Origin of the sequence: Streptomyces sp. NPDC048603 (assembly GCF_043199475.1) — a bacterium.
Taxonomy (GTDB): domain Bacteria; phylum Actinomycetota; class Actinomycetes; order Streptomycetales; family Streptomycetaceae; genus Streptomyces.
Window position 1 is genome coordinate 111,290 of record NZ_JBICVY010000005.1, and the last position, 57,671, is coordinate 168,960.

Annotated in this window: 45 protein-coding genes (1 of these 45 cut by a window edge); 26 read left to right on the forward strand and 19 right to left on the reverse strand. The window is 73.4% G+C overall.

The window, feature by feature from the left end; translation table 11 throughout:
• Positions 1-26 precede the first annotated feature (26 nt).
• A complete protein-coding gene (locus tag ACGFQ9_RS13350) occupies positions 27-245 on the reverse strand; it encodes a DUF397 domain-containing protein (RefSeq protein WP_393573875.1) in 219 nt (72 codons plus the stop codon).
• Positions 246-257: 12 nt separating this feature from the next.
• Positions 258-1,154: a helix-turn-helix domain-containing protein gene (locus tag ACGFQ9_RS13355; RefSeq protein ID WP_393573876.1), complete on the reverse strand. Its 897-nt coding sequence runs from the start codon at positions 1,152-1,154 to the stop codon at positions 258-260.
• 197 nt (positions 1,155-1,351) lie between these two features.
• On the opposite strand from ACGFQ9_RS13355, the gene ACGFQ9_RS13360 reads away from it, so the two are divergent.
• Entirely contained in the window at positions 1,352-1,798 is a 447-nt protein-coding gene (locus ACGFQ9_RS13360; RefSeq protein WP_393573877.1) for an ATP-binding protein, read from the forward strand.
• Between the two features lie 85 nt (positions 1,799-1,883).
• Here the strand turns inward: ACGFQ9_RS13360 and ACGFQ9_RS13365 are convergent, their stop codons facing one another.
• On the reverse strand, positions 1,884-2,339 hold the full coding sequence (locus ACGFQ9_RS13365; RefSeq protein WP_393573878.1) for a C40 family peptidase: 456 nt from the start codon (positions 2,337-2,339) through the stop codon (positions 1,884-1,886).
• Between the two features lie 620 nt (positions 2,340-2,959).
• On the opposite strand from ACGFQ9_RS13365, the gene ACGFQ9_RS13370 reads away from it, so the two are divergent.
• The 7 genes from ACGFQ9_RS13370 to ACGFQ9_RS13400 all read left to right on the forward strand — a co-directional run bounded on the left by ACGFQ9_RS13370 (position 2,960) and on the right by ACGFQ9_RS13400 (position 9,435).
• Entirely contained in the window at positions 2,960-3,262 is a 303-nt protein-coding gene (locus tag ACGFQ9_RS13370) for an urease subunit gamma (RefSeq protein ID WP_393573879.1), read from the forward strand.
• A gap of 19 nt (positions 3,263-3,281) precedes the next feature.
• Positions 3,282-3,593: an urease subunit beta gene (locus tag ACGFQ9_RS13375; RefSeq protein WP_393573880.1), complete on the forward strand. Its 312-nt coding sequence runs from the start codon at positions 3,282-3,284 to the stop codon at positions 3,591-3,593.
• A complete protein-coding gene (locus ACGFQ9_RS13380; protein WP_393573881.1) occupies positions 3,586-5,307 on the forward strand; it encodes an urease subunit alpha in 1,722 nt (573 codons plus the stop codon). The genes ACGFQ9_RS13375 and ACGFQ9_RS13380 overlap by 8 nt, the downstream gene beginning before the upstream one ends.
• A complete protein-coding gene (locus ACGFQ9_RS13385) occupies positions 5,307-5,981 on the forward strand; it encodes an urease accessory protein UreF (protein WP_393573882.1) in 675 nt (224 codons plus the stop codon). Before ACGFQ9_RS13380 ends, ACGFQ9_RS13385 begins: the two co-directional genes overlap by 1 nt.
• A 92-nt stretch (positions 5,982-6,073) precedes the next feature.
• A complete protein-coding gene (gene ureG / locus ACGFQ9_RS13390; RefSeq protein ID WP_393573883.1) occupies positions 6,074-6,769 on the forward strand; it encodes an urease accessory protein UreG in 696 nt (231 codons plus the stop codon).
• Positions 6,766-7,545: an urease accessory protein UreD gene (locus tag ACGFQ9_RS13395; protein ID WP_393573884.1), complete on the forward strand. Its 780-nt coding sequence runs from the start codon at positions 6,766-6,768 to the stop codon at positions 7,543-7,545. Before ureG ends, ACGFQ9_RS13395 begins: the two co-directional genes overlap by 4 nt.
• 297 nt (positions 7,546-7,842) lie before the next feature.
• On the forward strand, positions 7,843-9,435 hold the full coding sequence (locus tag ACGFQ9_RS13400) for an alpha/beta hydrolase (protein WP_393574288.1): 1,593 nt from the start codon (positions 7,843-7,845) through the stop codon (positions 9,433-9,435).
• Between the two features lie 34 nt (positions 9,436-9,469).
• Here the strand turns inward: ACGFQ9_RS13400 and ACGFQ9_RS13405 are convergent, their stop codons facing one another.
• From ACGFQ9_RS13405 to ACGFQ9_RS13430, 6 genes are all read right to left on the reverse strand, one after another.
• Entirely contained in the window at positions 9,470-10,183 is a 714-nt protein-coding gene (locus tag ACGFQ9_RS13405; RefSeq protein WP_393574289.1) for a lysophospholipid acyltransferase family protein, read from the reverse strand.
• A gap of 122 nt (positions 10,184-10,305) precedes the next feature.
• A complete protein-coding gene (locus tag ACGFQ9_RS13410; protein WP_393573885.1) occupies positions 10,306-10,464 on the reverse strand; it encodes a hypothetical protein in 159 nt (52 codons plus the stop codon).
• 32 nt (positions 10,465-10,496) lie between these two features.
• Positions 10,497-11,453, reverse strand: a complete 957-nt coding sequence (locus ACGFQ9_RS13415) for a cytochrome c oxidase assembly protein (protein WP_393573886.1) — start codon at positions 11,451-11,453, stop codon at positions 10,497-10,499.
• Positions 11,454-11,546: 93 nt separating this feature from the next.
• On the reverse strand, positions 11,547-12,572 hold the full coding sequence (locus ACGFQ9_RS13420; RefSeq protein ID WP_393573887.1) for a 6-phosphofructokinase: 1,026 nt from the start codon (positions 12,570-12,572) through the stop codon (positions 11,547-11,549).
• A 213-nt stretch (positions 12,573-12,785) separates the two neighbouring features.
• Positions 12,786-13,514: a type 1 glutamine amidotransferase gene (locus tag ACGFQ9_RS13425; protein ID WP_393573888.1), complete on the reverse strand. Its 729-nt coding sequence runs from the start codon at positions 13,512-13,514 to the stop codon at positions 12,786-12,788.
• Positions 13,515-13,540: 26 nt separating this feature from the next.
• Positions 13,541-14,779, reverse strand: coding sequence for a MurT ligase domain-containing protein (locus tag ACGFQ9_RS13430; protein WP_393573889.1), 1,239 nt, complete (start codon positions 14,777-14,779; stop codon positions 13,541-13,543).
• A gap of 124 nt (positions 14,780-14,903) precedes the next feature.
• Between ACGFQ9_RS13430 and def the strand changes: the two genes are divergently transcribed.
• Positions 14,904-15,443 carry a peptide deformylase gene (def, locus tag ACGFQ9_RS13435; RefSeq protein WP_393573890.1) on the forward strand — a complete coding sequence of 180 codons (540 nt, stop codon included), beginning with the start codon at positions 14,904-14,906 and terminating at the stop codon, positions 15,441-15,443.
• Between the two features lie 287 nt (positions 15,444-15,730).
• On the opposite strand, the gene ACGFQ9_RS13440 is transcribed toward def, so the two are convergent.
• Positions 15,731-16,378, reverse strand: coding sequence for a TetR family transcriptional regulator (locus tag ACGFQ9_RS13440; RefSeq protein WP_393573891.1), 648 nt, complete (start codon positions 16,376-16,378; stop codon positions 15,731-15,733).
• A 191-nt stretch (positions 16,379-16,569) separates the two neighbouring features.
• Here ACGFQ9_RS13440 and ACGFQ9_RS13445 point away from each other — a divergent pair, with 191 nt between their 5' ends.
• The 3 genes from ACGFQ9_RS13445 to ACGFQ9_RS13455 all read left to right on the forward strand — a co-directional run bounded on the left by ACGFQ9_RS13445 (position 16,570) and on the right by ACGFQ9_RS13455 (position 19,711).
• Positions 16,570-17,796: an acyl-CoA dehydrogenase family protein gene (locus ACGFQ9_RS13445; protein WP_393573892.1), complete on the forward strand. Its 1,227-nt coding sequence runs from the start codon at positions 16,570-16,572 to the stop codon at positions 17,794-17,796.
• A 328-nt stretch (positions 17,797-18,124) separates the two neighbouring features.
• Positions 18,125-19,108 carry a hypothetical protein gene (locus ACGFQ9_RS13450; protein WP_393573893.1) on the forward strand — a complete coding sequence of 328 codons (984 nt, stop codon included), beginning with the start codon at positions 18,125-18,127 and terminating at the stop codon, positions 19,106-19,108.
• A gap of 126 nt (positions 19,109-19,234) precedes the next feature.
• The gene (locus tag ACGFQ9_RS13455; protein ID WP_393573894.1) at positions 19,235-19,711 is read left to right on the forward strand and encodes a hypothetical protein; all 477 of its coding nucleotides are present in this window, start codon (positions 19,235-19,237) and stop codon (positions 19,709-19,711) included.
• Here ACGFQ9_RS13455 and ACGFQ9_RS13460 read toward each other — a convergent pair.
• Complete coding sequence (locus tag ACGFQ9_RS13460) at positions 19,705-20,004, reverse strand: hypothetical protein (protein ID WP_393573895.1); 300 nt, start codon at positions 20,002-20,004, stop codon at positions 19,705-19,707. The genes ACGFQ9_RS13455 and ACGFQ9_RS13460 overlap by 7 nt on opposite strands.
• 331 nt (positions 20,005-20,335) lie before the next feature.
• On the opposite strand from ACGFQ9_RS13460, the gene ACGFQ9_RS13465 reads away from it, so the two are divergent.
• The gene (locus ACGFQ9_RS13465) at positions 20,336-20,527 is read left to right on the forward strand and encodes a DUF5999 family protein (RefSeq protein ID WP_393573896.1); all 192 of its coding nucleotides are present in this window, start codon (positions 20,336-20,338) and stop codon (positions 20,525-20,527) included.
• 178 nt (positions 20,528-20,705) lie between these two features.
• Here the strand turns inward: ACGFQ9_RS13465 and ACGFQ9_RS13470 are convergent, their stop codons facing one another.
• Together ACGFQ9_RS13470 and ACGFQ9_RS13475 are read right to left on the reverse strand one after the other, a co-directional pair.
• Positions 20,706-22,739, reverse strand: coding sequence for an ATP-binding protein (locus tag ACGFQ9_RS13470; protein WP_393573897.1), 2,034 nt, complete (start codon positions 22,737-22,739; stop codon positions 20,706-20,708).
• A gap of 149 nt (positions 22,740-22,888) precedes the next feature.
• Positions 22,889-23,851 carry a fibronectin type III domain-containing protein gene (locus ACGFQ9_RS13475; protein ID WP_393573898.1) on the reverse strand — a complete coding sequence of 321 codons (963 nt, stop codon included), beginning with the start codon at positions 23,849-23,851 and terminating at the stop codon, positions 22,889-22,891.
• A gap of 263 nt (positions 23,852-24,114) precedes the next feature.
• On the opposite strand from ACGFQ9_RS13475, the gene ACGFQ9_RS13480 reads away from it, so the two are divergent.
• Positions 24,115-24,309: a hypothetical protein gene (locus tag ACGFQ9_RS13480; RefSeq protein ID WP_393573899.1), complete on the forward strand. Its 195-nt coding sequence runs from the start codon at positions 24,115-24,117 to the stop codon at positions 24,307-24,309.
• A 133-nt stretch (positions 24,310-24,442) separates the two neighbouring features.
• Positions 24,443-26,008 (forward strand): hypothetical protein, encoded by a 1,566-nt coding sequence (locus tag ACGFQ9_RS13485; RefSeq protein ID WP_393573900.1) that lies wholly within the window; start codon positions 24,443-24,445, stop codon positions 26,006-26,008.
• Positions 26,009-26,109: 101 nt separating this feature from the next.
• Here the strand turns inward: ACGFQ9_RS13485 and ACGFQ9_RS13490 are convergent, their stop codons facing one another.
• Positions 26,110-26,283 carry a CsbD family protein gene (locus ACGFQ9_RS13490; RefSeq protein WP_393573901.1) on the reverse strand — a complete coding sequence of 58 codons (174 nt, stop codon included), beginning with the start codon at positions 26,281-26,283 and terminating at the stop codon, positions 26,110-26,112.
• Positions 26,284-26,401: 118 nt separating this feature from the next.
• Here ACGFQ9_RS13490 and ACGFQ9_RS13495 point away from each other — a divergent pair, with 118 nt between their 5' ends.
• Both ACGFQ9_RS13495 and ACGFQ9_RS13500 read left to right on the forward strand, forming a co-directional pair.
• Entirely contained in the window at positions 26,402-27,961 is a 1,560-nt protein-coding gene (locus tag ACGFQ9_RS13495; RefSeq protein ID WP_393573902.1) for an FAD-dependent oxidoreductase, read from the forward strand.
• Positions 27,958-28,236, forward strand: a complete 279-nt coding sequence (locus tag ACGFQ9_RS13500; protein ID WP_393573903.1) for a hypothetical protein — start codon at positions 27,958-27,960, stop codon at positions 28,234-28,236. The genes ACGFQ9_RS13495 and ACGFQ9_RS13500 overlap by 4 nt, the downstream gene beginning before the upstream one ends.
• 10 nt (positions 28,237-28,246) lie before the next feature.
• On the opposite strand, the gene ACGFQ9_RS13505 is transcribed toward ACGFQ9_RS13500, so the two are convergent.
• A complete protein-coding gene (locus tag ACGFQ9_RS13505) occupies positions 28,247-28,993 on the reverse strand; it encodes a DUF72 domain-containing protein (protein WP_393574290.1) in 747 nt (248 codons plus the stop codon).
• A 152-nt stretch (positions 28,994-29,145) separates the two neighbouring features.
• Here ACGFQ9_RS13505 and ACGFQ9_RS13510 point away from each other — a divergent pair, with 152 nt between their 5' ends.
• Positions 29,146-29,385, forward strand: coding sequence for a chaplin (locus ACGFQ9_RS13510; protein ID WP_393573904.1), 240 nt, complete (start codon positions 29,146-29,148; stop codon positions 29,383-29,385).
• Positions 29,386-29,498: 113 nt separating this feature from the next.
• Here ACGFQ9_RS13510 and ACGFQ9_RS13515 read toward each other — a convergent pair whose 3' ends face one another.
• Both ACGFQ9_RS13515 and ACGFQ9_RS13520 read right to left on the reverse strand, forming a co-directional pair.
• On the reverse strand, positions 29,499-30,134 hold the full coding sequence (locus ACGFQ9_RS13515; RefSeq protein ID WP_393573905.1) for a hypothetical protein: 636 nt from the start codon (positions 30,132-30,134) through the stop codon (positions 29,499-29,501).
• Between the two features lie 77 nt (positions 30,135-30,211).
• Entirely contained in the window at positions 30,212-31,159 is a 948-nt protein-coding gene (locus ACGFQ9_RS13520) for a methionyl-tRNA formyltransferase (RefSeq protein ID WP_393573906.1), read from the reverse strand.
• Between the two features lie 230 nt (positions 31,160-31,389).
• Here ACGFQ9_RS13520 and ACGFQ9_RS13525 point away from each other — a divergent pair, with 230 nt between their 5' ends.
• The 4 genes from ACGFQ9_RS13525 (at position 31,390) to ACGFQ9_RS13540 (ending at position 49,842) form a co-directional block, all read left to right on the forward strand.
• A complete protein-coding gene (locus tag ACGFQ9_RS13525) occupies positions 31,390-32,748 on the forward strand; it encodes a lysine N(6)-hydroxylase/L-ornithine N(5)-oxygenase family protein (protein ID WP_393573907.1) in 1,359 nt (452 codons plus the stop codon).
• A 93-nt stretch (positions 32,749-32,841) separates the two neighbouring features.
• Positions 32,842-33,888 (forward strand): iron-siderophore ABC transporter substrate-binding protein, encoded by a 1,047-nt coding sequence (locus ACGFQ9_RS13530; RefSeq protein WP_393573908.1) that lies wholly within the window; start codon positions 32,842-32,844, stop codon positions 33,886-33,888.
• 43 nt (positions 33,889-33,931) lie between these two features.
• Entirely contained in the window at positions 33,932-49,633 is a 15,702-nt protein-coding gene (locus ACGFQ9_RS13535) for an amino acid adenylation domain-containing protein (RefSeq protein WP_393573909.1), read from the forward strand.
• Positions 49,630-49,842 (forward strand): MbtH family protein, encoded by a 213-nt coding sequence (locus tag ACGFQ9_RS13540; RefSeq protein WP_393573910.1) that lies wholly within the window; start codon positions 49,630-49,632, stop codon positions 49,840-49,842. The genes ACGFQ9_RS13535 and ACGFQ9_RS13540 overlap by 4 nt, the downstream gene beginning before the upstream one ends.
• A gap of 68 nt (positions 49,843-49,910) precedes the next feature.
• Here ACGFQ9_RS13540 and ACGFQ9_RS13545 read toward each other — a convergent pair whose 3' ends face one another.
• Together ACGFQ9_RS13545 and ACGFQ9_RS13550 are read right to left on the reverse strand one after the other, a co-directional pair.
• Positions 49,911-51,704, reverse strand: coding sequence for an ABC transporter ATP-binding protein (locus tag ACGFQ9_RS13545; RefSeq protein WP_393573911.1), 1,794 nt, complete (start codon positions 51,702-51,704; stop codon positions 49,911-49,913).
• Entirely contained in the window at positions 51,701-53,410 is a 1,710-nt protein-coding gene (locus ACGFQ9_RS13550) for an ABC transporter ATP-binding protein (protein WP_393573912.1), read from the reverse strand. Before ACGFQ9_RS13550 ends, ACGFQ9_RS13545 begins: the two co-directional genes overlap by 4 nt.
• 239 nt (positions 53,411-53,649) lie before the next feature.
• Here ACGFQ9_RS13550 and ACGFQ9_RS13555 point away from each other — a divergent pair, with 239 nt between their 5' ends.
• From ACGFQ9_RS13555 to ACGFQ9_RS13570, 4 genes are all read left to right on the forward strand, one after another.
• A complete protein-coding gene (locus ACGFQ9_RS13555) occupies positions 53,650-54,720 on the forward strand; it encodes a FecCD family ABC transporter permease (RefSeq protein ID WP_393573913.1) in 1,071 nt (356 codons plus the stop codon).
• A gap of 11 nt (positions 54,721-54,731) precedes the next feature.
• Positions 54,732-55,841, forward strand: a complete 1,110-nt coding sequence (locus ACGFQ9_RS13560) for a FecCD family ABC transporter permease (RefSeq protein WP_393573914.1) — start codon at positions 54,732-54,734, stop codon at positions 55,839-55,841.
• Positions 55,838-56,695 (forward strand): ABC transporter ATP-binding protein, encoded by an 858-nt coding sequence (locus ACGFQ9_RS13565; RefSeq protein WP_393573915.1) that lies wholly within the window; start codon positions 55,838-55,840, stop codon positions 56,693-56,695. The genes ACGFQ9_RS13560 and ACGFQ9_RS13565 overlap by 4 nt, the downstream gene beginning before the upstream one ends.
• A 192-nt stretch (positions 56,696-56,887) precedes the next feature.
• A protein-coding gene (locus tag ACGFQ9_RS13570) for an amidohydrolase (RefSeq protein WP_393573916.1) crosses the window boundary here: on the forward strand, positions 56,888-57,671 show its start. 800 nt of this gene lie beyond the right edge of the window; only the first 784 of its 1,584 coding nucleotides appear in the window; it begins with the start codon at positions 56,888-56,890; the stop codon falls past the right edge of the window.

A 57,671-nucleotide genomic window follows, 5' to 3' on the forward strand; every position in this document is an offset into this window, starting at 1 on the left:
GCCCGCGGCCGCGCCGGTGTCCGTGTCTAGCGGACGTCCGCCCGTACCGAGGAGAGGAAGCCGTGCCAGGCCGGCCCGGTGAAGAGCACGGCCGGGCCGTCCGTCCGCTTGGAGTCACGGACGGCCAGCAGGCCGCCGTCGAGGACGGCGGCTTCCACGCAGTTGTTCATTCCGGTGCTGCGGCTGCTCTTGCGCCACACTGCTCTGTTCAGAAGTCCGCTGGTGCTGGAGGGGGTTGCGGACACGGGGGTGCCTCCTTACGCGCCGTCAGCGAGCACGCTCGCGGCGATCTCGCTGATCAGTTCCGACGAGTCCTGGGGCGGGAGGGCGTGCGCCTGGATGGTGCGGAACGCGGCGCCGTACGCCTCAAGGTCTTCCTTCCGCTCCAGATAGAGGCTACTCGTCAAATGGTCGAGTACGACCACATCCAGATCGGCGATGTTCGGAAATGAGAAAATGACGAACGGTCCGGTCAGGCCGAGATGCCCCCCTACGCTGAACGGCAGTACCTGGAGCCGGACATGGGGCAGGGCCGCCACCTCCACCAGGTGCCGCAGCTGCTCCGCCATCACCTCCGGCCCGCCGATCTGCCGCCGCAGCACGGCCTCGTCGAGGACCGCGTCGAGTTCCAGCGGCGGATCCGCCCGCAGCACGGCCTGCCGGGCCAGCCGTACGTCGACCAGCGCGTCCACCTTCGGTTCCGGAAGTCCGCCCAGCGCGGCCCGGGTGACCGCCCTGGCGTAGGCCGATGTCTGCAGCAGCCCCGGGACCACCGAGAGCTCCACCGTGCGGGCGGACCGGGCGCCCGCCTCCAGACTGATGAAGTCCCGGTACTCCTGGGGCAGCAGGCCCCGGTAGTCGTGCCACCACTGGCGCCCCCGTCCGGTGTCCTCGCCGGCTGCCGGACCGGCCGCCGAGACCGACAGCGCCTCCAGCAGCGCCCGCTCCTGGGCGCCCACCCCTCCGTAGGCGTCCAGCAGCAGCCGGACGTCCTCCGGTTTCACGCCACTGCGGCCCGTCTCGATCCGGCTGATTTTCGACTGGTGCCAGCCCACGATCCGGGCGGCCTCACCGCTGGTGAGCCCGGACCGGTCGCGCAACGCTCGCAGTTCCTCGCCGAGCTTGCGCCGGCGCACCGCGGGACCGTGCTGCATACCCGCCTCCTTCCACCGGCACAGATCGCACCAGTCTGCCTTTCAAATACGGTCTCTCGTAGCAGAGTTCACCGCTTTGAGCGACAGATATATGCATATCCCGGGGGAACGGCCGCACCGGCCGGGTGAAGAGTGGCAGTCTGGCGCGAAGTACAGATCCGGGGCGTATCGCCTCGGTGGGAAAGGGACAGCGCGCCATGGCAGACCACCAGGAAGCATCCGTCACCCTGCCGAGCGATCCCGCCTCGGTGTCGGTCGCCCGCCGCTATGTCGCGGACGTGCTCGGCGAATGGGGCCTGCCGGACGAGGATGCCACGGCGGACACCGTCCGGCTGATCGTCTCCGAGCTCGCCACCAACGCCGTCCAGCACACCTTCGGCAAGTCGCCCACCTTCACCGTGGACATCCGCCTGGAGTGCGACGAACTGCTGCGGGTCGGCGTGACCGACAGTCATCCGCGCTGGCCCAGAAGGCTTCCGGCCGCCGTCCAGCAGGACAACGGGCGGGGGATGGTGATCATCCGATGGCTGGCCGCCGAATCGGGTGGCAGGCTGTCGGTCACGCCGACGGCGGAGGGCGGGAAGACGGTCTGGATCGCGCTGCCGTGGACGGCCGGAGCCACAGCCGAGCCGCAGCCCCGCTGAGCTCCCGTGCGACCCCCGAGCCCTCGGTACACGCGGAGCCCCCGGTACGCCCGGAGCATCCTGCCCGCCCGGAGCACCCGGTGTCTCACCGCACCCGCCCGTACCGCACGCTGCCGGTCCAGATCTTCTCCAGCCGGACCCTGGTCCCCGGCTTGGGCGCGTGCAGGATCCGCCCGCCGCCCGCGTACATCCCCACGTGGTAGACCCTCTGACCGGCCAGGAAGAACACCAGATCGCCCCGCTGCGGGGAACGTCCCCCTATCCGCGAGGTCCGGTTGTACTGCTGGGCCGCCGTGCGCGGCAGGTGCTTGCCGACCCGTTTGTACGAGTACTGGGTCAGTCCCGAGCAGTCGAATCCGTTCGGCCCGGTGCCGCCCCACCGGTAGGGCGCGCCCTGCTGGGAAGCGGCGACCGCGAAGGCCTGTGCGGCGTGCGTCGCCGCCTGGGCCTCCGGGGCGGCACCGGCGAGCGTCAGGGTCAGTGCGGCGGTGAGGCCGGCACAGGTCATCACGGACGGGAAGGCGTTCTTCAGCGCGGACATCAGGACCCTTCTCACCGGCCCGCCTGGATGGCGGGCTGTCGTCCGGGATCCTGGCGTACGAAATGCCCGATTTGAGCGTTGATTAGACGCGATGTGAGTTACATCACTTATTTAGCCCTTACGGTGTTTCGCCTTCCCGGAGGCCGGGTCAGGGTCACCAAACCCGCCTCCGACCAGCGCCGTTGCGTCCATCCCCGGCCGGCGGCCGGGGTAAGTCGGCTCTGCGGCCGAGCCGTTCCCCCGCTACTCCGAACGGGCGAGGGTGTCGCGTGACTGGGCGTCCCGCACTGTGTACGGTCCGCAATCACGGCCGTCCCTAAGTGCCGTGGTCCGTATACGGGGCGTCCTCGCGTGCGGGGTCCCGCGCTGAACCCGGTCGCCACCCGAAACGTGGGTTAACGCATCGGAAAAGCACGCGGCCTAGCGTGGCATGGACGTACCGGTCGGTCTGTAACGGCCCATGGGGCGGTAAAGCGCGGGTAGTTGGCGTGGAAAGGGTTTCCCCACTTCGGCAAGGAGTTGCTCCGGTATGGAAATGCGCAGGTCAACAAGGTGTTGAAGGCGGCTAACGTCCCGCACGGCGCGCAATCGATCATGTTGACGGAACTGGGTGATTCAGAGTGCAGTTGACACCTCATGAGCAGGAAAGACTGCTCATCCACGTGGCGGCCGACGTCGCCGAGAAGCGCAGGGCGCGCGGGGTGCTCCTCAACCACCCCGAAGCCATCGCCCTGATCACGAGCCATGTGCTCGAAGGCGCCCGGGACGGGCGGACGGTGGCGGAGCTGATGGCCTCCGGCCGGACCGTACTCGGCCGCGCCGAGGTCATGGAGGGGATTCCCGAGTTGATCCGCGACGTCCAGGTCGAAGCGACGTTCCCCGACGGGACGAAGCTCGTCACCGTCCACCATCCGATCGTCTGAGCGCGGGGAGAACAGTCGCATGATTCCCGGCGAGATCCACTACGGAGACGGCCCGGTCACCCTCAACGAGGGCCGCCCGGTCACCCGCATCACCGTCCTCAACGCCGCGGACCGGCCCGTCCAGGTCGGCTCCCACTACCACTTCGCCGAGGCCAACCCGGGCCTCGAGTTCGACCGGGCCGCCGCCCGCGGCCTCCGCCTCAACATCGCCGCCGGCACCGCCGTCCGCTTCGAGCCGGGCATCCCGGCCGCCGTGGAACTGGTGCCGCTGGCCGGCCTGCGCACCGTACCCGGACTGCGCGGCGAGACCGGAGGGCCGATCGATGGCTGAACTCACCCGCGAGGCGTACGCCGACCTCTTCGGCCCCACCGCCGGTGACCGGATCCGGCTCGCCGACACCGACCTGCTGATCGAGATCGAGCAGGACCTCTCCGGCGGGCCCGGCCGGGCCGGCGACGAGGCCGTGTTCGGCGGTGGCAAGGTGATCCGGGAATCCATGGGCCAGGCCCGCACCACACGGGCGGAGGGGGCGCCCGACACGGTCATCACCGGGGTCGTGGTCCTCGACCACTGGGGCATCGTCAAGGCGGACATCGCCCTCCGGGACGGCCGTATCACCGGCATCGGCAAGGCGGGCAACCCGGACACGATGGACGGGGTGGAGCCACCACTGGTGATCGGCCCGGAGACCGAGATCATCTCCGGCAACGGGAAGATCGTCACCGCGGGCGCCATCGACGCCCACGTCCACTTCATCTCCCCGACCGTCCTCGACACCGCCCTCGCCTCCGGGATCACCACCCTGGTCGGCGGCGGCACCGGCCCCGCCGAGGGCACCAAGGCCACCACCATCACCCCAGGCCCCTGGCACCTCGCCCGGATGTTCGCGGCCCTGGAGGCCCACCCCGTCAACATCGGCCTCCTCGGCAAGGGCAACACCACCTCCCGCGAGGCCATGCACTCCCAGCTGCGCGGCGGCGCCCTCGGGTTCAAGATCCACGAGGACTGGGGGGCGACCCCCGCCGCCATCGACGCCTGTCTGGGCGTCTGCGAGGAGACCGGAGCCCAGGTCGCCATCCACACCGACACCCTCAACGAGGCCGGTTTCGTGGACGACACCCTCGCCGCCATCGGGGGCCGGACCATCCACGCGTACCACACCGAGGGCGCGGGCGGCGGGCACGCCCCCGACATCATCACCGTGGTCGGCGAGCCGCACGTGCTGCCCAGCTCCACCAACCCCACCCGCCCGCACACCCTCAACACCGTCGAGGAACACCTCGACATGCTCATGGTCTGCCATCACCTCAACCCGGCCGTCCCCGAGGACCTCGCCTTCGCCGAGTCGCGGATCCGGCCCTCCACCATCGCGGCCGAGGACGTCCTGCACGACCTCGGTGCCATCTCGATCATCTCCTCCGACTCCCAGGCCATGGGCCGGGTCGGCGAGGTCATCATGCGCACCTGGCAGACCGCCCACGTGATGAAGAAGCGGCGCGGCGCCCTGCCCGGCGACGGTCCCGCCGACAACCACCGGGCCCGCCGCTACGTCGCCAAGTACACGATCAACCCGGCCGTCGCCCAGGGGCTGGCCCGCGAGATCGGCTCGGTGGAGACCGGCAAGCTCGCCGACCTGGTCCTCTGGGACCCGGCCTTCTTCGGGGTGAAACCGCTGATGGTCATCAAGGGCGGACAGATCGCCTACGCGCAGATGGGCGACGCCAACGCCTCCATCCCCACCCCGCAACCCATGCTCCCGCGCCCCATGTTCGGCAGTCACGGCCGCGCTCCAGCGCAGAACTCGGTGAACTTCACCGCGCAGGCGGCACTCGACGACCACCTGCCCGAACGGCTGGGCCTGGGCAAGGAGTTCGTCGCCATGGAGTCCACCCGCAAGGTCACCAAGGCGGACATGCGCCTCAACGACGCCATGCCCCGGGTGGAGGTCGACCCCGACAGCTTCACCGTCACCATCGACGGGGAGGCCGTGGAACCCGCGCCCGCGGCCGAACTCCCCATGGCCCAGCGCTACTTCCTCTTCTGATGAGCCGCGCCGCCCTGCTCGTGCTCGCCGACGGACGTTTCCCGGCCGGCGGGCACGCCCATTCGGGCGGGGCCGAGGCCGCCGTCAAGGCCGGCCGGATCCGCGACGCCGCCACCCTGGAGGAGTTCTGCCGGGGCCGGCTGCACACCGCCGGACTGGTCGCGGCCGCGCTCGCCGCGGCCGCGGCGAGCGGCCTGGACCCGGGCGAACTCGACGCCGCCGCCGACGCCCGCACCCCCTCGCCCGCCCTGCGCGCCGCCGCGCGCAGGCTGGGCCGGCAGCTGCTCCGGGCCGCCCGTGCGACCTGGCCCGCGCCCGAGCTCGACGACCTGGCCGCCGCCTTCCCGCGCGGCGCGCACCAGCCCGTCGTGCTCGGGCTCACCGCCCGCGCCGCCGGGCTCGGGCCGGCGGACGCCGCGTACGCAGCCGGGTACGAGAGCATCGGCGGCCCGGCCACCGCCACCGTACGGCTGCTCGGCCTGGACCCGTTCCAGGCGAGCGGGGTACTGGCCCGGCTCGCCCCCGAGCTCGACACGGTGGCCGGGCGGGCCGAGGAGTACGCCCGCCGGGCCGGGCTGCACGGCACGGACGCCCTGCCGGCCGCCTCCTCGCCGCTGCTGGAGATCGGCGCGGAGGTCCACGCGGCCTGGCCGGTGCGTCTGTTCGCCTCCTGATGCCACATCTGACGCCACGTCCCACACCACATCCGCCTCACCCATTCCCCCGGCCCCTGACCGCCGCCCCCGAACCCCGCGAGGAGTCCGCCATGCACCTGGACCACGCCGAGACCTACCCGCACCGGCACACCCACAGCGCCGACCACCTGCGCGCCGACGGCTCCCGGAGGGCCCTCCGCATCGGACTGGGCGGGCCCGTCGGCTCGGGCAAGACCGCCACCGTCGCCGCGCTCTGCCGGGCGCTGCGTGCCGAGTACTCCATGGCGGTCGTCACCAACGACATCTACACCCGGGAGGACGCCGAGTTCCTGCTCCGCGAGGCGGTCCTGCCGCCCGAGCGGATCACCGCCGTCGAGACCGGGGCCTGCCCGCACACCGCCATCCGCGACGACATCTCCGCCAACCTGGAGGCCGTGGAGGAGCTGGAGGAATCCTTCCGGGAACACGGCCCGCTCGACCTGGTCCTCGTCGAGTCCGGCGGCGACAACCTCACCGCGACCTTCTCCCGGGGCCTGGTCGACGCCCAGATCTTCGTCATCGACGTGGCCGGCGGCGACGACATCCCGCGCAAGGGCGGCCCCGGCGTCACCACCGCCGACCTGCTGATCGTCAACAAGACCGACCTCGCCCCGCACGTCGGCTCCGACCTGGACCGGATGGCCCGGGACGCCGCCGCGCAGCGGGCCGACCTGCCCGTCGTGTTCCAGTCCCTGCGCGGCCCGGAGGGCGTGGCCCCGGTCGCCCGCTGGGTGCGCGAGCAGGTCGGCGCCTGGGTGTCCCGTTGAGCACGGTCGCCGGGCGTCCGCGCACCGGGCTGCGCGCCACCGCCCGGATCGTCGCCGAGGCCGACGGCCGGGGCGGCACCGCCCTGCCCGTCCTGGCCGGAGAGGGCCCGCTCGCCCCGCGCCGTACCCGCGGCACCGGTCCCGAGGCCGGGGTGATGCTGGTCGGCGCCATGAGCGCGCCGCTCGGCGGCGACCACCTCACCGTCCGGGCCACCGCCGGGCCGGGAGCCCGGCTGGCCGTCGGCTCGGTGGCCGCCACCCTCGCGCTGCCCGGACCGCACGGCGAACCCGCCCGGTACGACGTCCACCTGAGCCTGGCGGACGGCGCCGCGGTGCGCTGGCTGCCCGAACCGCTGGTTTCCGTCCGCGGCAGCGACCTACGGGTGCGCACCCGGGCCGAACTCGCCCCCGGTGCCCGGCTGCTGATGCGCGAGGAGCAGGTGCTCGGCCGGTTCGGCGAGGCCCCCGGACTGCTCCGCAGCCGGCTGACCGTCCTCCGGGCCGGGCGCCCGCTGCTGGACCAGGAGCTGTCCTGCGGGCCCGGCGCACCCGACGGCTGGGACGGGCCGGCCGTCCTCGCCGGATGCCGTGCGGTGGGCCAGCTGCTGGTGGTGGACCCGCGGTTCGAGAAGGACCCGCCGACGGGCGGCCCGCTCGGCGAACTCGCCGCCGTCACCCCGCTCGCCGGACCGGCGGTCCTGATCAGCGCCATCGCCCAGGACGCCCTGCGCGTGCGGGAGTTGCTCGACGAGGCGAGCCGTACCTACGCCCGGTGAACCGGGCGGACCGCCGCGGGCACCTGGGGGCACCGGAGGGATGCCGCCCAAGTGCCCTGCGGAGGAACGGAGTCCGATTGTGTACCGCTCTCCGGTACACGCAACTCCGGTTATCGGCTTGGCAAAGAACCCGTCCGGGATCTGTCGCCGGAGGTTACCCGGCAGGAAAGATCTCCCTGCATGTGACCGAGCCGCCACGCGCGGCACACCTGATGCAGGGGGAACCACCACGTGATACGCAACGCGGCGCTGGGGAGCGCCGCCACCTTCACCGTCGGCGCGCTCGCGGCCGGCCTGATGCTCGCCCCGCCGGCCTCCGCCGCGGCCGCGGAAGGCCGCTCGTACGGCGTTCCGGAGTCCGTCGGTGTGCAGATCGCCGCGGCGCGCGCGACCCGCGTCGGCATCGACTGGAAGGACTGTCCGGCCGACTGGGGCCTGGAGAAGCCGATCCAGTGCGGCTTCGTCAAGGTGCCGCTCGACTACGCCAAGCCCTTCGGCAAGCAGATCGAGATCGCCGTCGACCGGATCGGCAACACCGGCACCAAGCAGGAGCGCCAGGGCGCCCTCGTCTACAACCCGGGCGGCCCCGGCGGCTCCGGCATGCGCTTCCCGCGCCGCGTCACCACCAAGAACCCGCTGTGGGCCAACGCCTCCAAGGCGTACGACTTCGTCGGCTTCGACCCGCGCGGCGTCGGCCACTCCACGCCGATCTCCTGCATCGACCCGCAGGAGTTCGTCAAGGCCCCCAAGGCCGACCCGGTGCCCGGCTCCGAGGCCGACAAGCGCGCCCAGCGCAAGCTCGCCGCCGAGTACGCGGACGGCTGCAAGGAGCGCAGCGGCTGGATGCTGCCGCACATGACGACCCCGAACACCGCCCGCGACCTCGACGTCGTCCGCGCCGCGCTCGGTGAGAAGAAGCTCAACTTCCTCGGCGTGTCCTACGGCACCTACATCGGCGGCGTCTACGCGACCCTCTTCCCGGGCCACGTCCGCCGCATGATCGTCGATAGCGTCGTGAACCCGAAGCAGGAGCAGATCTGGTACCAGGCCAACCTGGACCAGGACGTCGCCTTCGAGATGCGCTGGAACGACTGGAAGGCGTGGGTCGCCAAGAACGACGCCACCTTCCACCTCGGCGACACCCCCGCCAAGGTCGAGGCCCAGTGGCAGAAGCTCCGCGCCACCGCCAAGGCCAACCCGCTCGGTGGGAAGGTCGGCCCGGCCGAGCTGATCTCCTTCTTCCAGAGCGCCCCGTACTACGACTCCTCCTGGGTGCCCGTCGCCCAGACCTGGAGCGCGTACGTCGCCGGTGACACCCAGGCCCTCGTGGACGCCGCCGCCCCCGACATGACCGACACCGCGGGCAACATCGCCTCCGAGAACGGCAACGCGGTCTACACCGCCGTCGAGTGCGCCGACGCCAAGTGGCCCACCAGCTGGCAGCGCTGGGACCGGGACAACACCCGCCTGCACAAGAACTACCCGTTCATGACCTGGGCCAACGCCTGGATGAACCTGCCCTGCGCCACCTGGAAGGCCAAGCAGAGCAGCCCCATCGCGGTCGGCGCCAAGCGCATCGCCCCGGTCCTGATCGTCCAGTCCGAGCGCGACGCCGCCACCCCGTACGACGGCGCCGTGGAGCTGCACCGCCGGCTGGCGGGCTCCCGCCTGATCACCGAGAAGGGCGCCGGCTCGCACGGCGTCACCGGCCTGAAGAACCCCTGCGTCAACGAGCGGGTCGACAGCTACCTGCTCACCGGCAAGGTGGACGCGGCCGACGTGACCTGCGCCCCGCACGCGGAGCCGGTCGCCCCGACCGCCACGGGCAAGGCCGCGCAGACCGCGCTGGCCCTGCCGGAGCTCGCGGACCTGCCGGGCGTCCGCCGGTAACCACGCGGGCGGGCAACCGGGCGCGGGGGAGGGCTCACGGCGTACGCCGGCGGGCCTTCCTCCGCGCTTCCTCCTGCTCGGCCTTGACCTCACCCGCGTAGCGGTCGACGTACTCCTGCCCGGACAGGCCCAGGACCGCGTACATGATCTCGTCGGTGATCGCCCGCAGCACGGCCTTCTCGCCCTCCATGCCGGCGTACCGGGAGAAGTCCAGCGGGCGGCCGAAGCGGATGGTCACCCGGCGGCCGAAGCGGGGGACCACCTTTCCCGGCGGCTGGAGTTCGAAGGTGCCGACCATCGCACAGGGGATCACCGGCACGCCGGCGCCCAGGGCCATCGCCGCGACCCCCACCTTGCCCTTGTAGAGCCGTCCGTCATGGGAGCGGGTGCCCTCCGGGTAGATGCCCAGCAGCTCCCCCTTGGCGAGGACGCCGAGCCCCTCGCGGATCGCCGCCTGCCCGGCCTCCTTCCCGGAGCGGTCCACCGGGATCTGTCCGGCGCTGCGGAAGAAGGCGGCGGTGAGCCGGCCCTTGGGGCCCTTGCCGGTGAAGTACTCGGCCTTGGCGAGGAAGGTGATCCGCCGCTTCAGGATCGCGGGCATCAGGAAGTGGTCGGAGAAGGACAGGTGGTTCCCGGCGACGATCGCCGCGCCCTCCTCCGGGATGTTCTCCAGCCCTTCGATCCTGGGCCGGAACAGCAGCCGCAGCAGCGGCCCGAGCAGAACGTGCTTGAGCAACTGGTAGAACACCGGGTCGCTTCCCTTCACCTGGCGGGAAGGTCAGTGTGACGCACCCGCTGCCGGTCCCGTCACCCCTGGTACGTACGGTGTCGCAGCGGGTTCAACGGGACCGGAGGTTCACCGGGACGCGGTCAGGTGCCGCGCGAGGCCGCCATGCCGACGGTGATCATTCCGAGGACGAGCCAGCCGAACCAGAGCCAGCCGTTACTGCCGAGGGCCACCGAGTACGCGGCGACGACCACGAGCGTGGCGAAGGTCACCACCGCCATTGCCTTGACGGATCCGGTCATGCCCCATGGTGGCGCCAAAACGCCCTACCGCGCTACTGGCCGCGCGCCTGCAACGAGGCCAGATAGGCGTTGTAAGCCTCCAGCTCCTTGTCGCCGTCCCGGTCCGCGGCCCGGTCGGCACGCTTCGCCGCCCGCTGCTCCGAGTGGTACCACTGGTAGACGAGCGCGATCAGCACCAGCACCGAGGGGATCTCGCTGAAGGCCCAGGCGATGCCGCCGGCCCACTGCTGGTCGTCGAGGGCGTCGATGCCGAGCGAGGCCGGCGGCGAGGAGTAGGTGCCGGTCATCGGCTCGCTCGCCATCATCAGCGCGATGCCGAAGAAGGCGTGGAAGGGCATCCCCGCGAACAGCTCCAGCATCCGCATCACGTAACCGGGCCGGTGGGGGCCCGGGTCCACGCCCATGATCGGCCAGAAGAAGACCAGGCCGACGGCGAGGAAGTGGAGCATCATCGCGATGTGCCCGGTCTTCGACCCCATCAGGGAGTCGAACAGCGGAGTGAAGTAGAGCGCGTAGAGGCTGGCGATGAACATCGGGATGGTGAACGCCGGATGGGTGATCACCTTCATGTACCGGCTGTGCAGCAGCGCCAGCAGCAGTTCGCGCGGGCCGCGCCGGCCGCGGCCGGCCGGCGGCAGGGCGCGCAGGGCCAGCGTCACCGGGGCGCCGAGCAGCAGCAGGATCGGCGCCACCATGCTGATCACCATGTGCTGGACCATGTGCACGCTGAACATGACCATGCCGTAGTCGTTCAGCTTGGTGCACATCACGAGCGCGACGCTCAGGACGCCGAGGACGAAGGAGGCCGTCCGGCCGAGCGGCCAGGCGTCCCCGCGGGCGCGCAGCCGGAACACGCCCCAGCCGTACAGGGCGAGACCCGCCAGGCATCCGAACAGGAAGAAGGCGTCGAAGGAGAACTCCAGACCCCGGCCGAGGGTGAAGGGCGGCAAGTCCATGTGCATGTCCATGCCGTGACCGCTGTGATCCATACCTTCACTCCCTTGACCGTGGTGCCCCACCACAGTAATGGGGCCCCCGGACGCCGATGCGTCCGGGGGCCCCATCGGGTCATCTTCGGGACATCAGAGGACGTTCTGGGCCTCGGCGAAGCGCTCGGCCGGCACCGTCTTCAGGGTCGAGGTGGCCTCCGCGAGCGGCACCATCACGATGTCGGTGCCGCGCAGCGCGGTCAGCATGCCGAATTCGCCCCGGTGCGCGGCCTCCACCGCGTGCCAGCCGAAGCGGGTGGCGAGCACCCGGTCGTACGCCGTGGGGGTGCCGCCGCGCTGGACGTGGCCGAGGATGACCGGGCGGGCCTCCTTGCCCAGCCGGGCCTCCAGCTCCACGGCGAGGAGGTTGCCGATGCCGGCGAACCGCTCGTGGCCGTACATGTCCTTGCGGCCGTCCTCGAACTCCATCGAGCCGGGGCGCGGCTTGGCGCCCTCGGCGACCACGACGATCGCGAACCGCTTTCCGGCCGAGAAGCGCTCGCCGACGATGCGGGTCAGCTCCTCGATGTCGAAGGGGCGCTCCGGCACCACGATGGCGTGGGCGCCGGCGGCCGTGCCGGACTCCAGGGCGATCCAGCCGGCGTGCCGGCCCATGACCTCGACGACCATGACGCGCTGGTGCGACTCCGCGGTGGTCTTGAGCCGGTCCAGGGCCTCGGTGGCCACTCCGACGGCGGTGTCGAAGCCGAAGGTCCGGTCGGTGGAGGCGATGTCGTTGTCAATGGTCTTCGGCACGCCCACGATCGGCAGGCCGGCCTCGGAGAGCAGGTTGGCCGCCTTCAGGGTGCCTTCGCCGCCGATCGGGATGACGGCGTCCAGGCCGAGATCGGCCACATGGCCTCGGGCACGCTCCACGCCGTCCCGCAGGTGGGCCGGCTGCACCCGGGAGGAGCCGAGGATCGTGCCGCCACGGGCCAGGATGCCCGCCACGTCCTCCAGGTCCAGCTTCCGGTAGTCACCTTCCAGGAGGCCCCTCCAGCCGTCCTGGAAGCCGATCACCTCGTCGCCGTGGTCCACGACGGCGCGGTGCACGACGGAGCGGATGACGGCGTTCAGGCCGGGGCAGTCGCCACCGGAAGTGAGCACACCTATGCGCATGGCACAAGAAACCTTTGCAACGTGGGCCGACGACCGGACCACGTCGTCCGGTTGGAACTACCCGTCACCCTACAAGCGGATCGGCAGTGGACTGAACCATCCTCCAAGGCCGCGTTCGGTTCTTGGAGGAAAAGACCGCGGAAACGCCGCGGCCCGGACTCCACCAGGGAATCCGGGCCGGACAGCGGGTGCGCCGGGCGGGCCGGCAGGCCGTTACGCGGGCTGGGTGGCGGCCGCGATGCGCTCCGCGCGCAGCGCCTCGTACCACTGGTCCTCGACCGGCGGCAGCGCGTTCACGTCCAGGGCCAGCTTCAGCAGCAGGTCCGCGATCTGCGGGTTCCGCGCCATCACCGGTCCGTGCATGTACGTGCCGAAGACGGTGTCGTTGTACGCGCCCTCGGTGCCGTCTCCGGTGCCGTTGCCACGGCCGATCCGGGTCCGCGCGAACGGCTTGGCGGTCGGGCCGAGGTGGGTCACGCCCTGGTGGTTCTCGAATCCGGTCAGCTGGGGCAGGTTCAGCCGAGGGTCGATGTCCGCGAGCACGTCGCCGACGCACCGCTCGCCCTCGCCGCGCACGGTGACCACGTCGAGCAGGCCGAGGCCCGGCTGACGCTCGCCCATGTCGTTCACGAACTCGTTGCCGAGGATCTGGTAACCGGCGCAGACCGAGAACACGATCGCCCCGTTCGACACGGCCCGCTCCAGGCCGCCGTCGCGCAGCAGGCGCTCCGCGGCCAGCCGCTGCGGCCGGTCCTCGCCGCCGCCGATGAGGTAGATGTCCCCGGAGGTGGGGATCGGCTGGTCGCTGCGGACGTCCAGGCGCTGGACGTCCAGGCCGCGCTGCCGCGCCCGGCGCTCCACCACCAGGGCGTTGCCCTGGTCTCCGTACGTGCTCAGCAGGTCCGGGTAGACCCACACCAGACGCAGGCTGTTGTCGCTCATGCTGTTGTCGTCCTTATGGAGGGGTACTAGTTGCCGACGCGGCGGCGGACGTCCTGGAAGGCGGTGTAGTTGGCGATCAGCTCGATCTGTCCGGGCGGAGCCAGCTGCACGGCCTCGTCGAGGGTCTCGCAGACCCGGAAGTCCAGGCCGGCGACCTCCAGCCGGACGGCCAGGTCCAGCTTGCGGTCACCGATCACGAAGATCGGGTGCCCGGCCAGCCGCGGGTAGTCCACGTCCCACAGCCAGGAGGTGTCGGTGCCGTCGGCGCCCCGGGCGTTGACCGAGAGGATCACCGGCGTCGGCGGCGGGTCGATCAGCGAAAACGTTTCGAGCCAGCCCGCGGGGTTCTTCGCGAGCAGCAGCCGCAGCTGACGGTTCTGGAAGGTCACCACGTCGTAGCGGCCGGCCACCGCCTGCACCTGGTACATCCGCTCCAGCGCGACCTGCGGCGGGACGCCGAAGACGGCGGCCACGGCGGCCGAGGTCGCGGCGTTCGCCTTGTTGGCGCGGCCCGGCAGCTGCAGGTGGATCGGCCAGGCGCTGCCGTGCGGGTCGAGCACGTGGTCGCCGGAGAGCGCCCAGCTCGGGGTGGGGCGGCGGAACCCGCACTCACCGCAGAACCAGTCGTCGCCGGGGCGCTGCATCACGCCGCCGCAGGAGGGGCACGACCAGGCGTCGTCCTTCCACTCCTGGCCGGCCGCGACCCACACCACGTTCTGCGAGGAGGAGGCGGCCCACACGATCAGCGGGTCGTCGCAGTTCGCGACGATGACCGCCTTGGAGCCGGCCAGGCCCTCCCGCCACTTCTCGGCGAGCATCCGGGTCTCGGCGGCCCGGTCCAGCTGGTCGCGGGAGAGGTTCAGCAGCGCGATCGCCTTCGGCGTCACGTCGCGGGCCACTCCGGCCAGGTACTTCTCGTCGACCTCGATGACGCCGTACTTGGCGTCGCTGCCGCCCGCGAGGGCGGAGGTGATGCCCGCCGGCATGTTCGCGCCCAGCGCGTTGGAGACCACCGGGCCGCTGGCGCGGAGGGCCTCCGCGATCAGGCGGGTGGTGGTCGTCTTGCCGTTCGTCGCGGACACGAGGACGACATCGAGGTGCTGTGCCAGCGCGCTGAGCAGATCGGGGTCGAGCTTGAGTGCGACCTTGCCCCCGATCACCGATCCACTGCCACGCCCCGCGGCCCGCGACACCGCCGCCGCGGCCTTGCCCGCCGTCACGGCCAGCTTGGCCCGCGGCGAAAGCGGCTCCGTGTTGCCTGCCATCGTCCCTTGTCCTCCTTGCGTCGGTCCGGCCCCAGCCTATCCAGAACCTGTCGGGCCCCTGACCTCGGCGCCCGCTTGACGCCCCGGATCTCCTCATATGGTCGTGCCGCGTACGCTTACGGCCATGCGACAACGCCCCATTCCCGGCACTTCCGGTCTGGTCCGCACCATGAGCCTGCTCGGCGATCCGGTGCTTCATTCGGCCTGTGCCGAGGTCACCGAGTTCGGCCCGGAACTCGACCGGCTGATCGAGGACATGTTCGCGACGATGTACGCGGCGCAGGGCGTGGGGCTGGCGGCGAACCAGATCGGTGTCGCGCAGCGGGTGTTCGTCTACGACTGCCCCGACGACGAGGAGGAGCGGCACCTCGGGCACATCGTCAATCCCCGGCTGGTCGAGGCCGACGGGGTGGAGGTGCTCGGGCCGGAGGGATGCCTATCCCTTCCGGGTCTGGAGGCCGGTACGCCCCGGTTCGACCGGGCGGTGGTGGAGGGCGTGGACTCGGCGGGGGAGCCGGTGCGGGTGGAGGGGACCGGGTTCTTCGCGCGGTGCCTGCAGCACGAGTGCGACCACCTGGACGGGATGGTCTACCGGGAGCGGGTCGAGGGGATGCGGCGGCGGCGCCTGGAGCGGTCCATCCGCAGGGCGGGCTGGTCGGCGTAGCGCGGCGCGGCTCCGCCGCGGGCCGTGCCGCGGCCCGGTCGGGCTGTGCCCGGGCTCCGTCGGGCCGCCACCCCCGCGACTCGTGCGGGGCTTCGGCCCGGGCTCTGAGCGGGCTTCGGGTGGGCGGGGTGTGGCCGCTGAGCGGCGGTGTCCCGGTGTGCCCACCCGTCCCGCCCTGCGGGACGCCTGCCCACACCGGGGGTGGGTACGGGTGCGTGCCCACGCCGGGGGTGGGTACGGGCGCCTGCCCGGACCGGAGCGGGGTGCCTGCCCGCGCCGGGGGTGGGTCAGAAGCCCGGGCCGTCGGCGAGGTTGCCGGCTGTGGCCAGGCGGCCCCAGAGGAGGTCGGTGAGGCCGGTGACGAGGGCGGCGCGGGAGCACGGGCGTTCGCCGAGCCACCAGTCGCCGGCGGCGTACATCATGCCGACGATGCCGTGGCCCCAGATGCGGGCGAGTTCCTCGCCGTCGGGGCCGAGGTCCACGCGTTCCGCGATCACCTTGGCGAGCTCCTCGCCGAGCCGGCGGAGCAGCGGGGCCGAGTGCTGGCCGACCTCGAAGCCGCGGTCGCCGGTGTGCGAGTCCTCCGCCGGGTGCATCAGGAAGCGGTAGACCTGCGGCCGGGCCTCGATCGCGGTCAGGTAGGTGTCCAGGGTGGCCTCGACCCGGCGGCGGCGCTCGGCCGGGGCGTCCAGGGCCGCCCGCAGGGAGTCCAGCAGGGCGTCCGTGTGGCGTACCGCGAGGGCCTGGTAGAGGCCCGCCTTGTCGCCGAAGTGGCGGTAGAGGATCGGCTTCGTGATGCCCGCCTCGGCCGCGATGGCGTTCATGGACGCCTTGGGGCCGTCCCGGAGCACCACCCGGTCGGCGGCTTCCAGCAGCTCCCGGCGCCGGCGTTCGGCCGTGCCCGGTTCCCGGCCGGCCTGCTGCGTGGTCTCCATGACGTTCTCTCTCCCCGCCCGTGCGATGTGCGTGACGCACGCGCAACGTAACACCCCGCCCCTCCCCGCGATCGAATCGGAGGTACCGGACAAGATTTGTTGACAGTTACTACTCGCCGGTAACAGACTGAGGCCCTGCTGCGGGTTACCGCAGGTAACGTACGTGGTGCACCAACACAGCTGGAGGGGTCATGGCGGAGTTCACCATGGAGCTCAACGAGGACCAGAAGCAGGTCCGGGACTGGATCCACGGCTTCGCCGCCGACGTCATCCGGCCCGCGGCCGCGGAGTGGGACGAGCGTGAGGAGACTCCGTGGCCCGTCATCCAGGAGGCCGCCAAGGTCGGGATCTACTCCCTGGACTTCTACGCGCAGCAGTTCTTCGACCCGACCGGCCTCGGCGTCCCGATGGCGATGGAGGAGCTGTTCTGGGGTGACGCGGGCATCGCCCTGTCCATCGTGGGCACCGGCCTCGCCGCGATCGGCGTCGTCGCCAACGGCACCGAGGAGCAGATCGGCACCTGGATCCCGCAGATGTACGGCACCCCGGACGACGTGAAGGTCGCCGCCTTCTGCTCCTCCGAGCCCGATGCCGGCTCCGACGTCGGCTCGATGCGGACCCGTGCCGTCTACGACGAGGCCAAGGACGAGTGGGTGCTCAACGGCACCAAGACCTGGGCCACCAACGGCGGTATCGCCAACGTGCACATCGTCGTCGCCGTGGTGGATCCCGGGCTCGGCACCAAGGGCCACGCCTCCTTCATCGTCCCGCCGGGCACCCCCGGCCTGTCGCAGGGCCAGAAGTTCCAGAAGCACGGCATCCGCGCCTCGCACACCGCCGAGGTGGTGCTGGAGGATGTACGGGTCCCCGGCTCCTGCCTGCTGGGCGGCAAGGAGAAGCTGGACGAGCGGCTGGCGCGGGCCCGCGAGAAGGCCAAGTCGGGCGGCGAGCGCGTGAAGAACGCGGCCATGGCCACCTTCGAGGCCTCCCGCCCGGCGGTCGGCGCGATGGCGGTCGGCACCGCCCGTGCCGCGTACGAGGTCGCCCTCGACTACGCCAGGACCCGCACCCAGTTCGGCCGGCCGATCATCGACAACCAGGGCGTGGCCTTCCAGCTCGCCGACATGCGCACCCAGATCGACGCGGCCCGGCTGCTGGTGTGGCGGGCCTCCTGGATGGCGGTCGCGGGCAAGCCCTTCGACGCGGCGGAGGGCTCGATGTCCAAGCTCTACGCGAGCGAGGTGGCCAAGAAGGTCACCGCCCAGGCCATACAGATCCTCGGCGGTAACGGCTACACCCGCGAGTACCCGGTGGAGCGCATGCACAGGGACGCCGCGATTTACACCATCTTCGAGGGCACGAGCGAGATCCAGCGCCTGGTGATCGCCCGCACCATCTCGGGGATGCCGATCCGCTAGGCCCCGCCGGCTCCGCCACCGGACGGCGGTGTCAGTGGTCGCCGTTAGCGTGAACGCATCACCAACCACCCGATTGCTGCCGGGCGGCTGGCTACTCGGATCCGCCCCGACGGACCCCGCGAGGGGACAGCGCCCGCCGGGGCGGAGCTGCGTCCGGGCCTTGTCCGGGCCCATTCGGCGGGCGCCCGTATGACCGTTGTGGGGCCGCTGTGAGACCGTTCCGTGACGGTCCGGCGGAATGCCCGGTTTGGGCTTGGGGGCGGCGGAGGGGCGGCAGCAGGATCCGTCGGTGGCGCGACGCAGTGATCACCGACAGGGGAGGATTCCCGTGCGTTCCATCCGACGCCGCCGTCCGGCGGCAGTGCCCGCGTTGCTGGCGGGCTTACTGGCGACTCTGGTGCTGGTGCTGGTGCTGGTGCCCGGCCAGGCGCGGGCCGCGGGCGGTCCCACCGCGCCGGCCCTGGGTCCCGTGGCCTTCAATCCGCCCACGGCGTCCCTTGAGCTGCCGCTGGACGCGTACACCGAATCGCGCGCCGAGCAGCGCCTGCTGCACACCGCCCAGAACCGGCTGACCACCCGCTGCATGGCCCGGTACGGCCTCGCGTACGCGGCCCCGGACCCCGCCCCGCCCACCGGCCCCGAGGACCGGCACGAGTACCTGTTCGGCCTGGCCGACCCCGCCCGCGCGGCCGCCTACGGCTACGACCGGTGGGGCGGCCGCACCCGGCCGCCGGGCAAGGAGGAGCCGCCGGTGCTGACGGAAGAGGCCCACCTGGTGCTCTACGGCACCCGGCCCGGTGAGCCCGAGGGGCCGGAGGTGCCGAAGGGGCCCGTCTCGGAGGAGGAGGCCCGGGAGATGGACAGCGGGGTCGTCGTGGGCGGGCGCACCGTCCCCGTCCACGGCTGCGCCGGCGAGGGCTACCGGATCCTGAACCTCCCCACCAGGGCCTCCATGGACCCGCTCTACGGGCAGTGGGCCTCCTTCGACGCCTATTACCGGGCGAAGGAGGACCCCCGCATGACCGCCGTGGTCCGCAGGTGGTCGCAGTGCATGGACCGGGCCGGCTATCCGGGCATCGTCGGCCCGTACGAGGTGGAGCGCGTGCTCGGGCTGGAGGACCCCGCCGGTCCGGCCGCAGTCGCGGCCGCCGTACAGGACGTCCGGTGCAAGCGCAGGGTGAACCTGGTCGGCATCGGGGCGGCCGTCATCTCCGCCCACCAGCGGCAGCTCCTCCAGCGGCACGCCGGCGACTTCGCCCTGCACCGGCAGCAGCGGGAGGCGCGCCTGGCGCTGGCCGCCACGCTGGTCTGACCCGCCGGTTCCGCACCGCCGTCTTCCCCGGACCGTGGCGCGCCGCCTTGTCACAAGGCTGTCGCGGGGCGTCACGGTCCCGTCACAGGGGGCGGCGGACGGGTGGGCGGCGGCCAGTATGGGGTGATGCGTACACATCAGAAGCGTGTCGTTGCCCTCGCGTGTGCCGCCGTCGCGGCGTTCGCGTTGTCCGCCTGCGGCAGTGACGGCGGGGACTCGAAGCAGGACGGTGCGGCGCCCGGAGCCTCGCCGTCGGCGGGCGGCCCTTCCGCGAGCCCCGGCTCCTCCGCGGCGCCGAGCGCGCCCGCCACCGCCCTCTCCCCCCTGCCGGAGAGCGCCGAGCCCTCCGCCCGGTACCGCAAGCCCGTGGGGGACAAGCGGGTCGTCTACCTGGCCGGGCTGAAGACCGTCCATCCGTCCCTCGTCGCCGACGAGGAGAAGGCCCTGGAGAACGGCGTCCAGCAGTGCTACACGAACATGCTGCCCGGCATCGACACCACGGCGGAGGCGAAGAAGCGGTTCAGCACCCCGGAGCACCCGGTCAGCGACTTCGAGGCGATCATGATCGAGGCGAATGTGAAGAGCACCATCTGCCCCTACTGACCCCGCCGGGCGGCCCGGCCGGACCGGCGGGGACGGTCCGCGAGCAGCCGGTCGACCGCCCGGCCGAAGAGGAGGCGGCCCGCCGCCGCCACCGCCGGATCGAGGAGCCGCGGGAAGCCGAAGAGGCGCAGGTCCTCGCGCCAGTGGACCTCGCTGCCGCCCGCCCGGGCCGGGCGGATCTCGATCTCCGCCCAGCCCCTGACCGCGCGGCCGCGCTTCTCCAGCCGGGCCAGTCCCGGAGTCCGTCCGGCAGGTGGACGCCAGACCGTGACCTCCATCACGTCAATCACCATCAACCGTCCCATTCCGGTCATCGCGGAGAACCGTGTGCCCACCCGGGTGGGAGGTGCGGTGTGGACCACCGTGCGGGTCAACGGGACCTGCGCGCCGTGCCGTTCCCAGTCGGTGAGGCGCGTCCATGCCTCCTGCGGAGGCAGTGAACTGCCGCGAACAATCCGGATAGCGGGCATGAACGCATCGTAATCGGGCATACGCTGGGTGAACTGGGCCTCGAATACGGGTTCCGTCCCAGGGTGGTGATCGGTAATACTCCTCGCCACCGTGGATGGCGGAAGCGACCGGGTGACCACCGGACCCCCGCCCCACTCAGCGAGGAGGTGCGCAATGTGCTCCCATCAGCCCCCCTGCCCGCCCGCCGAGAGCGCCGACCGGGAAGCCGCCCGCGTTCTGGTGTCCCATCCGGAACAGGGCTGGAGCCTGCTCTGCAACGGTGCCGTGATCTTCGAGGACACCGGCGAGCTGCTCCCTGACGGCCGCACGGTCGCTCCCCACCGCCCGATCCCGGTCCCGGCCTGAACGGGGGCACCATGCGCCAGCAGCTGATCCGCAAGCCCGTGCCGAAGCCGGCCCCGAGAGACCTGGACCTGCGTACCCCGTCGGGCAGAACCCTCCCGTACTGAACGGGAGCCCCGGCAGCAGTTCCGAACAGCAGTACCGAGCAGCAGTACCGGGCGCAGCGCCCACCGGACGGACCTCAGTCGGTGGGCGCCTGCGCACCCCCGCGGAAGGCCGCCTCGTAGGCCTCGTCGCCGATCGAGGCGCGCGCCTGCCGCTCGCCCTCGTCCCGCAGGGCGGCGAGTGAGGGGGACCCCATCTGCGGACGGCCCACCGTCCGCCACCACGCGTGGCTGTTGCCCAGCAGCCGGGCCGCCAGGTCGCCGTCGCCCAGCCCGGCCACGGCCGCCGCCAGCAGGTCCAGCCCCAGCGCGATCCCGAACCGGTCGCCGAGCAGCCGCTTCCCCGCCAGCATCGCCCGGACGTGCCGGGCCGCCTCGCCGTGCTGCCCCAGGCCCAGCGCCGCCACCGCCAGGACGTAGTCCGCGTACGCGCGCATCCAGCGCTCGCCCAGCCGTACGCAGGTCTCCCGCAGGCTCGCGGCCTCCGCCATGGCCTCCTCGAAGCGCCCCAGGGCGCTGAGCGCGTACGAGGTCACCAGCCGGCACAGCAGCCCGCCCGCGCCGTCCGGCCGGCCGCCGAAGGCGGCCCGGGCCGCCGGTCCGGCGATCTCCAGTGCCCGGACCGGGTCTCCGGGCATCAGCAGCGAGGCGCCCAGCAGATAGGCCGCCCGCAGCTCCCGCTCCGGGTCCGCCAGCCGGGCCGCGGCGGCCGTGGCCCGTTCGCCGTACTCCCGGGCCCTGGCCAGGTCGCCGCGCAGCAGACAGACCGCCCCGGCCGCCCAGAGGCCCTGGGCGTACGCCGGCCCGGTCGGCGGGACCGCACGCAGGGCCCGCTCCAGGAACCCCTGCCCCTCGTGCACGTGCCCGCAGCAGAACCAGAGGAACCACAGGGCGCCGGCCATCTCCAGCGCGGCTGCCGGGTCGGTGCCGAGCAGGTGCTCCAGCGCGGCCCGCAGCTCCATGTGGTCGGCGGTCATCCGGCGGTACCAGTCCACCTGGCCGGACCCCATCCAGCCGCGGTCCGCCGCCTGGGCGAGCTGCGCGTACCAGTGGGCGTGCCGGTCCGCGACCGTCCTTCCCTCGCCCAGTTCGGCGAGCCAGTCCTGGCCGTACTCGCGGATGGTGTCGAGCATCCGGTAGCGGGCCCCCACGCCCGGCACCTCGGTGCGCAGCACCACCGACTTGGCGGTCAGGGCGGTGAGCACCGCCTCCACCCGGGCCGCGGGCAGCGGGCCGCCGGAGCAGACCGCCCGGGCGGCCGCCAGGTCGAAGCCGCCGGCGAACACCGACAGCCGGGCCCACAGCAGGCGTTCCAGCGGTTCGCACAGTTCGTGGCTCCAGCCGATGGCCGTGCGCAGCGTCTGGTGCCGGGGCAGCAGCGGAGAGCCGGTGTCGGCCAGCAGCTCGAAGCGGGCTCCCAGGCGCACCGCGATCTGCTCCACGCTCCACAGCCGCAGCCGGGCACCGGCCAGTTCGAGGGCCAGCGGGATCCCGTCCAGGCGGCGGCAGACCTCGGCGGCGACGGCTGCGGTGCCGGGCTCGGCGAAGGCCTCGGCGGCCCGCGGGGTCGCGGCGAGGGCGCGCTCCCGGAACAGCGCCAGGGCGTCGCTGTCCGGCCCGTCGGTGGGCAGCGGGCGGACCTCGACCAGCGTCTCACCGGGGCAGCGGAGCGGCTCGCGGGTGGTGGTCAGGACCGTCAGTCCGGGTGCGGTCTGCAGGAGTTCGCCGACCAGGTGGCGTGCGGCGGGGACCAGGTGCTCGCAGGTGTCGAGCACCACGAGGAGCTCCTTGTCCGCCATCCAGCCGCAGAGTTCCTCGTCGGGCGAACGGCTGGAGTGGACCGCGAGCCCCAGTGCGTGGGCGACGGTGGAGGTCAGCAGCTCCGGGTCGCGCAGCGGGGAGAGCTCCACCCACCAGACGCCGTCACGGAGGGCGGGTCTTCGGCCGGCGGCCAGGGTGCGGACGGCGCGCAGGGCCAGACGCGACTTGCCGACCCCGCCCACTCCGGTCAGGGTGATCAGACGTTGCCGGCGCAACAGGGGGCCGAGCAGTCCGAGTTCGTGCTCACGTCCGATGAAGGTCGCCGTTTCCGGCGGCAGATTTCCCGGCACGTCGGCAGAGTCTGGCTCAAACGCCCTGCCCTCCGGGCCCTGCTGACCGTTGTTGTCCGGGTACTCACCGTGCACGGACGTATTGTGCGCGATCTTCGTCCGGGCGGCAGCATCTTCGTACCGTTCCCGGGGGCCGGCTCCGTGCCGTCTCAGCGGGCCAGTTCGACCCGCCGCTCCGCGGAGAAGGAGCCCCAGGTGCCGTCCGGGAGGCGGGCGCGGATCTTCAGGTGCCACACCGTGCCGGCCGGCTCGGCCACGGTGAGGCGGTGCGCGGCCCGTCCGCCGGGTACCGCGCCGGGCGCGAACTGGATCACCGTGGTCGGCCGTCCGTCCACGTGGAGCTCGTACTCGCGGACCTCGTGCCCGGTGTCGGGCGGGATCCAGCCGAGCTCCACGGCACCCGGCGACGCGGTCGCGGTGAAGTCGCCGGGCACGGTGGGCGGCCCTTCGCCGTCGGCGGGGGCGGTGGTGATCTCGACCGGCGGGCCGTCGGGGGAGGAGTTGTCCGCGCCGTCGCGGGCCCGGACGGTGAAGGTGTACACGGTGTCCGGCCGCAGCCCGGTCAGCCGGGTGCCGGTCTCGGTCGCGGCCGCCGTGTGGATCCGTACGCCGCCCTGGTAGACGTCGTACGCCGTGACCCCGGTGTCGTCCGTGGCCTCGGACCAGGACAGCCGGACGGAGCGGGGGCCGGCCGGGCTGCCGGCGGCCCGTGCCGGGGCCGTCGGGGCCCGCCGGTCGTCGGCCCGTACGGGCGGGGTGGTCACCTCGGCGGTGACGGCGGCCGGGGAGAGGTTTCCGGCCGCGTCCCGGGCCCGGACGGTGAACGCGTAGTGCGTCTGCGGCGCCAGGCCGGTGACGTCCGTCATGTGCTTGTCACCGGGCAGGTCGCGGACCGGCTTCCCGCCCTGGAGCACCTGGTACCCGGTGACTCCGTCCCGCTCGGCGGCCGGATCCCACATCACGTGCACCGAGCCGGCGCTGCCGGCCTGTGCCGTCAGTCCGGCGGGGGCCGGCGGGGGATCGGTGTCGGCCCCGGCGCACGCCGCGGGTCCGAGGGCGGTCGCGGCCAGCAGGAACACGGTGGTGGCGGGCAGCGCGGAGCGTCCTCGCACGGGGTCTCCTCGCCTCGCGCCAACAGGTCTGGACCTTTTATGGCACGGGTGGTGAGGGCCCGACAAGCCCCCCGCCCCAGGTGTGCCCGCTTGTCCTGACCTGCCCGTATTCGCCGGCCACGGCCCCTCCTCCAGGGCGGCCGGAGCGTGATCGTCAAGGGCCGGGGCCCTGTCACGGACCGTCAACACCCGTTCGGCGGACACGTCACGCCCCCGTCCGGCCCTCCCGCTGCGCCACGATGGCGCGGCACAAGGAGGTTGCGATGGTGGTTTCCCTCTCCGTGGTCGTGCTGCTCCTCGTCCTCGCCTGGATCTTCCTGCGCAGCGGCGGCCTGAAGTTTTCCCATGCGCTGGTCTGTGTCTTCCTCGGCTTCTGCCTCGCGGGCACCGGCATGGCCGCGACCCTGCACAGCGGCCTCGCCGCCACCGCCGACGTGGTCGGCAGCCTGAAGCCCTGATGGCTTCTTGATCGTCCATTGCGGGTTCGTGAATCATCCTCACCTTCCATGGACTCCTCCGGTCCTGCGACCTACCGTCGGGCGGCGGCGCGATGTCAGACGCAGTGTCAACAGAGAAACGGAGGACGACCGCATGTTCCGAAGAGCGCTGAACTGCGCTGTGGTGCCGGCCCTGGCCGCGCTCGCGGTCCTGAACGGGGCGCTCCCGGCCCAGGCCGACGAGATACCCCTGGCGCCCGGCCACCGCCTGGTCAGCCACTACGAGGGGAGCCCCGCCACCGCCGCCCCGCTGCCGGGCGAGGCCCCGCCGCAGCACCCGTACCTCGCGCCCAACGGCCGCAGCGGCATGCACTCCGACGCCGCGGGCAGCGCCACCTCGTCATGGTCCGGTCCGCTGGGCCGGAACCCGAAGGTGACCAGCGAGAAGATCGCCGCCCTCGGCGGCGAATGCGCCACCGCCACCTTCGACAAGGGCGGCCGCCTGGTCACCGTGTGCGGCACCTTCACCGGGTTCAAGGTCAAGCTCCTGGACCCGCGCACCCTCGCCACGCTCGCGGAACACCAGCTCCCGCAGCGTTCCTCGACGGTCGAGGCGATCACCTCGCTCGACTTCTCGAAGATCTTCAAGGACACCTCGGGCGGCGCCTACTTCTACCTGGACAACGAGGACCGGGCGGTGCTGGCCGACTCCCGCCAGCACGTCCTGCGGCTCGCGCACTCGCAGAACCCCGACGGCAGCTGGAAGTTCACGGTCGAGAACGACTGGGACCTCACCGGTGTCGTGCCGCACGACTGCGTGAGCTGGACCAACCTGTGGCCCAGCGGTGCCTGTGACCCCGTCACCTCCGTGATGCCGGACTGGGACGGCCGCATCTGGTGGGTCACCCGCCAGGGCCGGGTCGGCACGGTGGACCCGGCGACCGGGACGATCCGTCACATCCGGCTCCAGGGCGAGGAGATCCAGAACTCCTTCTCGGTGGCCGAGGACGGCGTCTCCATCGTCTCCGACCACGCCCTCTACAGCTTCCGCGCCGCTCCCGACGGCACCCCGCAGGTGCAGTGGCGTCAGACCTACGACCGCGGTACGGGAACCAAGCCCGGCTCCGTGAACCAGGGTTCGGGCACCACCCCGGACCTCTTCGGCAACGGCTACGTCGCCATCACCGACAACGCCGACGACCGGATGAACGTCCTCGTGTTCAGGCGCGGCACGGACGTACCGGAGGACAAGCGGCTGGTCTGCAAGGTGCCGGTCTTCGGCTCCGGCGCCTCCACCACCGACAACTCCCTGATCAGCTGGGGCAACAGCCTCGTCGTCGAGAACAACTACGGCTACGAGAACCCGACCAGCCTGCTGTTCGGCAAGAGCGTCGTCGGCGGGGTCTCCCGCATCGACGTCCGCCCCGACGGCAGCGGCTGCGACACGGCCTGGGAGAGCGCGATCCGCTCGCCCTCGACGGTGCCGAAGCTCTCCACCGGCAACGGACTGCTCTACTTCTACGAGAAGGAGCCCAACTTCTGGGGCTTCGACGCCTGGTACCTCACCGCGGTGGACTTCCGCACCGGTGAGCGCCGCTGGCGGCAGCTGACCGGCACCGGCCCGCTGTACGACAACAACTGGGCGCCGATCACCCTCGGCCCGGACGGCACCGCGTACATCGGCGTGTTCAACGGCATCGTCGCGGTCCGCGACAGCTGATCCCCCCGGCGCGACCCCCGGACCGGAAGGTCACGGACGCGCCGTCCGCCCGACCGGGTGCCGGACCCCCGTGCGACGGGGTCCGGCACCGCGGGGCGCGGTTACTTGTTCGACCGCTTCATCCGCTCGTTCATCCGCTCGGCGGACTCCTGGACCTTGCCCGTCATCTGCTCGGCCCGGCCCTCCATCTCCATCCGCTGGTCGTCGGTCATGTCACCGACGGCCTCCTTCATCTTGCCCTTGACCTGCTTGCCCTTCGCCTTGGCCTTGCTCATGACGGATCCTTCCGAGAGGTGTGGGGCTTTTGCCCGGATTTACTCTCTGTCCGGGTCCGCCCGGCCGCAACCCGTGGCACCCGCGCATCCCCGGCCCGGCACGGGGTACCCGCACGGCATGGACGACACGCCGGCGCCGGCCGGGCGCCTCCTCCCGTACTGGCTGGCCACCGCCGACCGGCCGCCGCGGCCGCGCCTCGACGAGGACCTCGACACCGACGTCGTGGTGATCGGGGGCGGCATCGCCGGACTCGCCACCGCCCGGGAGCTGGCCGCCGCGGGCCGGGAGACCGTACTCCTCGAAGCCGACCGGATCCTCTCCGGCACCACCGGGCACACCACCGGCAAACTCACCGCCCTGCACGGTCTGCGCTACGAGCGGCTGTGCCGCACGGTGGGCACCGAGGCCGCGGGCCTGTACGCGGCCGCCCAGCAGGACGCCCTGGAACGGGCCGTGGCCCTCGCCGCCGAGCTCGGCGTGGACTCCTGGTTCGAACGGCTCCCCGCGTACACCTACGTGGCCGACCCCGCCCGGGCCGAGGAGGTCCGCGCCGAGACGGCCGCGGCCCGGAGCGCCGGACTCGACGCCCACTTCGTCACCGAATGCGGCCTGCCCTTCTCCATAGCCGCCGCCGTGCGACTGCCGGACCAGCTGCAGTTCCACCCCGCCGCCTTCCTGACCGGCCTGGCCGCGGCGTTCACCGCCGCCGGCGGACGCATCCACGAGCAGACCCGGATCACCGCACTCCACGAGCACGCCCGGATCCGCCTGGAGACCGCCCACGGCCCCGTCGTACACGCCGCCGAAGCGGTCCTCGCCACCCACTTCCCGCCCTTCGGCCCGATGTCGCTGACGTCCCGGCTCGCCCCCCGCCGGGAACTCGTGATCGCCGCACCCGTTCCCGCGGCGGCCGATCCCCAGGGCATGTACCTCACCCCGGAGGACCGGATCCGCTCGGTCCGCACCGCCCCCTACCCCTCCCCGTCGGGCTTCGCGCAGCGCCTGCTGATCGTGGCCGGGGAGGCGTTCCGGCCGGGCGACCCCGGCACCGCGCAGCGGTGGGACCGGCTGGCGGACTGGGCCCGGGCCCGTTTCCCGGACTTCGGCGCCACCGCCCCCGTACTCCGCTGGGCCGCCCAGGACCTGGACTCCGCCGACGGCATCCCCTTCGTCGGCCACCTCCATCCCGGCACCGAGCACGTGTACGTCGCCACCGGGTTCGGCGGGTGGGGCCTCAGCGGCGGCCTGATGGCCGGCCGGCTGCTGGCCGCGCACGTCCTGGGCGGCCCGCGCCCGGCCTGGACCGAACTGTTCGACCCGCGGCGGCTTCCCCCGGTACGGGAGATCCCGGAGCTGCTCGGCGCGCAGGGCGAGATCGCCGGACACTACCTGGGCGACCGCCTCCACCTGCCCGGCCCCGAGGCCGCCGCGGCCCTGGCGCCCGACACCGCCACCGTCGTCCGCGGGCACGGCCGGCACCCCTGCGCCGTCTACCGCGACGGCTCCGGCACCCTGCACACCCTCGACGCCCGCTGCACCCACAAGGGCTGCCTGGTCGCGTTCGACGAGGCCGAACGGGCCTGGGAGTGCCCCTGCCACGGTTCCCGCTTCGCGACCGACGGCACCGTCCTGCAGGGGCCCGCCACCACCCCCCTGCCTCCCCGGGAGCTCCGATGAGACGCCGGCACCACTTCCACACCGACCACCTCGGGCATTCGGTCAGCGCCACCGTCCAGACCGGCCACACCGTGGTGGTGGAGGTCCTGGTCGACGGGAAGGAGACCGGGCACGCCACCACCCGCAAGGACGTGCCGGTCACCGTCCCGATCGAACTGCCGACCGACCCGCCCACGGCGGCGTCGGTGCTGGCCGCGGTGGGCCCCGGGGGCCCGCACGCCACCTTCACGGCCCCGGACGCCGAGCCCCGCCCGATGGCCGCGCGCCCCTACTGACACCGGGTGATCAGAGGGCGGCCGGGCGCACCGCCCCGCCGGTGAGCCGGGCGAAGTCCAGTGCGTTGCGGACGGCTGCCCCGCCGAGGTCGTTGTTGAAGTACGCGAACACCTCCGCGTCGCCCGGCCAGGCCGCCGCGATCCGGGCCGCCCAGGAGGCCAGCGCCGTCCTGCCGTACGAGGGCCAGGGCGCCGCCCGCCCCTGGTGGAAGCGGACGTACCCCCAGCCGGCCGTACGCCAGAGCGGCCCGACCGGCCGGGACCCGACGTCGGCCCAGCACAGCGCGGCCTTCCGGGCGGTCAGCACCGACCGGACCTCCTCGCTCCACCAGGACGGGTGGCGGAACTCCACCGCCACCCGGGTGTCCGCCGGGAAGCAGCGCAGGCAGTCGTCCAGCGCCCCGGGGGCCGCGCGCAGGGTGGGCGGCAGCTGCAGCAGGACCGGTCCGAGCCGGTCTCCGAGTGCCGAGGCGTGCGCCATCAGCCGGGCCACCGGCTCCTCGGGGTCGTGCAGCCGCTTGATGTGCGTGAGGTAGCGACTGGCCTTGACGGCGATCACGAAGCCCGCCGGGGTGCGGTCCCGCCAGGACGCGAAGGTCTCCGGGGAGGGCAGCCGGTAGAAGGCGTTGTTGCTCTCCAGGGTGGAGAAGTGCCCGGCGTACTCCTCCAGCCACAGCCGGACCGGCAGCCCGGCCGGGTAGAGCACGCCCGACCAGTCCCGGTACTGCCATCCCGAGGTCCCGACCCGTACCGCCACGGTGCTCACACCGCCCTCGCGTACTCGTACTTTCGGGGGAATACGGTGCCCGGACCCCCAAGCCGGGCCGGTCTGCTGCCGAAGAGAGGGTGCGGGCCGTTTCCCGGCCCGGCGGCGCGTCCGCGCCGCTCGATCAGCAGGAGGACTCTCCTATGTCGCGTGTGTACAGGACCGCCGGGCTCGCCCTGGCCGCCGCCGCCCTCGTTCTGGGCGGCTCGGCCACGGCCGTGGCCGACAGCACGGCCGAGGGATACGCCGTGGGCTCGCCGGGCGTGCTCTCGGGCAACCTGGTCCAGATCCCGATCCACGCCCCGATCAACGTCTGCGGCAACAGCATCAACGTCATCGGCCTGGTGAACCCGGCCGCGGGCAACACCTGCGCCAACGTCTGACACCGATCGGTGGGTGTCGTCCCGTACCGCGTGTGGAGGCGCCGTCGGTACGGGACGGCACGGCACACCTGGCGGCTAACCGCCCGGGACGGCTTCAAACCCGTCCCGGCGGGTCAGCCGGTGGCGGTGCCCCGTTCGGGGGAGAGGAGCGGGTCGTCGCGCCGGACCAGCCGGTAGCCGTTCGCGGGACGCGCCGGACGGCCCGTGCGGCGCCCGCCGCGCGGCGGGCGCTTCCCGGACCGGGCCCGCTGGGCCGCCGCCATCAGCGCGCCCACCGCGGGGCTCTCCCGCCGCAGCCGGTCGAAGCCGCGGATGGAGAACCCGGCGAGGGCCGCCGCGGCCGGCCAGGGCGTGCCGTCGCGCATCGCGGCGAGCAGCAGCCGGAGCCTGGCCGGGGTGGGGCCGGCGCCGGGCCGGAGCCCGTGCGCGTCGGCGAGTGCGTGGGCGGCTCCGACGGCCGTGGCGAAGGCCACGTCTAATTCCAGCCATTCGCGCAGCATCCGTTCGGGTACCCCGGCCGCCACCGCGCACGCCGGGAGGTCGAGACCCTGGGCGGCGGCCCGGACGGCGTCCGCCATCCGGGTGACCGTCTCCTCGCGCAGGCTGGGGGACCGGCCCAGGGCCTCCCGCAGGGCCCGGTCCACCTCGCCCGTGGGCTCGACCCGGGCCACCAGGTCGTCGGCCCAGTCCTCCCGGGCGTCCCGGGCGTCCCGGCCGTCCCGGTTGGTGTGCGGCTCGTTCCCGTTCAAGGTTCCCCCGTGCTGTTCCCCGGTGCGTGCCGGCGTCTGCCCTGTTCCCCCGTGGCCGCGGGTCGGCCGGTCGCCGGTCACGGGCGGCTGGTCAGGTATCCGCCCATGGAGGTGAAGTACTCGGCGGCTGGCATCTCGCGGCCGTCCTCGGTGCGGACCCGGGTGAGGGCGAGCCCGTGGTTGCGCCCCGTACGGGCGTCCGCGCCGGCGACGATCACCACGCCGTCGCCCTCGCGGTAGAAGACGCGGCCGGGCGTGCCGCCGTACCTGGCCTCCGAGACCACGGCGGCGAGCACCTCCAGGCGCTTGCCCCGGTGGTACGTGAACGCGGCCGGGTACGGCGCGGACTGGGCGCGGACCAGCCGGGCGAGGTCGGCGGCCGGCCAGTTCCAGTCGATGCGGATGTCCTCCGCGGAGCGCTTGTGGAAGAAGCTCGCTTCGGAGCGGTCCTGCGGGGTGAAGTCGGTGTCGCCGGCCGCGATCCGGTCGAGCGCGCCCACCGTCACCGGGGCGATCAGGTCAACGGTTTTGTGGAACAGGTCGGTTGCCGTGTCGGTGTCGCCGACCGGCACGGCGCGCTGCAACACGATGTCGCCGGCGTCGAGTTCGTCGTTCATCATGTGCGCGGTCACCCCCACCTCCTTCTCGTCGTTGATCAGCGCCCAGATCAGCGGGGAGAAGCCGGCGTACTTCGGCAGCAGCGAGTCGTGCACGTTGAGCGTGCCGTGCCGGGGGAGGCCGAAAATGCGCGGAGGGATCCACGTACGCCAGTTGTTGGCGACGATGATGTCCGGGTCGGCCGCCTTGAGCGCCTCGAACAGCTCCTCGTCGTCCGGGCGGTTGCGGATCATCACCGGGACCCCGTGCTCCGCGGCGAGATCGGCGACCGAGTCGCTCCAGATCTTCTCGTACGCGTGCTCGCTCTTGGGGTGTGTCACGACCATCACGACGTCGTGCTCGGAGTCCAGCAGCGCCCGCAGCGTGCGATGACCCCACGTCTGATAACCGAACATGACAACCCGCATGGGGGGCTCCTCCTCAGGACTGTAGCTGGCCAGGTGTGAGTAAAGCAAGGCTTACCTAAGTTATCAACCTGCCCTGTTTTCAAGGGTGTTCGACAACCAGGTCGAAGCTCCGCTTCCGGTTTCGTGCGTCGACAGGCTTGATTGATCAGGTTAGCCTTGCCTAAATTGTTTGCTCGGTCGCCGTTCTTCCGGCGTGCCCAAAGCGGCTACACCGCACGATTGGGAGTCCCATGTCTCAGGCTCTTGCTGACGACGCACCACTGATCCATGACCTCATCGGAATCGGCTTCGGGCCGTCCAACGTGGCCATGGCGATCGCGCTCAGCGAGCACAACGCCGGCGTCGCGAGGGAAGAGGCGGTCACCGCCCACTTCTTCGAGCGGCAGCCGCAGTTCGGCTGGCACCGGGGAATGCTGATCGACGACGCCACCATGCAGGTGTCCTTCCTCAAGGACCTGGTGACGCTGCGGAACCCGGCGAGCGAGTACAGCTTCCTCTGCTACCTGCAGAGCAGGGGCCGGCTGCTCGACTTCGTCAACCACAAGAACCTCTTCCCGCTGCGGGTCGAGTTCCACGACTACTTCGAGTGGGCGGCTGCCAAGGTCGACGACATGGTGTCCTACGGCTGCGAGGTGGTCGCCGTACGGCCGGTCGTCGAGGACGGCGTCGTGCAGTACCTGGACGTCACCGCCCGTTCCGGCGGGGAACTCGTCACCCACCGAGCCCGCAACCTGGTCGTCGGCACCGGCCTGCGGCCCCGCATGCCCGAGGGCGTCGAGCGCACCGAACGGGTCTGGCACAACTCCGACCTGCTCGCCCGGGTCGGGGAGCTCGAAGGCACCGACCCGGCCCGCTTCATCGTGGTCGGCGCCGGACAGAGCGCCGCCGAGAACGTGGCGTTCCTGCACCGGACCTTCCCCGACGCCGAGGTGTGCGCCGTCTTCTCGCGCTACGGCTACAGCCCCGCGGACGACAGCAGCTTCGCCAACCGGATCTTCGACCCGGCCGCCGTCGACGAGTACTTCACCGCCCCCGAGGAGATCAAGCGCAAGCTGATCGGCTACCACGGGAACACCAACTACTCCGTCGTCGACGTCGACCTGATCGACGACCTGTACCGCGAGGAGTACCGGGAGAAGGTGCTCGGCACCGAACGCCTCCGGTTCCTGAAGGTCTCCCGCCTCACCGATGTCGTGGAGACCCCGGACAAGGTCCGCACTACCGTCGAGTCCCTGGTCACCGGCGAACGCACCCCGCTCGACGCCGACGTCCTGGTCTACGCGACCGGCTACCGCTCCGCCGACGGCCTCGAACTCCTGGGCGGGATCGAGGAGTACTGCCACCGCGACGACCAGGGCCGGGTCCGGGTCGAGCGCGACTACCGCGTCACCACCGATCCCGAACTGCGCTGCGGGATCTACCTGCAGGGCGGCACCGAGCACACGCACGGCATCACCTCGTCCCTGCTCTCGAACACCGCCGTCCGCGTCGGCGAGATCCTCGACTCGATCGTCGGCCGGGTCCGCGTCCCGGCGGGGGCCGGCGCCGCGTCCGAACCCGCCGCGAACGAGATCGGCTCCGCTCTCTAGCCGTCACCCCTCCCCACCTGCCCCGCCCGGTGCCGCCCGGCCCCGGGCCGGTGGCCTGCGCGCCCTGCACAACCCCCGTGAAAGGAAGTCCCCGTGACCGTTCGACCACGCCCCGCGCTGACGAAGTTCGCCGGAGCCGTCCCCCGCGTGGCCCTCGCCGCGGCCGCCGCGCTCGCGCTGACCGCCTGTGGCGGTGGCGACGGCGACAGCGACAAGGCCGGGACCACCGCGTCCGGCGACACGTCGGCGACGTCCGGGGCCTTCCCGGTCACCGTCGAGCACAAGTACGGCAGCACCACCATCTCCGCCGCCCCCAAGAAGGTCGTCACCCTCGGCCTGTCCGACCAGGACGCCGTCCTCGCCCTCGGCGTCACCCCGGTCGGCGCCGTGGACTGGTTCAAGGAGCAGCCGTACGGCAAGTGGCCCTGGGCCAAGGACAAGTGGGGCTCCAAGGCGCCGCAGGTCGTCGGCGAGCGCGACGAGTACAACATGGAGAAGATCGCGGCCCTCAAGCCGGACCTGATCATCGCCCAGTACTCGGGCATGAAGAAGGAGCAGTACGAGACCCTGTCGAAGATCGCCAAGGTGGTGGCGCAGCCCAAGGGCGCCGAGGACTACCAGGCCGACTGGCAGGTCATGACGCGGCAGATCGGCAAGTCGCTCGGCAAGGAGGCCGAGGCCGGCAAGCTCATCGCCGGCATCGACGAGCGCTTCAAGGCCGTCCGCGACAAGCACCCGGAGTGGAAGGGCAAGACCGTCGCGGTCGGCGAGCCCTACGAGCCCGGCAAGTTCTCCGCGTTCTCCCCGAACGACCCCAAGCTGAAGTTCTTCGCCGGCATGGGCTTCGGCACCTCCGAGGGCTACCGCACCGCGCTCGGCAAGGAGAACATCGCCGACCTCAGCTCCGAGCGCCTCGACGTGATGGAGGCCGACCGGACCGTCTGGCTCGGCACCGCCGAGACCGAGCAGGCGATGAAGGCCGACCCGCTGTACGCCAAGACGAAGGTCAGCCAGGAGAAGCGGGACCTGTTCCTGCCCTACAACGACCCCGACATCGGCGCCGCGCTGTCCTTCAACACCGTGCTGAGCATCCCGTACGCCATCGACCAGGTGGTGCCGAAGCTCGAAGCCATCAAGTAGCCCCTCTCCACCCCACGCACGACCAGGGAAAGGCCCTCGAACGATGCTTGACGCCGTGCCGGACCGGAACTCCGCCGCCGGGCTCCCGCTCACCGGCGGGCAGACCGGAGTCTGGCTCGCCCAGCGGATCGAGCCGGACAGCTCGGCCTTCAACGTCACGTTCACCCTGGAACTGTGCGGTGACGTCGACCTCCGCCGCCTCGCCGCCGCCGTGCGGCAGGCGGTCGAGGAGGCCGACTGCCTCCACGTGCGGATCACCGAGGAGGACGGACGGCCCGTCCAGCACCCGCACCGCCTCCCGGTGACCGTGCCCGTGGTCGACCTCCGGGCCGAACCCGATCCGGAGAACGCCGCCTGGGAATGGATGGAGGAGGACCGGATCCGGCCCGTCCTCCTCGCCGAGGGCCCCCTGTTCGCCCACACCCTGCTCCGCCTCGCCGACGACCGGGTGCTGTGGTGCCAGCGCTACCACCACCTGGCCGTCGACGGTGTCAGCATCGCCCTGATCACCCGCCGCGCCGGCGAGCTCTACACCGGCACCCACCCGGAGCCGCCGGCCGACTGGGACCTCGCCCGGCTCACCGCCGCCGACGACGCCTACCGCGGCTCCGACGGGTACAACGCCGACCGCGCGTACTGGCTGGACCGGTTCGCCGACCGGCCGCGGCCGGTCCGCCTGGTCGAACCCGGCCAGAAGATGATCTCCCGCCGCTGGCGGCGCACCACGGAGCTGTCCGTGGCCGACACCGACCGGCTCAGAAACGCCGCAGAGGCCTGCGGCGTCCGGCTGTCCGGGCTGCTCGTCGCCGCCACGGCCGCCTACCTCCACCGCGCCACGGGCGAACAGGACCTCGTCCTCGGCCTGCCCGTCACCACCCGCCGCGGCAGCACCGCCGCCGGCGTACCGGGCATGGTGTCCAACATCCTGCCGCTGCGCCTGGACGTCCGCCCGGGCACCACCGTGGCCGAGCTGCTCGCCCAGGTGGACCGGCGGATCGCGGAGACCCTCCGGCACGGCCGCTACCGCGCCGAGGACCTCGCCAAGGACCTCGGCCTGGTGGAAGGCGTCGCCGAACTCGTCGGCCCCACCGTCAACATCCTGCCCGGCACCGACTGGCTGACCTTCCGCGACCACCGCTCCGACCTGCGGCCGCAGTGGCTGGGCCCGGTCAGCGACCTCGCCGTCACCGTCGGCGAGTCCGTCCGCGGCGCGGTCCGGATCCTCTTCGACGCCGACGCCGACCAGTGCGGCGAGGACGCCCTCCTCGCCCACCAGGAGCGCTTCGGCATCCTGCTCGACGCCTTCGCCGGTGACCCCGGCCGCCGCCTCGGCCGGATCGACCTCACCACCAGCGCCGAACGCGCTCTCCTGCTGGAGGAGTTCGGCTTCGCACCGGCCGACTCCCCGGAGGTGTCCTGGCCGGACGCCTTCGAGGAGCAGGTCCGCCGCGCCCCGCAGGCCGTGGCCCTGGTCTGCGAGGACCGGGAGATGACCTACGCCGCCCTGGACGCCGCCGCCAACCGCCTGGCCCGGCTGCTCTCCGCCCGGGGCGTCGGCGCCGAGGATGTGGTCGGCGTGGCCCTGCCCCGCTCACCCGAACTCGTCACCACCCTGCTGGCCGTCATGAAGACCGGCGCCGCCTACCTGCCGCTGGACGCCGACCACCCGCAGGACCGCCTCGCCTACATGCTGGACGACGCCGGCGCCCGCACCGTCGTCACCACCGCCGCTCAGGCCACGGGCCTGCCCGCCCTGCCCGGCCTCGGCCTGCTGCGGCTGGACGAGCCGGAGACCGCGGCCGCCCTCGCCGCGCAGGACCCCACCGCCCTCGGCCGGGAGATCCCGCTCGACCAGGCCGCGTACGTCATCTACACCTCCGGCTCCACCGGCCGCCCCAAGGGCGTGGTGGTCTCCCACGACGGGGTCGGCAGCCTGATCGCCACGGCCACCGGACGGATCGGCATCCGCCCCGACAGCCGGGTGGTCCAGTTCGCCTCGGTCGGCTTCGACGTGACGGTCTGGGACCTGATCATGTCGCTCTGCGTGGGCGGCCGGATCATCGTCGTCCCCACCGAGCGCCGGGTCGCCGGACCCGCCCTCACCGACTACATCGCCGCCCACCGGGCCACCCACATGATCCTGCCGCCGTCACTGGTCTCGGCACTGCCGCAGGACTGCGAACTCCCCGAGGGCTCCGTCCTCGTCGTCGGCACCGAGGCGGTGCCCGGCGAGCTCATCGCCCGCTGGGCCGGCCGGGTCCGGATCGTCGTCGCCTACGGACTCACCGAGGCCACCGTCAACTCCACCCTCTGGCTCGCCGACCCGGACCGCCCCGGGCCCGCGCCGATCGGCGAACCCGACCCGGGCACCCGCGCCTACGTCCTGGACCCGGCGCTGCGCCCGGTCCCCACCGGCGCGGAGGGCGAGCTCTACGTCGGCGGCCGCGGCCTGGCCCGCGGCTACCTGGGCCGCCACGCGCTCACCTCCGAGCGGTTCGTCGCCGACCCGTACGGCGAGCCCGGCAGCCGCATGTACCGCACCGGCGACCGGGTCCGCTGGACCGAGGACGGCAACCTCCTCTTCCTCGGCCGCGCCGACGGCCAGATCAAGATCCGCGGCCACCGCATCGAACCCGGTGAGATCGAGAGCGCGTTCATGGCCGCTCCGGGCATCGCGCAGGCCGCCGTACTGGTCCGGGAGGACCACCGGAAGGCCAAGCGGCTCGTCGCCTACCTGGTCGCCGGGCCGGGCACCGACGCCGACGCCGCGGTGACCGCCGCGCGCGCCGGGGTGGCCCGCGCCCTGCCCGAGCACATGGTGCCCTCGGCCGTGGTCCGCCTGGACGGGCCGCTGCCGCTCACCCCCAACGGCAAGCTCGACGCCCGCGCGCTGCCCGAGCCCCGGTGGACCGCCATGACCGGTGGCGACGCCCCGACCACCCCCGCCGAGACGCTCCTCGCCGGACTGTTCGCCGAGGTGCTGGGCCTGCCCTCGGTCGGCGTCCACGACAGCTTCTTCGAGCTCGGCGGCGACAGCATCGTCGCCATCCAGCTGGTCACCCGCGCCCGGACGGCCGGTCTCGCGGTGACTCCGCGCGACGTGTTCCGGCTGCGGACCGTGGCCGCGCTCGCCGGCGCCGCCGGGGCCGCCGGCGCCGCTCCGGAGGGCGGCGTCACGCCGGTCCCCGCGGCCGCCGTGCCCGAGCCCTTCTCCCTGGTCCGGCTGACCGCGCAGGAGCGGGCCGAGTACGCCGAATTCACCGGCGCGCTGTACGACGTGGTGCCCGCCACCCCGCTCCAGGAAGGTTTCTTCTTCCACGCGGCCATGGACCGGGAGGGGGCCGACGGCTACGCCGTCCAGGACACCCTGGAACTGGCCGGGGACGTCGACCCGGAGGCCCTGCGGGCCGCCGCGCAGCGACTGCTGAACCGCCACCCTGCGCTGCGGGCCGCGTTCCGCACCCACTCGGGCGGCGGCATCGTCCAGGTCATCGGCGAGCACGTGGAACTCCCGTGGAGCTTCACCGACCTGACCGGCACGGACCCGTACGAGCAGGCGTTCAAGGTCGAGGAGGTGGCCGCCGCCGAGCGTGCCGAGGGCTTCGACCTGGGCCGGCCGCCGCTGATGCGGGCCGCCCTGCTCCGGCTGGGCACCGACCGCTCCCTGCTGGTCCTGACCCTGCACCACATCATCGTGGACGGCTGGTCGGTGGGCCTGGTCGTCCGGGAGCTCCTGGACGGCTACCGGCCCGGCCGGTCCGTCACCGGGGCTGCCGAACCGTCCCCCGTCTACCGCTCCTACGCCGGCTGGCTGTCCGGCCGCGACCCGGACGGCGCCCGCGCCGCCTGGCGCGCCGCCCTCGACGGACACACGGAGGCGGCGGGACTGCCGTACCGGGCCCCGGCCCCGGACGCCGGCCCGGATGCCAGCCCGGGCGCCGGCCCGGGCGCCTCCGGCGCCGTCACCCTGGAGCTGTCCGCCGCGGACACCGCGGCCCTCACCGAGCGGGCCCGCCGCCTCGGCCTCACCCTGGCGGGCGTGGTGCAGGGCGGCTTCGGCCTGGTCCTCGGCGATGTCCTGGGCACCCAGGACGTGGTGTTCGGCACCACCGTGTCGGGTCGGCAGGCGCCCGTCGCCGGGATCGAGACCCTGGTCGGGCTGCTCATCAACACCGTGCCCGCCCGGCTCGCCTGGACGCCGGAGCAGCCGCTGGCCTCGGTCCTGGCCCGCTTCCAGGAGCAGCAGGCCGACCTGCTGGACCACCAGCACCTCGGACTCGCCGAGATCCAGCGGGCGGTCGGCCGCACCGATCTGTTCGACGCCCTCGTCGTGGTGGAGAACCTGCCCGCAACGGGAGACCTCACCGACCCCGCCGGCACCATCCGCATCACCGACTCGCGGATCACCGACAGCGTGCACTACCCGCTCGCGCTGACCGTGCTGCCGGGCGAGCGGCTCACCCTCCGCCTGGAGCACGACCCGGCCCGCCTGGACGACCACGCCGCCCGGGGCTTCGCCGCCCGGCTGCGCGCCGTACTCGAACAGCTGACCGCCGACCCCCGGCTGCCCGTCGGCCGGCTGCCGCTGGTCCCCGCCGGACAGGGCCCCGCCCGCCCGGCCGGGCTCACCGGCGCCCCCGCGGGGGCCACCGCGGCCACCGGGCCGGCCGTGCACGAGCTGATCGCCGCGCAGGCCGCCCGTACCCCCGGCGCGACCGCGATGGTGGAAGAGGACGGCACCACCGACTACGCCACCCTGGACGACCGCGCCGAGGCCCTCGCCCGGCGGCTGACCGCGCTCGGCGCCGGACCGGAGACCGTCGTCGCGGTCGCCGTGCCCCGCTCCGCGGAGACCGTGGTCGCCCTGCTCGGTGTCTGGAAGGCCGGAGCCGCCTGGCTGCCGGTGGACGTCGACTACCCGGCCGACCGGGTCCGGCACATGCTCACCGACTCCGGGGCCCGTCTGGTCGTCGCCACCGACGACTCCCGGCTCCGCCTGCCCGCGGGCACCGGCGCCGAGCCGGTGCTGATCGGCGCCGGCCACGAGGAGCGGCTCCCGGCGGGCACGGCCCCGCTGCCCGCCGTACGCCCCGACTCCGCCGCGTACGTCATGTACACCTCGGGCTCCACCGGGCTGCCCAAGGGCGTCGTCGTCCCGCACGGGGCCCTCTCCGCCCAGCTGACCTGGACCGCCCGGCACTTCGGCTTCGGGCCGGAGGACCGGGTGCTGCACCAGTACTCCACCAGCTTCGACCCCGCCCTCCAGGAGATGTTCGTCCCGCTGCTCGCGGGCGGCACCCTGGTCATCGCCCGGCCGGACGGCCACCGCGACCCGGCGTACCTCATTGGACTGATCCGCGCCGAACGGGTCACCACCGTCGACCTGGTGCCGTCCGTCCACGGCGCCCTCCTCGCCGAGGAGGCCGACGAACAGGGGACCGAAGGGCCCTGGTGGCGGACCCTGCGCCGGGCCTTCAGCGGAGGCGAGGCCCTCCCGGCCCGGCTCGCCCGCCGCTGGCACGAGGCCACCGGCGTCCCGCTCCACAACGTGTACGGCCCCACCGAGGCCGTCATCCAGGTCACCAGCCACGAGGCCGACCCGGCCGGCGGCACCGAGGGCACGGTGCCCATCGGCCGCGCCGTCGGCGGCACCCGGCTCTACGTCCTCGACCGGTACCTCCGCCACGTCGCGGCGGGGGAGCCCGGCGAGCTCTACATCGCGGGCGGACAACTCGCCCGCGGCTACCACGACCGCGCCGCGCTCACCGCGCAGCGGTTCACCGCCGATCCGTTCGGCGGCCCCGGCGAGCGGATGTACCGCACCGGAGACATGGTCCAGTTCAGTGGCGACGGAGCGCTCACCTACCTCGGGCGCACCGACCACCAGGTCAAGATCAGGGGAAACCGAGTGGAACTCGGGGAAATCGAAGCCCGGCTGCGGAACGAACCGGCCGTCGGGGACGCCGTGGTGACCGCCCGTGAGGACGAGCGCGGCGTCAAGCAGCTGGTGGCCTACCTGGTCCCGGCCCGGGGCGCCCGTCTGGACACCGAGGCCGTCCGGGCCGCGGCCACCGCCGCGCTGCCCGCCCCGATGGTCCCCGCGCACTTCGTCGCCCTCGACGCCCTGCCGCTGACCCCCGGCGGCAAGACCGACCTCAAGGCACTGCCCGCCCCCGAGGTCCGCCGCACGGCGGCCGCCGCGGCCCCGGCCGCCCCCGCCGCCACGCGGGAGGGCCGCGAGGAACGCCTCCGCCGCGTCTTCGCCGAGGTCCTCGGCCTCGACGGGGTCGGCGCCGACGAGGACTTCTTCGTGCTCGGCGGCGACAGCATCCTCTCCATGTCCGTGGTCAGCCGCGCCCGCAAGGCCGGCATCACCATCGGCCCCCGCGACGTCTTCGAACACCGCACGCCCGCCGCCCTGGCGGCCGCCGCCGGCGGCCCCGCGGACACCGCCGCCCCGGCCGCCGACCCCGACGGCATCGGCGACATCACCCTGCTGCCGATCGTCCACCAGCTCCGCGAGGACGGCGGCCCCATCGGCCGGTTCAACCTGTCGATGCTGCTCCAGGCCCCCGCCGACGCCGACACCGGACGGCTCGCCCGGGTCCTGCAGTCCGTCCTCGACCACCACGACGGCCTCCGCCTCACCCTCACCCGGATGGACCTCGGCCCGGCCATACCGGCCCTCTGGTCCGCCCGCACCTCCGAACCGGGCGGCACCGACGCCGCCGCCCTGCTCCGCCGCGCCGACGCGGCCGGGCTCGACGACACCGCGCTGCGCGCGCTGATCGCCGCCGAGTCCGACGCCGCCGCCTCCCGCCTCGACCCGGACGCCGGCGTCATGGTGCAGGCCGTCTGGTTCGACGCCGGCCCGGGAACCCCCGGCAGGCTGCTGCTCGTCGTCCACCACCTCGTCATCGACGGCGTGTCCTGGCGGGTGCTGCTCGGCGACCTCGCCGCGGCCTGGGACGCCGTCGCCGACGGCCGCACCCCGGCCCTGGAGCCCGTACCGGTCTCGCTGCGCCGGTTCGCCCGTACCGTCGCCGAGCAGGCCACCTCCCCGGAGCGGCAGGCCGAACTGCCGTACTGGGCCCGCGTCCTGGCACCCGGCGCCGACCTCGTCCCGGGCGCCGGCCGCACCGGCACCGCCGGAGCCGCCCGCGACCTCACCGTCACCCTGCCCACCGAGGTCACCCAGGCCCTGCTCACCACGGTCCCCGCCGCCGCGGGAGCCGACGTCACCGAGGTCCTCCTGGCCGCCCTGCGCACCGCCGTGTCCGTCCGGCGCGGCAGTTCCGCCAACGGCGCGGTCGGCGCCGCCGACCTGCTGGTCGACCTGGAGCGGCACGGCCGCGAGGGCACCGGCCTGGACCTGTCCCGCACGGTCGGCTGGTTCACCTCCCTGCACCCAGTACGGCTGCCCGCCGCCGGCACCGCCTTCGAGGCGCTGCGCGCCGCCAAGGAGGCCGTCCGCTCCGCCCCCGACGCGGGCGCGGGCTACGGCATGCTGCGCTACCTCAATCCGCAGCTCGCCCCGGTGTTCGCCCGGCTGTCCACCGCCCAGGTGCTGTTCAACTACTTCGGCCGGCTGCCCGCCGACCAGGCCAGGGACTGGGCGCCCGCCGCCGGGTCCGACGCCCTCGCCGTGGAGCCGGACGCCGGCCTGGCCATGCCGTACACCCTCCAGCTCAACGCGCTCTGCGCGGACACCCCCCGCGGCCCCGAACTCCGCGCCACCTGGACCTGGGCCGACGGCGGCCCGCTGACCGGCGAGGACGTCGACGGCATCAGCCGCGCCTTCGAGGCCGCCCTGCGCGAGCTCGCCGAGCAGACCGCCGGCGGCCCCGTCCGCGCCGCGCTCACCCCCTCCGACCTGCCGCTCGTCGCCCTCGACCAGGACGCGATCGACCGGGTCCAGGAAGCCGCCCCGCTCCCGGTCACCGACATCTGGCCGCTGTCCCCGCTGCAGGAAGGCATCCACTTCCACGCCAGCTACGACACCGGGGGCCTGGACGTCTACACCGCCCAGGACTGCTTCGACTTCGACCGCCGGCTCGACGCGGACCGGCTGCGCAGCGCCGTCGCCGCCCTCCTCGCCCGGCACCCCGCCCTGCGCACCGGCATCACCGCGGACGGCCTGCCCGCCCCCGTGCAGTTCGTCGTCCCCGCCGACCGGATCCCCGTCCCGCTCACCGAGACCGACCTGACCGGCCTGGACGGGACCACCCGGCAGGCCCGCCTCGACACGATCGCCGAGGCCGACCGCACCCGCCGCTTCGACCTGGCCGCACCGCCGCTGTTCCGGCTCCACCTGATCCGGCTCACCGACACCACCGACCGGCTGATGCTCAGCCACCACCTGGTCGCCTGGGACGGCTGGTCGCAGTCCCTCTTCCTCGACGAACTCCTCGGCCTGTACGCCTCCGCCGGCGACACCACCGGCATGCGCACCCCCGGCAGCTACCGCGACTACCTGGCCTGGCTCTCCGGACAGGACTTCGACGCGGCCCGCACCGCCTGGCGCGGCGCCCTGGCCGGCCTCGACGAGCCCACCCTGGTCGCCCGCACCCGCGGCGGCGAACCGGTCATCCCGCGCCGCCACAGCCTCGCCTTCGAAGGCGGCCTCAGCGACCGGCTGCGCACCGCCGCCCGCGAGCACGGCCTGACCGTCAACGCGGTGCTGTCCGCCGCCTGGGCGCTGGTGCTGTCCGCCGCCGTCGGCCGCGAGGACGTGGTCTTCGGCGCCACCGTGGCCGGCCGTCCCGCCGACGTGCCCGGCGCCGACACCGCCATCGGCATGTTCCTCAACACCGTCCCGCAGCGGATCACCCTCCGCCCCGAGGAACCGGTCGCCGACCTGCTGCGCCGCATCCAGGCCGAGCGGGTCGCCCTGATGGACCACGAGTACCTCGGCCTCGCCGAGCTCCAGCAGGCCGGCGGCCACGGCGTCCTCTTCGACACCCTGTACGTGCTGCAGAACTTCGCCGACGAAGGCGGCTTCCGCGAGCTCACCGAGCGGCACGGCATCACCGGCGTGGACAGCGTGGACGCCACCCACTACCCGCTCACCCTGATCGTGAACCCGGCCGCGACCGTCCGGGCCAAGCTGGAGTACCGCCCGGACCTGATCACCGACGCGCAGGCCGCCGCGATCCTGGACCGCTTCCGCACCCTGGTCGAACGCCTCCTCGGCGACCTCGGCGCCGCCACCGGCACCGTCGACCTGCTGCTGCCCGGCGAGCGTGCCGACCTGGTGACCGCCTGGGCCGACAGCGACCGTCCCCTTCCCGACGAGACCGTCGCCGACCTGCTCGCCGCACAGGCCGCCCGCACCCCGGACGCCACCGCCGTGGTCTTCGGCGAGGAGGTCCTCACCTACGCCGAGCTCGACGCCCGCATCAACAAGGCGGCCCGGCTGCTGCTGGCCCGGGGCGCCGGCCCGGAGCGCACCGTCGCACTGGCGCTGCCCCGCTCCACCGAGATGGTCGTCGCACTGTTCGCGGTGCTCCGCACCGGAGCCGCGTACCTGCCGCTCGACCTGGACCACCCCGCCGACCGGCTGCGCCTGATGGTCGAGGACACCGGCCCGCTGTGCCTGCTGACCACCACCGCCGTCGCCCCCGCGCTGCGCGGCCCACACGGCCCGCTCGCCCCCGAGGTGGCCCTGGACGACCCGGAGGTCGCGGGCGCCCTCGCCGCGCTGCCCGGCACCCCGGTCACCGACGCCGAGCGGCCCGCGTTCGCGCCCGGCACGCCCGGCCGGCTGGAACACCCGGCGTACGTCATCTACACCTCCGGGTCCACCGGCAAGCCCAAGGGCGTGGTCACCCCCTACCGGGGCCTGACGAACATGCAGCTCAACCACCAGACCGAGGTGTTCGACCCGGCCATCGCCGCGGCCGGCGGACGGCGGCTGCGGATCGCGCACACCGTCTCCTTCGCCTTCGACATGTCCTGGGAGGAGCTGCTCTGGCTGGTCGAGGGCCACGAGGTGCACGTCTGCGACGAGGAACTGCGCCGCGACGCCGAGGCCCTGGTCGCCTACTGCGACCGGAACCGCATCGACGTCGTCAACGTGACCCCCACCTACGCCCAGCTGCTCATCGAGGAGGGCCTCCTCGACCGGGACGCACCCACGGGCGGCCGGGACGGGCACACCGGCCGGCACCGGCCCGCGCTCGTCCTGCTCGGCGGCGAGGCCGTCTCCGACACCGTGTGGACCCGCCTCGCCGAGACCGAGGACACCTACGGCTACAACCTGTACGGGCCCACCGAGTACACCATCAACACCCTCGGCGGTTCCACCGCCGACAGCGCCACGCCGACCGTCGGCCGGCCCATCCGCAACACCCGCGGCTACGTGCTGGACGCGATGCTCCGCCCGGTGCCGCCCGGCTGCCCCGGCGAGCTGTACATCGCCGGCACCGGCCTGGCCCGCGGCTACCACGACCGGCCCGGCCTCACGGCGGAACGGTTCGTCGCCGACCCGTTCGGTGCCCCCGGCGGCCGCATGTACCGCACCGGCGACCTGGTCCGGCAGCGTCCCGACGGCCTGATCGACTTCCTCGGCCGCACCGACGACCAGGTCAAGATCCGCGGCTACCGGATCGAGCTCGGCGAGATCTCCACCGCCCTCGCCGACCACCCCGCCGTCGCCCACGCCGCCGTGGTCGTGCACGAGACCGCGGGCACCAAGCGACTCGTCGGCTACGTCGTCCCGGCCGAGGGAGCCGCCCCGGACGGCGAACACCCCGGAGGCGGTGAGGAGTTCACCCAGACCCTGCGCGAGCACCTGAAGACCCGCCTGCCCGACTACATGGTCCCGGCCGCCCTGGTCACCGTGGCCGGCCTCCCGCTCACCGTCAACGGCAAGCTCGACGTACGGGCCCTGCCCGCACCCGAGTTCGCCGCCGCCGGCACCGGCCGCGCCCCGCGCACCCCGCAGGAGGTGACCCTCACCGCCCTCTACGCCGAGGTGCTCGGCCTGCCCGCCGGCAGCGTCGGCATCGACAGCGACTTCTTCGAGCTCGGCGGCCACTCGCTGCTCGCCACCCGGCTCATCGGCCGCGCCCGGACCGCCCTCGACGCCGAACTCGCCATCCGCGACCTCTTCGAGGCCCGAACCGTCGCCGAACTCGCCGGACTCGTGGAACGGGCCGCCCGCTCCGCCGGCCCGGCCCGCCCCGCGCTCACCGCGTACGAGCGGCCCGCGGAACTCCCGCTCTCCCACGCCCAGCAGCGGCTGTGGATGATCCAGCAGATCGAGTGCACCTCCGCGGCGTACAACTTCCCGCTGGTCATGCGACTGCGCGGCAGCCTCGACCGGGACGCCTGGGCCGCCGCCCTCGGCGACGTCACCGACCGGCACGAGGCCCTGCGCACCGTGTTCGCCGACCGCGACGGCCAGGCCGTCCAGCGGGTCCTCCCCGCCGGCACGGCCCGCCCGGTGGTGGACCTGCTGCACGCCGGCGAGGACGAGGTACCGGCCCTGGTCGACGCCGCCGTCAGCCGGCCGTTCGACCTGGCCCGCGAACTCCCGCTGCGCGCCACCCTGATCGAGACCGCTCCCGACACCCACGTCGTCGTACTGCTGCTGCACCACATCACCACCGACGAGTGGTCCGACCGGCCCTTCCTGCGCGACCTCGCCCGGGCGTACGCGGCCCGCCGCACCGGCACCGCGCCCGCCTTCGAGCCGCTGCCCGTCCAGTACGCCGACTACGCCCTGTGGCAGCAGGACCTCCTCGGCGATCCCGCCGACCCGGCCTCCCCGGCCGCCCGCCAGCTGGAGCACTGGAACACCGTGCTCGCCGGGGCCCCCGAGGAGCTGGAACTCCCCGCGGACCGCCCCCGCCCGGCCCGCCCGGCCTTCACCGGCGCCGAACTCGACGTCGACTTCGACGGAGCCGCCTACCGGGGCCTGAAGAAGCTGTCCCGGGAGACCGGCGCCAGCATGTTCATGGTGGTCCACGCCGCCGTCGCCGCCCTGCTGCACCGGATGGGCGCCGGCACCGACATCCCGCTGGGCGCGCCCATCGCGGGCCGCGGCGAGGAGTCCCTGGAAGACCTGGTCGGCTTCTTCGTCAACACCCTCGTGCTGCGCACCGACCTGTCCGGTGACCCCAGCTTCACCGAACTGCTGGCCCGGGTCCGGGACACCGACCTGGCCGCCTTCTCGCACGCCGACGTGCCCTTCGAGGCCGTCGTGGAGAAGCTCAACCCGACCCGCTCGCTGGCCCGCAACCCGCTGTTCCAGGTGATGGTCGGCTACCACCAGCGCACCGACGGCGCCCTGGACCTGCCCGGCCTGGCCGTGGAGCACGTCCCCTTCCGGATCGGCTCCGCCAAGTTCGACCTGGTGTTCAGCTTCACCGAGCACACCGAGCACACCGAGCACACCGAGCACACCGAGCAGGCGGGCGACGAGGGGGACACGGGCTCCCTGGTGTGCCGCCTGGAGTACGCCACCGAGCTCTTCGACCCGGAGACCGCCGACCGCCTCGCCGCCTGCCTGCGCCGCCTGATCGGCGCGGTCGCCGAGGCCCCCGGCGCCCCGCTGTCCGCCGCCCGCGTCCTCGGCGAGGACGAGCGCCGGCTGGTCCTGGAAGGGTTCAACGGCGATCCGCGCGCCGTCGACGAACTGTCGGTCCCGGCCCTGTTCGCCCGGCACGTCGCCGACCGCCCCGACGCGACCGCCCTGGTCGACCGGTCCGACCGGCTGACCTACGCGCAGCTGGACGCCCGGTCCAACCGGATCGCCCGCCTGCTGGCCGAGCACGGCGTCGGCACCGAGAGCGTGGTCGGCATCGCCGTCCCGCGCTCCGCCGACATGATCGCCACCGTGCTGGCTGCCCTGAAGCTGGGCGCCGCCTTCCTCCCGCTGGACCTGGTCCACCCCGGTGACCGGCTCGCCTACATGACCGGGAACTCGGGCGCCGCACTGGTCGTCGGCACCGAACCCGTCGCCGGGAAGATCCCCGCCGTGGACGGCGTCCCGGTGCTGCTGCTCGACGAACCGGCCACCGCCGCCCGCCTCGGAGCGCTCGCCGACGCCCCGCTCGACCTCCCCGGGGTGCTGCTCGACCAGGCCGCGTACGTCATCTACACCTCCGGCTCCACCGGCCGGCCCAAGGGCGTGGTGGTCCCGCACGAGGGCATCTCCAGCCTGGTCGCCACCGCCGTGGACCGGATGGGCCTCCGGCCCGACAGCACCGTCCTGCAGTTCGCCTCGATCGGCTTCGACGTCTTCGCGTTCGAACTGGTCATGGCCCTCTGCCACGGCGGCACCCTGGTGCTGATCACCGAGGAGGCCCGGGTCGCCGGACCGGAGCTCACCGACTTCCTCGCCGAGCACGCCATCACCCACATGATCCTTCCGCCGTCCCTGGTCTCCGCGCTTCCGCCCGGCTGCGCGCTGCCCGAGGGCTCCACGGTCCTGGTCGGCACCGAGACCGTGCCGCCGGACCTGTTCGAGCGGTTCGGCGCCACCGCCGACCTGATCTGCGCCTACGGACTGACCGAGGCCACGGTCAACTCCACCCTGTGGGACTCCCGGCGGGCGGTCACCCGCCCCGCCGGCCGGGTACCGATCGGCATCCCCGACCCCAACACCCTCTGCTACGTGCTCGACGACCGGCTCCAGCCGGTCCCGCCGGGAGTGGTCGGCGAACTGTACGTCTCCGGACGGGGCCTGGCCCGCGGCTACCTCGGCCGCGCCGCACTCACCGCCGGGCGGTTCGTCGCCGACCCGTTCGGCGCCCCCGGCACCCGCATGTACCGGACCGGCGACCGGGCCCGCTGGCGGGCCGACGGCAACCTGGACTTCCTCGGCCGGGTCGACACCCAGGTGAAGATCCGCGGCTTCCGCATCGAACTCGGCGAGATCGAGGCCGCGCTCGCCGGACACCCCGGGGTCGCCCAGGCCACCGTGCTGCCCGACCGGGACGGCGACATCGTCCGCCTCGTCGGCTACGTGGTGCCCGAGCAGGACGCCGACCTCGACGTGCGCGAGCTCCGCGCCCATGTCGCCGGCGCCCTGCCCGAGTACATGGTCCCCTCGCTGCTGGTCCCGCTGGACGGGCCGCTGCCGCTCACGCCCAACGGCAAGCTGGACCACAAGGCGCTGCCCGCGCCCGACTGGTCCGGCATGACCGGCGACGCCCGCCCGGCCGGCGCGACCCAGACCCGGCTGGCGGCGCTGTTCGGCGAGATCCTCAAGCTGGACGCGGTCGGCGCGCACGACAGCTTCTTCGCCCTCGGCGGGCACTCCATGGCCGCCATGCGGCTGCTGGGCCGGATCCGCTCCGAGTTCGGCGCCGAACTGACCATCCGCGACGTCTTCGACGCCCAGACCGTCGCCAGCATCGCCGACCGCCTCGACGGCGCGGCCGCCGCCCGGCCGGCACTCCGCCCGGCGGAGCCCGGCGCCGCCGACGCGACGCCCGCCCCGGCTCCCGTACAGCGGTGGCAGTGGTCCTCGTACCGCCGGCACGCGGCCGAGGACCACGCACTGGCGCTGCGCTCCCCGGGCCTGCTGGACCCGGCGGCCCTGGCCGCCGCGCTCGACGACGTCACGGCCCGGCACGAGCCGCTGCGCACCCGCTTCAGCGAGGAGCGGGACGGGGAGCTCGTGGCCGTGCCGTCCGACCCGCCGGCACTGGAGCAGGAGAGCTGCGCCGACCTGGACGCACGGCTCGCCGAACTCGCCGCACAGGCACCGGACCTGACCGCCGCCGCACCGCTGCGGGCCACGCTGCTCACCGCCCCGGACGGCAGCCAGGCCCTGCTGCTCAGGGCGCACTACCTCGCCGTGGACGAATGGTCCGTGGTCCCGCTCTTCCGCGACCTCACCGGCGCGTACGCCGCCCGGGAACGCGGGGAGGCCCCCGACTGGCAGCCGCTGCCGGTGGCCTACGGCGACTACGCGCGCTGGGCACGGGAGGCGCTCGGCGACCTCGCCGACCCCGGCACCCCCGGCGGCCGCCAACTCGCCTACTGGCGGCAGGCACTGGACGGCGTACCCGACGGACTGGCCCTGCCCGCCGACCGGCCCCGCACTGCGGCCGGCCCCGGCGTCCCGCACGCCGACCACGTCTCCTTCGCGCTCGACGAGGGGCTCCACGCGGACCTGGACCGCCTCGCGGCGTCCACCGGAACCAGCCTGTTCATGGTGCTGCACGCCGCCCTGTCGGCACTGCTCACCGCGCACGGAGCCGGTACCGACCTGCCGATCGGAACCATGGTCGCCGGACGCACCGAGGACCGGCTGGCCGACCTGGTGGGCTGCTTCTTCAACACGGTCGTCCTGCGCACCGACACGGCGGGGGACCCGTCCTTCGCGCACCTGCTGGAGCGCGTACGGGAGACCACGCTGGCCGCGCTCGACCGCCAGGAGGTCCCCTTCGACGAGGTGGTCCGCGCCACCGCACTGCCGGCCGGCGGCCCGCAGGCGATGGTGATCCACCACGAGCAGGCCGACTTCACCGAACTCCAGGGCGGCATGGGCAGCTTCCAGGCCCTCCCGACCGGCGCGGCACGCGGTGAGCTCACCCTGAGCTTCTACGAGCCGCGCGGCGAAGGCCCGGTCCCCTGCGAACTGGTCTTCGCCACGTCGCTGATGGGCCGGGCCAAGGCCGCCCGGCTCGCCGACGAACTGCACGTGCTGCTGCGCAGTGTGGCAGCAGATCCCGGACAGCCGCTCTCCGAGCTGTTCACCATCATGTCCACGAGGAGTGACAACGCATGAGCACCAACCCGTTCGAAGACCCGCAGGGACGTTTCCTGGTCCTGGTCAACGAGGAGAACCAGCACTCGATCTGGCCCTCCTTCGCCGAGGTCCCGGCGGGCTGGCGGACCGTCTTCGGGGAGGACACCCGAGACGCCTGCCTCACCTACGTGGAGACCAACTGGACCGACCTCCGCCCGGCGAGCCTGATCGCCGCCCAGAACGGCTGACCGCCCACGCCGAAGCCCCCGGCCCGCCCGATGCGGGGCCGGGGGCTTCGGCGTGCGTAAGGGTGATCTCAGGTGGAGGGGGTGCGGGTGGTGGACCAGGCGGACCAGAGGGCGGCGTAGCGGCCGTTCGCGGTGACCAGGGCGTCGTGGGTGCCCGTTTCGGCGATGCGGCCGGCGTCCAGGACGACGATCCGGTCCGCGGCGGCGGCCTGGGGGAGGCGGTGGGCCACCAGGAGGCCGGTGCGGCCCCGCAGGGCGCGTTCGGCCGCGGCCTCCAGCTCGCGGGCGCCCGCGCTGCCCGCGTCGGCGGTGGCCTCGTCCAGGATGGCGACCGGCGGGTCGGCCAGCACGAGCCGGGCCAGGGCGAGCTGCTGGGCCTGGGCCACGGTCAGCGCGTGACCGCCGTCGCCGACGACCGTGGCGAGGCCCTCGGGCAGGGCGGCCACCCAGTCGGTGGCGCCCACCACGGAGAGGGCGGCCTCCAGATCGGCGTCGCCGGCGTCCGGCCGGGCCAGCCGGAGGTCCTCCGCGAGGGGCCCCGCGAACACGTGCACCTCCTGGCTGATCAGCACCACCGCCCGGCGCATCCCCGCCGGGCCGAGGTCCTCCGCGTCGACCCCGCCGATGACCACCGATCCGCCGGCCGGGCGGTGCACCCCGGCCACCAGCTTGGCCAGGGTGGTCTTCCCCGCCCCGCTGGCGCCGACCAGCGCGACCCGTTCCCCGGAGTCCACCTCCAGGGAGACGTCGCGCAGCACCGGGTGCCCGTCCCGGTAGGAGTGGTCGAGGCCGGACACCTTCACGGAGCCGTCCGCCGGGCGGGCGGGATGCTCCGGGCCGGTTTCCGCCGGCAGGTCCGCCACCCCGACCAGGCGGGTCAGGCTCGCGCCCGCCGACTGCACGTCGTCGAGCAGGAAGAGCGCGGCGTTGACGGGGTTGAAGAGGCTGTGGAAGTAGAGCGCGGCCGCGGTGGCCGTGCCGATGGTCACCTCCCCGTTGTCGACGAGGACGAAGCCGGTGACCAGGATCGCGCCGAGTCCGGTGAACTCGGCCAGGTTGAGGCGGGAGAAGAAGCCCGTCACCACGTGGATGCCGCGCAGGGCCAGGTCCACCGCCGCCCGGGACCGCCGTTCGATGAGCTCCGCGTGCTGCTCGCCGAGGCGGAACGCGCGGACGGTGCGGGCCCCGCCGACGCTGTCCAGGAGCTGGTGCTGGAGCGCGCCGGTGGCCACCCGGTGCGCCGCGTACACGGGGGTCGCGCCGCGCAGGTACCACCGTACGGACAGGATCTGCACCGGTACGGCGGGCAGCACGGCGAGCAGGAACCGCCAGTCCAGCAGGGCCAGTCCGGCCAGGGTGAGGACGATGGTCAGCGCGGACCGGCTGAACTCCGGCAGGGCCTGCCGCACCGAGCGGGCGACCAGGGTGACGTCGCCGGTGACCCGGGAGACCAGGTCGCCCGAGCCGGCCCGCTCGACCCGGTCCAGCGGCAGGTGCAGGGCCCGTTCGACGAACCGTTCGCGCAGCGCCGCGAGGACCGTCTCGCCGAGCCGGGCGACCAGGGCGCTGCCGGCGGCGGTGGCCGCGCCGCGGGCCGCCGCGACCACGATCAGCAGGATCATCGGCACGGTGAGGGCGTCCGTGCCGCGGTGTTCGACGACGAGGTCGACGACGTGGCCGAGCAGCGGGGCGGTCAGCAGGCCGATGCCCGTCCCCAGCAGCAGGACGCCGAGCGCGGACGCGGCGAGCAGGCGGTGGCCGCGCAGCAGGCCGCGGAGCGCGGCCACGGTGCGGGCGCCGGTCGCGACCGGCAGCAGGGCGGCGTCGGGCTCCACGGGGGTCTCCTCCGGTTCACGGGTCATGCCAGCACCGCCGCGCGGTACGCCGGGTCGGCTCCGGCCAGGTCGTGGTGCGGGCCGTCGGCGGTGACCGTGCCGCCGTCCAGCACCACCACGCGGTCGGTGACCGCGAGCAGCGCCGGGCTGGTGGTGACCAGGACGGTCGTCCGGCCCTTCCGCAGCTCGCGCAGCCGGTCCGCGATCAGCGCCTCGGTGAGCGCGTCCACCGCGGTGGTCGGGTCGTGCAGCACCAGCACGGGCGGGTCGCCGGCCAGGGCCCGGGCGAGTGCCACCCGCTGCCGCTGCCCGCCGGACAGGGACCGGCCGCGCTCGGCGAGCAGCGTGTCGACCCCCTCGGGCAGCGTCCGGGCCACCTCGTCGGCCGCGGCGGCGTGCAGCGCGGCCTCGATGGCGTCGGCGGTGAGCCGCGTCCCGGCGGCCCCGGCCCGTACGTTGTCGAGCAGGCTGCTCTCGAACAGGTCGGCCTCGTGGTGGGCGACCCGGACCGCCGTACGGACGTCCGCGGGATCCAGCCCGGTCAGCGGTACGCCGTCCAGCTCGACGGAGCCCCCGGCCGGATCGGCCTCGCGGGCCAGGCACAGCAGCAGGTCGCGGGCGGCGGCCGGGTCGCGGGTGACCACGCCGACCGTCGACCCCGGGGCGATGTCCAGGTCGACGCCGCGCAGGGCGCCCAGCCGTACGCCGCGCAGCCGGAGTCCGCCCGAGACGTGCTCGGGAAGGGCTGCGGGATCCCGGGTGGCGACGGCGCCGGGCGCGTCCAGCACCTCGGCGATCCGCCGGGCCGAGGCACGGCCCTGGGCGAGCTCGGCGTTCACCCAGCCCAGGGTCTGGAACGGGCCGAGCAGGAACTGCGCCAGGCCCACCGCCGCCACCAGCTCGCCGACGCTGATGGAGCCTCGCATCGCCAGATGGGCCCCGGCCATGCCGATGCCCGCGACGAACAGCCCGGTCAGGGCGAGTACGGCGCCCTCGTGCCCGGCCCGGCTGCGGGCCGCGCGCAGCGCGGCGGAGAGGGAGTCCTGGCTGGTGCGCCGGTACCGGTCCACGGCCGCCGACTCGGCGCCGATGCCCTTGAGCACCCGCAGGCCGGAGACCAGGTCGGCGGCGACGCCGGAGGCGTGGGCGGCCCGTTCCTGCTCGGTCTCGCTGCGCTGCTCCAGCGGTCCGCTGATGCGGTGGCCCAGCCAGAGCAGCGGGGGTATGCCGAGCAGGACCAGCAGGCCGAGCGGGACGGAGACGCGCAGCAGGGCGACCGCGCTGACGGCGAGTCCGGCCAGGGCGGCGATGCCGAACGGCAGCATCAGCGCGACGGCGCCGACCCGTCGGGCGTCCTCGGTGGCGATGCTGGTGAGTTCACCGGGGAGCCGGCCGGCCTCCGCCCCGCCCCGGGCCTCCAGGACCCGCGCGCCGAGCTCCAGCCGGAGTCCGTGTGCGGCCTCCTCGCCCGCCCGCTCGGCGAGCCGGGCTCCGATCCGGTAGCAGGTGGAGAGGACCAGGAACAGCACGGCGAGCAGCAGCAGCCGGTTCAGCAGGGCGCCGGACGAACCCGTCGCCACGGCCTGGTCGATGACCACGCCGATGACCACGGGCACGAGCGCCTCACAGCCCTGGTGTGCCGTTCCGAGCAGGGAAGCCCAGGCGATCAGGCGCCGTCGGCCCCCGATCGCGCGCCGGAGGACATCGCCTCCGGCCGGACTCGGTTCGGGCATGGGTGACCTCCGGAGGTGGTCCAATGGTTAGGTAAGGCTAGTCTAAGTGGTGGGGGTGCTCCGGGTGGTGCTCCGGATGGGGGACGGGTCGTCTACTCCCTTGCTGCGCAGTCGCGTTGACCCTGCGGGCGAAGCTCGGTTAGCCTCACCTAAGTTGTGATGTCTTGGTGGGAACATCGCCTTTCTCCGGAAATGTGCGATGTATGCGCCCTGTGCTGTGTGACTGGGGGGAGCTTCCGTTGGCGGTCGAGACGAAGGCGGCGATCGAGGCCGGCGCCGACGGTCCCGTACGACCAGCCGGGCGGCGGAGCACCGCCGCCGCCCTGCGCGGCGCCGGCCTGCTGGCCGCCGTGGCCGTCCTGTTACTGGTCTCCCTCCTCGGCATCTGGTGGGGCACCAGGAACATCCCGTTCACCGAGACCTGGCGGCTGCTCTGGGCCCCCGACGGATCGCAGGCCTCCGTCATCATCCACGAGTACCGCATCCCCCGTACCCTCCTCGGCGTCCTCGTCGGCGCGGCCCTGGGCCTCTCGGGAGCCCTCAAGCAAGCCCTCACCCGCAACCCGCTCGCCGACCCCGGACTGCTCGGCGTCGGACTCGGCGCCGCCACCGGAGTCGTGCTCGCCATCGGCTTCTTCGGGGTCGTCACCGCCCTCGGCTACGTGTGGTTCGCGTTCGCCGGCGCGGCCATCGCCTCCGTCGTGGTCTACCTGCTGGGCTCCGCCGGGCGGAGCCTGGTCACCCCGGACCGCCTCGTCGTCGCCGGCGCGGCCGTCACCGCCGTGCTGTTCGCCTTCAACTCCGCCGTGCTCCTGCTCAACCCGCGCGCCTTCAACCAGTTCCGGTTCTGGACCGTCGGTTCCCTGGCGGGCCGTCAGATGGACGTGTTCTGGGTCGTCCTGCCCTTCATCGCGGTCGGCCTGGTCCTCGCGCTCGCCCTCGGACCCTCCCTCAACGCCCTGGCCATGGGCGACCAGATGGGCCGCGCCCTCGGCGTCAACGTGGGCCGTACCCGGGCGGCCGGCATGTTCGCCGTCATGCTGCTCTGCGGTGCGGCCACCGCCGCCGCCGGCCCCATCGCCTTCGTCGGGCTCGTCGTCCCGCACACGGCCCGCTTCCTCGTCGGCCCCGACCAGCGCTGGCTGATGGCCTATTCCGCCGTGCTCGCGCCCATCCTGCTGATCGGCTCCGACGTCCTGGGCCGCGTCATCGGCGCGCCCGGCGAGGTCCAGGTCGGCATCGTCACCGCGTTCGTCGGCGCACCGCTGTTCCTCGCCCTGTGCCGCCGCCGAAAGCTGGTCACCCTGTGAACGACCCCGCCGTGAAGTCCCCCGCAGGGAAGGTCCCCGCAGGGAAGGTCCCCGCAGGGGAGGCCGCCGCAGGCCCCCGGACGGTCACCGGCGCCGTCTGGCGCACCCGCGGCGGCGGCACCTCGCTGCGCGTCCACCCCCGGACCGTCGCCGTCACGCTCGTCCTGCTGGTGCTCCTGGTCCTCGTCTTGGGCATCACCCTGACCACCGGCGACTTCGAGCTGTCGGTCGGCGAGGTGATCGAGGCGCTGGCCGGCACCGGCTCCGGCGCCGCCGACTTCATCGTCAACACCCTGCGCATGCCCCGCCTGGTGACCGCCCTGTGCGTCGGCGCGGCCCTCGCGGTCAGCGGCGCCGTCCTGCAGAGCCTCACCCGCAACGCCCTGGGCAGCCCGGACATCATCGGCTTCACCAACGGCTCCGCCACCGGCGCCCTCGTGGTCATCGTCGTCTTCAACGGCGGCATGAACCAGATCGCCATCGGCGCCCTGGTGGGCGGCCTCGCCACCGCCCTCGTGGTCTACCTGCTGGTCTTCGGCGGCGGAGCACCCGGCTTCCGGCTGGTGGTCATGGGCATCGGCGTCAGCGCCCTGCTGCTCGCCGTCAACAGCTACCTGATCACCAGGGCCACCTGGCAGGAAGCGCTCGAAGCCCAGTCCTGGCTGCTCGGCACCCTCGGCAACCGCACCTGGGACCACGCCGCCGCCATCGGACTCGCCACCGCCGTCCTGCTGCCCGTCGCCTTCGGGCTCGGCCGCCGGCTCACCATGATCGAAATGGGTGACGCCACCGCCACCGCGCTCGGCGTGAACGTGGCCGCCACCCGCGTCGCCCTGCTGTTCACCAGCGTGGCGCTGGCGGCCTTCGCCACCGCCGTGACCGGCCCGATCATGTTCGTCGCGCTCGCCGCCCCCCAGCTCGCCCGCAGCCTGATCCGCTCCTCCGGGCCCGGCCTCGTCCCGGCGGCCCTGATGGGGGCCCTGCTGCTGGCGGTCAGCGACCTCGCGGTGCAGCGGCTGTTCTCCCCCGCCCTGCTGCCGGTGGGCGCCGGCACCGGCACCATCGGCGGGCTGTACCTCATCTGGCTGCTGGTCACCGAATCCCGAAAGAGCCGAGCATGACAGCGACACCCGCGACACCCGCGTCCGCCACCCCCTCGGCCCGGCTGCGCGCCGAAGGACTCACCCTCTCCTACGACCAGCGCACCGTGGCCACCGGCCTGGGCGTCGTCATCCCCGACCGCTCCTTCACGGTCATCATCGGCCCGAACGCATGCGGCAAGTCCACCCTGCTCAAGGCCCTGGCCCGGATGCTCAAACCGAAGGCCGGCGAGGTGTACCTGGACGGCGCGGCCATCTCCTCGTACCGCACCCGCGAGGTCGCCCGCCGGCTGGGCCTGCTCCCGCAGTCCTCCACCGCCCCCGGCGGGATCACCGTCGGAGACCTGGTGGCCCGCGGCCGCTACCCGCACCAGCGCATGCTCAAGCAGTGGTCCGCCGAGGACGAGACGGCCGTCGCCGAGGCCATGCGGCAGACCGGTGTGCTCGACCTCGCCGACCGGCCCGTCGACGACCTGTCCGGCGGCCAGCGCCAGCGGGTCTGGCTGTCCATGGTGCTCGCCCAGCAGACCGAGATCCTGCTCCTCGACGAACCCACCACCTACCTCGACATCGCCCACCAGGTCGAGGTGCTCAACCTGTGCGCCGACCTGCACGAGCGGAAGGGCCAGACGATCGTCGCCGTCCTCCACGACCTCAACCAGGCGTGCCGCTACGCCAGCCACCTGGTGGTGCTCAAACCCGGTGGCACCGTCGCCGCCGAGGGTGACCCGGCCACCGTGATGACCGCGGAACTGGTCGAGGAGGTCTTCGGCCTGCCCTGCCGGATCATCGACGACCCGGAGACCGGTACCCCGCTGATGGTGCCCACGGCACGCACCCGGCACCACACGGCCCCCGCCGCCCCCGCCTCCTGACGCCCGCCCCGGCCGGCCCCGGTCGGCCCCCGTGACCCCCGGCCGCCCCTGCCTCCGTGCGACCGGCCGGGGCGGCGTACAGGAGCCTCCGGTTCCCCCTGCCCCGCCCGGGCGCCCGCCCGGCGCGGGCCGGCCGCTCCGCCCTGCCCCGAACCCCACCGCCCTCCCACCACCTGCGAGGACCGAGACTCCATGCTCAGTACGAGGCTGACCAACGCCAACATCGTCACCATGGACCCGCGCCACCCCGTCGCCCACGACCTGGGCATCTGGAACGGCCGGATCGTGGGCCTGGACGACGCCGTCACCTCCCTCCCCGCGCGGGAGGTGGTCGATCTCCAGGGCGCGACCGTCCTCCCCGGGTTCATCGACGCCCACGTCCACCTCGCCTGGACCGGCCTGAAGGCCGCCACCCCCAGCGTGGCCCCCTGCACCCGCGTCGACGACGTGCTCGCCGTGGTCGCCGAAGCCGCCGCCCGCGCGCCGCACGGCGCCTGGGTGGACATCGCCGGCTACGACCAGCGGGCCCTCGGCCGCCACCTCACCGCCGCCGAACTGGACAAGGTCAGCGACGGCCGCAAGGTGTTCATGCTGCACGACTCCGGCCATGCCTGCGTGGTCAACAGCGCGGTCCTGGACCTCCTCCCCGCGGAGATCGCCGAACAGGGCGCCTTCCTCGCCGAGAGCGCCATGACCGCCGCCCGCCGGCTGCGGCTGCCCTACTCCCAGACCGAGCTCGCCGACGCCATCGAACGGGCCGGCCGCGCCTGCCTGGCCGAAGGCGTCACCGCCTGCGCCGAGGCCGGCATCGGAGGCGGCCTGCTCGGCCACAGCCCCGTCGAGCTCGGCGCGTACCAGCTGCTCCGCGACCAGGGCCGGCTGCCGCTGCGGGTCCAGCTCATGGCCGCGGCGGACACCCTCACCCCGGTCACCGCCCATGAGGCCGACGGCATCCCGCGCGCCCTCGACCTCGGCC

Bases quoted from the DNA above. Each gene is read 5' to 3' on its own strand.
- ACGFQ9_RS13400 (WP_393574288.1), top strand. From the start codon at position 7,843: ATGCTCGCCCCGCCGGCCTCCGCCGCGGCCGCGGAAGGCCGCTCGTAC.
- ACGFQ9_RS13415 (WP_393573886.1), bottom strand. From the start codon at position 11,453: ATGGATCACAGCGGTCACGGCATGGACATGCACATGGACTTGCCGCCC.
- ACGFQ9_RS13420 (WP_393573887.1), bottom strand. From the start codon at position 12,572: ATGCGCATAGGTGTGCTCACTTCCGGTGGCGACTGCCCCGGCCTGAAC.
- ACGFQ9_RS13430 (WP_393573889.1), bottom strand. From the start codon at position 14,779: ATGGCAGGCAACACGGAGCCGCTTTCGCCGCGGGCCAAGCTGGCCGTG.
- ACGFQ9_RS13500 (WP_393573903.1), top strand. From the start codon at position 27,958: ATGAGACGCCGGCACCACTTCCACACCGACCACCTCGGGCATTCGGTC.
- ACGFQ9_RS13440 (WP_393573891.1), bottom strand. From the start codon at position 16,378: ATGGAGACCACGCAGCAGGCCGGCCGGGAACCGGGCACGGCCGAACGC.
- ACGFQ9_RS13385 (WP_393573882.1), top strand. From the start codon at position 5,307: ATGAGCCGCGCCGCCCTGCTCGTGCTCGCCGACGGACGTTTCCCGGCC.
- ureG (WP_393573883.1), top strand. From the start codon at position 6,074: ATGCACCTGGACCACGCCGAGACCTACCCGCACCGGCACACCCACAGC.
- ACGFQ9_RS13490 (WP_393573901.1), bottom strand. From the start codon at position 26,283: ATGAGCAAGGCCAAGGCGAAGGGCAAGCAGGTCAAGGGCAAGATGAAG.
- ACGFQ9_RS13455 (WP_393573894.1), top strand. From the start codon at position 19,235: ATGCGTACACATCAGAAGCGTGTCGTTGCCCTCGCGTGTGCCGCCGTC.
- ACGFQ9_RS13355 (WP_393573876.1), bottom strand. From the start codon at position 1,154: ATGCAGCACGGTCCCGCGGTGCGCCGGCGCAAGCTCGGCGAGGAACTG.
- ACGFQ9_RS13525 (WP_393573907.1), top strand. From the start codon at position 31,390: ATGTCTCAGGCTCTTGCTGACGACGCACCACTGATCCATGACCTCATC.
- ACGFQ9_RS13360 (WP_393573877.1), top strand. From the start codon at position 1,352: ATGGCAGACCACCAGGAAGCATCCGTCACCCTGCCGAGCGATCCCGCC.
- ACGFQ9_RS13445 (WP_393573892.1), top strand. From the start codon at position 16,570: ATGGCGGAGTTCACCATGGAGCTCAACGAGGACCAGAAGCAGGTCCGG.
- ACGFQ9_RS13495 (WP_393573902.1), top strand. From the start codon at position 26,402: ATGGACGACACGCCGGCGCCGGCCGGGCGCCTCCTCCCGTACTGGCTG.
- ACGFQ9_RS13480 (WP_393573899.1), top strand. From the start codon at position 24,115: ATGGTGGTTTCCCTCTCCGTGGTCGTGCTGCTCCTCGTCCTCGCCTGG.
- ACGFQ9_RS13365 (WP_393573878.1), bottom strand. From the start codon at position 2,339: ATGTCCGCGCTGAAGAACGCCTTCCCGTCCGTGATGACCTGTGCCGGC.
- ACGFQ9_RS13520 (WP_393573906.1), bottom strand. From the start codon at position 31,159: ATGCGGGTTGTCATGTTCGGTTATCAGACGTGGGGTCATCGCACGCTG.
- ACGFQ9_RS13550 (WP_393573912.1), bottom strand. From the start codon at position 53,410: ATGCCCGAACCGAGTCCGGCCGGAGGCGATGTCCTCCGGCGCGCGATC.
- ACGFQ9_RS13460 (WP_393573895.1), bottom strand. From the start codon at position 20,004: ATGGTGATTGACGTGATGGAGGTCACGGTCTGGCGTCCACCTGCCGGA.
- ACGFQ9_RS13540 (WP_393573910.1), top strand. From the start codon at position 49,630: ATGAGCACCAACCCGTTCGAAGACCCGCAGGGACGTTTCCTGGTCCTG.
- ACGFQ9_RS13535 (WP_393573909.1), top strand. From the start codon at position 33,932: ATGCTTGACGCCGTGCCGGACCGGAACTCCGCCGCCGGGCTCCCGCTC.
- ACGFQ9_RS13510 (WP_393573904.1), top strand. From the start codon at position 29,146: ATGTCGCGTGTGTACAGGACCGCCGGGCTCGCCCTGGCCGCCGCCGCC.
- ACGFQ9_RS13465 (WP_393573896.1), top strand. From the start codon at position 20,336: ATGTGCTCCCATCAGCCCCCCTGCCCGCCCGCCGAGAGCGCCGACCGG.
- def (WP_393573890.1), top strand. From the start codon at position 14,904: ATGCGACAACGCCCCATTCCCGGCACTTCCGGTCTGGTCCGCACCATG.
- ACGFQ9_RS13485 (WP_393573900.1), top strand. From the start codon at position 24,443: ATGTTCCGAAGAGCGCTGAACTGCGCTGTGGTGCCGGCCCTGGCCGCG.
- ACGFQ9_RS13425 (WP_393573888.1), bottom strand. From the start codon at position 13,514: ATGAGCGACAACAGCCTGCGTCTGGTGTGGGTCTACCCGGACCTGCTG.
- ACGFQ9_RS13545 (WP_393573911.1), bottom strand. From the start codon at position 51,704: ATGACCCGTGAACCGGAGGAGACCCCCGTGGAGCCCGACGCCGCCCTG.
- ACGFQ9_RS13565 (WP_393573915.1), top strand. From the start codon at position 55,838: ATGACAGCGACACCCGCGACACCCGCGTCCGCCACCCCCTCGGCCCGG.
- ACGFQ9_RS13375 (WP_393573880.1), top strand. From the start codon at position 3,282: ATGATTCCCGGCGAGATCCACTACGGAGACGGCCCGGTCACCCTCAAC.
- ACGFQ9_RS13380 (WP_393573881.1), top strand. From the start codon at position 3,586: ATGGCTGAACTCACCCGCGAGGCGTACGCCGACCTCTTCGGCCCCACC.
- ACGFQ9_RS13410 (WP_393573885.1), bottom strand. From the start codon at position 10,464: ATGACCGGATCCGTCAAGGCAATGGCGGTGGTGACCTTCGCCACGCTC.